The sequence below is a fragment of the Lederbergia sp. NSJ-179 genome (assembly GCF_022867885.1).
Lineage (GTDB): Bacteria > Bacillota > Bacilli > Bacillales > Bacillaceae_C > Lederbergia.
The window spans coordinates 115,343-173,013 of record NZ_JALIFP010000007.1; the positions used below are offsets into that span (position 1 = coordinate 115,343).

A 57,671-nucleotide genomic window follows, 5' to 3' on the forward strand; every position below is an offset into this window, starting at 1 on the left:
GAACCGGGAAGAATTTGTTCCACGCCAGGGAACAGAGGAAGTCAAGCAATTAATTGATAGCACGAATAGTCTGTTAATCGAATTTAGTAATATTGAAAATTGGCGAAAACAAATGATGGAGGATTTAACTCATGAGTTGCGGACACCGCTTACTTCTGTTTTAACTCGTCTAGAAGCGATTGTGGATGGGGTTTACCCAAAAACCGATAAAAATTTGCAAGATATTTATGAAGAAGTCGAAAGATTTTCAAGATTGATCCATAATGTCCAACAATTATCGGAAGCAGAGGGAGCAAGGTTTAAGTTAAATATTAAGAAAGTGAACTTGGTACATTTAGTGAAAGGCGTATACGATGGCTTTTTATTCATTGCCAAACAAAGGGAAATCCGTATGCATTTCGTGAACCCGAATACTCCTTGTACGGTTTATATTGATCCGGATCGAATGATTCAAGTGATCACAAATATTATTTCGAACGCTCTTAAATATACACCACCTGGTGGAGACGTTTGGTTGGAATTTGAAATTGGTGAAGATGATTTTACTTTTTATTGTCAAGATAATGGGATCGGTATTTCGGAGGATGAATTACCTTTTGTATTTAACCGCTTTTACCGAATTGATAAATCGAGGTCACGTGATTATGGTGGTTCAGGGATTGGGTTAAGTATATCTAAGGCTCTTGTCCACGCCCATGGAGGAGAAATTGGCGTAGAAAGTAAACTTGAAAAGGGTTCTAAATTTTGGGTCAAAATTCCGATTGATAATCATCTTGTTTCAGTAAAAGAGCAACACGACAAAACGGAGGCATTACATGGAGCTATTTAATGGAATTCGTGCAGTTCATCGACATTGGACTATATTTATCTATCCCATCCTATTTGATTTGATCGGATTGGCCTTAGGGCTTTATTTCATCGGTTTTTATGGAAAGGCAATAACTTCTGTTAAACTTGTTTTAGAGATGGGGTTGCCTTCAATTAGTCATATTTCAAATATCCCTTTATTTGTAAATAATTTCTTTTTTTTAACGAATCCCGCTGAAAAAACGGCCTTTCTAGCCATTACTTTGGTCATCATGCTTTTAGTCGGGGCTTTTCTCCAAGGGGGATATATTCGTTTCTTATATATGATTGTAAAAAAGGAAGAGTATTCATTTTTTCAATTTATAAAAGACGGCAAAAAGTATTGGTTGCAATTTATCTTGCTTGAGGTCATTGTTCAATTATTAAGAATTGGTTTAACCGCCTTCCTGATTATATTTTTTCCCTATATCGGTAGTTTTATCTCGCTTATGACGTTTATCATATTGCGGATTTTGTTTATTTATTTGGAATTTACCATTGTGATCGATCATGTGAGTATACCGGATGCGCTCAAACTAAGTCGTAGGTATTTACGTAAATCCTTTCTCCCCTCTCTTACCGTGGTTATGATTATGTATCTCGTAACTTCTAGTTTAAGTCTTGTTTTACATGTAAGATGGACTTTCTCAATGGTGATTTGTGTCTTGCTCTTATATGCCTATTTGATGACACTGATTCAATCTGTGCTGATGAGTATTTTCTGTCAAGTTCGAGCGAAGAATAGCAGGTGAAGATATCATACTTCAATGTCTATGAATCACAGATCTATTTTCAAATCTAGTAGCAAGATGTGAAAATAGATCCGTGATTTCTATTTTTTTATGGAAGCGCTTGACTATCTTCTATAAAGCACCTATATTATAAATATATCCAGTATTTCTAGATATAACCTGATATACTAGGATGTGGAAAAGGGGGGATTGTGAATTAGCAATAAAACACCTTTGTATGTCCAGATTCACCAATTTTTAGAGAAAAAGATGGAAGAGGGTGTATACAAAACGCATGCTCGGCTGCCTTCAGAGGCAGAGTTAGCCAAACAGTTCAATGTAAGCCGCATTACGTCCAAAAATGCTCTTATCAAACTGGTAGGAGATGGAAAAGCCTATAGAATTCCTGGAAAAGGAACATTTGTCGCTGAACCGCCTAGAAACGAAAGGGTTAGAAAAGAAAAAAGCGGTGAACCTGAAAGTGATATCCCGCTTATTGGTTTGATTATGCCTGAGGTTGTTGAACGGCATTCCGCCCAAATTTTAGCAAGTGTTGAAACCGCTGCCAGTTCGATGGATTATGGGTTAATACTGAAACAATCACATCATGATAGTGAAGCTGAAAAAAATGCGATCAAGTTTTTGTTAAAAATGGGGGTAAAAGGATTAATTATTTTTCCTGTGGATGATCAGGTTTATAACGAAGAGATTCTCCGTCTTACATTGAATGATTTTCCATTGGTTTTATTAGATCGTTATCTCAAAGGAATTGAAACATCCGCTGTCTATTCTGACAATGTCACAGGTGCTTACCATTTGACGAAAAGACTTTGCCAACATCATCAAAAGATTAGTTTGTTTACTGCACCTAACTTTGCAACGATTACCGTTGAAGACAGAATTAAAGGATTTGAGCAGGCCTTGGAAGAAGCGAAAATTCCAATTGATCGTTCAGCTTGGTTTACGGGTATTCTTGAAGAGAACCCAGTAGAAAATGCCATCGCATTTTTACAAGCAAATCCAGATATATCAGGTATATTCGCTATGAATGCTTATGCTGGAAAAATAGCTTATCAAGCAGCCAAAAGGCTCCAAAAGCGAATTCCAGAAGAGTTTTCCATCGCTTCCTTTGATCAGGAACGCGAATTAGATGTATATCCCATTTGTACAGCGAAACAAGATTCAATGAAAATGGGGAAACTTGCTGTAGAAATTTTACAAGCACAGATAAAAAATGAAAAAGAAGCCCAACAAATAATTGTGCCTGTAGATATTTATGACCAAGCAAATAACCCATTTGAAGAAGAAAGGGAAACCTTCGCTTAAAAAGTTCGCTGTATTAGGTGGAATGACACCTTAATGGTTCGGTGCCGTTTGCCCATCTACTAAGTCATCTTTAACCATGATTACCTGCTAGTCTATTAAAAATAAGGGGGTTTTTATTTTGACAAAGAAAAGTTCAAACAATTGGATACTTAATCTATTCATCATCTTTACTGCTTTTCTGTTAGTAGCTTGTAATACGAGTAAAGGGAGCACAGAAGATACAGCAAGATCAGCAGAGAAAGAAGGAAAAGAAACAACTGAAACGGAAGACAATTCAGAAGCTGAACCCGTGACATTAACATTTAATTATGGATGGGAAGAGGAATTTATTGAAGATATTAAAGGACCTGTAGAAGAAAAATTCCCTAATATTACGTTGGAATTTGCGGAATTTGATTATGATAAAGCTGAAGAAGAGATTTCCAAAGGCAATATACCTGATATTTTTTACTTATCCGGAGGAGATAAAGTTGATGTTTTAAAAGAATACGAGCTCGCTTATAATCTTGATGAGTTAATTGAAAGAAATAATTTTGATTTAGAGTCTATTTCAAAAGAACAGATTGATAGAGTTCGAACATGGGGGGATGGAGATCTTTATTACTTCCCTTATGTGAAAAGATGGGATGTTCTTTATTATAATAAGGGAATTTTTGATTTGTTTGGGGTCAACTACCCTAAAGACGGTATGACGTGGGATGAAATAACGGATTTAGCTCGAGAGGTTACGGGAGAAAAAAATGGCACAGAATATCGTGGGATTGATATTTCTGCGAGTGGCCCAATGCTGAAACAACTCGGAGTCAACCATATAGATCCTGAAACAAACGAGCCTATGTATTTAAAAGATGGGAATTTTGCAAAATATTTAAACCAAATTGAAAAAATAGCCTCTATCCAAGGTGTCATTCCGGACAATGACGAAGATGACTGGGGTGCCTTTATTAATAAGCAAAATGTAGCGATGGTGCCATTGTTTGACATCCATATTTGGTTAAATGGTGTGGAAGCTGAAACCGGATTAGCATGGGATATGGTTTCCTATCCAGAATGGGAGGATCATCCGAATACCGGACCGAACGCAAACGCTGGCGGTTTATCCATTTCAAATACAAGTGAACATAAAGAGGCCGCATTCCAAGTTTTGGAATATCTTATGTCAGAAGAATGGCAAATGATGCGTTCTAAAAAAGGCTTTGCCACTGTACTAGATAATAAGGAAATACAGGAAGCCTTCTGTTCGGAAGTCGAGGGGCTAGAAGAAAAAAATATGCAAGCTGTATTTAAGTTAAAAGCAGTTGACAAACCAGTAAAAGTATCTCCCTATGAAGAAAAAGGGGAAGAAGTATTCGATGCAATGAAATTTATTAAAGAGGGGAAAGATGTCAACACTTACCTACGCGAAACCTATGATGAAGTAAATGCCCTCGTAAAAGAAGCAGCTGGAAGTAAGTAAAATAAAAGGTGCTTGGGCATCACCCGAATTTGTATTGATCTTCGTCGCATCTCTATTTCAAAGAATTAAATTGATGGAGAATTGAAGGAACATTTTGAAACATTGGATCAAGTAACAAGCTTTTTAGAAAAATAGCAAATAGCGATCAAAGACATCTTCTCCGTTTTTGCCAGGGGAAGATGTCTTTGTTTTTCTGTTTACTCATTGACGTTACTTTTGCTAGTATGGTACAGTATAAGAAACAAAAAATGCTTTAGTTCGATAGAGTGATAATGAATTAAAGGAACGGGAAGTGAGCTTATGTTTTTGCCTGCCGGAAGCAGAGATGAAATGGGGATCTCGATTGATCATCGCTTCCATGTCATGGAGGTATTTAGAAAAGTAATTACACGGAGAGGCTATACCCTTATTTCAACCCCAGTTGTTGAGTATGCTTCTACTTTTACAAATGAGTATGTGGATATGAAATTGCAAGATATGATGAAATGGTTTAATCGAGAAGGCGAAATTGAAGTATTGCGTCCTGATTGGACAACGTCAATTGCCCGTGCTTTATCTTCTCAAACAAAAACACCTCAAAAATGGGCGTATATCGGTTCCATTTTTAAACAATCGATTCCGGGAATAGAGTCCCATCAAATTGGTGTGGAAATCCTTCATTTACCTCCATTAATGGGGGAAGGTGAAAGCTTATTAATGGCTAGTTCTTTATTGAAAGAATTAAAGATGGGGGATTACCTGATTGAATTAGGTCATACCGAAATTTTTGAAAGTTTAGTAAGACCTTTAACCCTGTCGCAAGTTGATGAGCAACGGTTAAGACAGGCCATGCATGATAAGAAAAAGGATGAGGTCTATCAAATTGCCCTTCATGGAGGAAATGAAAAAAGTGCAATTGAATTAGCGTCTCTTGTAGATGCTTTCGGTTCTTTAGAGATTTTATCGGAATATGAAGCGCGATGGGAAGATCAACCTGATTTGCTGGATATAGTAGCTCACTTGAAAAAATTAGCGCAGCTTATCGAACAATCGGGGCAACAAGAGATTTTAATTGATTTAGGCCGGGTCAAAAATCTCCCTTATTATTCAGGAACCATGTTTAGGGGCTTTTTGAAAGAAACGGGGGCTGATTGTTTCTCGGGGGGAAGATATGATCGACTTTATGAGCAATTTGGTGAACGCATTTCAGCTGTAGGATTAGCCTTTGATGTGGATGTATTAGCAGAACATATCCAGGAAATGAAAGACTTTACACGTATTTGTGTGCTGACCACTGAAGAAACTTTCGCTTATGCGGAGGAATTAAGAACCAAGTACAAAGATGCGATTGTTGACATCCTAACACAACCAGTGGCACAAGTTCAATACGATAAGATTTTAGAGATCATTCAAAAAGACGGCGAAATCGAGGTGATAGAAAGATGAAACCTGTTCTGGCTTTAACAAAGGGGAGAGTAGAAAAGCAATTTATCCAATTCCTTCAAGAACGAGATTTTGATGTGGCCCCTCTGCTTGATAAAGGAAGAAAACTACAAGTGGAAACCGACCAATTCTTCGCCTTTTTCGCAAAGGGAATCGATGTAGCGACTTATGTGGAGCACGGAATTGCGGATCTAGGCATAGTTGGGGAGGATATTTTAATGGAGATCCAGCCAGATGTTTTCGATTTGCTCCCACTACCTTTCGGGAAATGCCGCTTTGCCGTTGCGGGAGAACCTCACTCGAACAAAGCATTTGGCAAGCAAAAAATTGCAACAAAATATCCAAACATCACAACAAATTACTTTCGCAAACAAGGTAAATCCGTCGATATCGTGAAATTGGAAGGTTCCGTTGAATTAGCCCCCCTTTTAGGTCTTGCCGATGATATTGTTGATCTTGTCGAAACAGGCAATACCTTAAAGGAAAACGGTTTGGTTGTAAAGGAAGAGATGTTTTCCATTACGGCACGTTGTATTGCCAACCGCAATTCATTGAAATTAAAAAAAGCGATGCTTTATCCGCTCATTGATTCTTTCAAGATTGAGGAGGTTGTCCGATGATTTCGATTTATTCACCCAAAGAATTTACAGAGCGATTTATTTCAAAAAAAACAAAAAAACAGCCTTTTACAGACTCCACTTTAAAAACGGTTCAAGCTGTCATTGAGAATGTCAAGCTTATTGGAGATGCAGCTTTAAAAGAATATATGGAGAAATTTGATGGAGGCGTTCCAAAACAACTTGAAGTGACAAAGGAAGAGCGAGAAGCCGCATGGGAAGAAGTATCTGAAGATGTTGTGGAGGCTTTACAAAAAGCTGCGGATAATATTCGTTCATTCCATTCCAAACAATTGCAACAATCGCGAATGATGCAGGTTTCCGATAAGATTATGTCTGGGCAGTTATTTCGTCCGATTGAGCGAGTGGGCATTTACGTTCCAGGGGGAAAGGCATGCTATCCTTCAAGTGTTTTAATGAATGCGATCCCTGCTGTTTTGGCTGGTGTTGAACATCTAACAATGGTCACACCTGCAAGGGGAGGAGGAAGAATTGCTCCGATTTTATCGGTTGCAGCTGATATTGCCGGTGTTGAAACGATTTATAAAGTAGGAGGAGCACAGGCGATAGCAGCACTAGCTTATGGGACAGAAAGTATTGAAGCGGTCGATAAAATTGTTGGACCGGGAAATGAGTATGTAGCAGCGGCAAAGTCACTTGTTTTTGGCGATGTAGGGATTGACATGATCGCGGGTCCATCTGAGGTCGCGATTATTGCCGATGAAACCTCCCGGCCAGATTTTGTTGCCGCCGATTTAATTGCACAAGCAGAGCATGATGAAAAAGCACGTGCTTTTTTATTGACGACATCGGAGCAGCTTTTAACTGAGACGATCAAAGAAGTGGAAAAACAATGCGCCAGTTTGCCAAGGCGAGAAATTGCGGAAACCTCGTTGCGCAATGAAGGGGGAGTGGTCCTTGTTCGATCGGTTGAGGAGGCTTTCGACCTTGTGAATCAATTGGCACCAGAGCATTTAGAAATCCAGCTAAATCATGCCTTATCCTATTTAGGGAAGGTGAAAAATGCGGGCTCTGTATTTATTGGACATCATACACCAGAGTCAGTAGGGGATTATTTTGCTGGCCCCAATCATGTTTTGCCAACTTCAGGGACGGCTAGATTCTCGTCCGGTTTATCGGTCGATGATTTTATCAAGAAAACAACCTATGTGTATTATTCGGAACAAGCTTTACAAAATGCAGCACCTTATATAGAAAGAATCGCCGAAAAAGAAGAGTTAGATGGACATGCGCGAGCGGTCACAATCAGAATGAATCAATCGGAGGGGTGAAAGAGATGAGATCAGCTTCTAATCAAAGAGAAACGAAAGAAACGAAAATCGCTCTGGAATGTCGTTTAGATGATCCTGCTACAATTGAAATTGAAACAGGTGTAGGCTTCTTCGATCATATGCTGGAGGCATTTGCCCGCCATGGCCGGATCGGCTTAACCGTAAAGGTAGAAGGAGATTTACATATTGATAGTCACCATACGGTGGAGGATACAGGAATTGTATTAGGGAAAGCCGTACGAGAAGCATTAGGGGACAAGGAAGGCATTGTTCGCTATGGGACCTCTTATGTGCCAATGGATGAATCATTAGGCTTTGTTTCTTTGGATATTAGCGGAAGACCCTATCTTCATTTTGAAGGAGATTTTGCTACTCAAGCTTTAGGGAATTTTGATACGGAATTGGTGAAGGAGTTCTTCCGCGCCTTTGCCTTCCATTCCGGAATTAGCCTGCATGCGCGCATCTTGTATGGAGAAAATACCCATCATAAAATTGAAGCCCTTTTTAAAGCATTAGGTCGCGCTTTGGCCGAAGCAATCCGCATTGATCCGAATATAAAAGGGGTTATTTCGACAAAAGGATTGATCGAGTAATTAGGCGTAGTGAAAAGTAATTTTTCAATCGTGAAATTGCGCTAGGGATAAAAAACGAGCTATCCGATAGTAAATATACACACTATCCGATAGTACAATAGTAAATCAGGACCATCCGAGCGTCAACGGTACAATTTTATAAACTGTTACAAGGGGGAAGAACATGCTCATTTTACCAGCAATGGATTTAATCAACGGACAATGTGTCCGGCTTTATCAGGGGGATTTTAAGCAAACGACTCAAGTGGGCAGCGCCCCAGAATCGCAATTGAATACTTTCATAGAAGATGGTGCAAAGATCATCCATATTGTCGATTTGGATGGAGCTCGATCTGGAAAACCAGAGCAGCTTGAATTGATTTCGAAGCTAGCTAAATCCTCCTCTGTCCCCGTTCAAGTAGGGGGAGGCATTCGAACACTGGAAACAGTAAAGGCCTATATCGAGGCGGGAGTATCAAGAATTGTGGTCGGGACGGCTGCGCTTGAGGACGAAACCTTTTTGGAAGCGGCATTAGAAAATTATCAAGATAATATTGTGATCGGGATTGATGCCCGTGATGAAAAAGTTGCGACAAGAGGTTGGGAAACCGAAACAGAAGTGGATTATATCGAGTTTGCCAAAAAAATGGAACAACTCGGTGTCAAAAGAATTGTGTTTACAGATATCTCGAAGGATGGGACGATGCAAGGACCCAATTTAGAACAATTGAAGAAAATCCATGAAGCCGTTAGCTGTGAGATTGTGGCATCAGGTGGGATTCGCGATCAAGCGGACCTAGAAGCGATTGCTGCAATTGGCATTCAAGAAGCAATCGTAGGAAAAGCGATGTATGAAGGCACAATCAAGCTAAGGAGATGAATGATATGACAGAAAAGAAAATCATACCTTGTCTAGATTTTAAGAATGGTAAAGTCGTGAAAGGCGTTCATTTTGAAGGTCTCCGAGAAATGGGGGACCCTGTCGAAATGGCCTCAACCTACTGTCAGGATGGCGCAGATGAACTCGTTTTTTTGGATATTTCCGCCACAACAGAAGAACGTGAGACTCTTGTGAATATGGTCAAAAAAGTGGCTGAAAAAGTGACGGTTCCTTTTACGGTTGGAGGAGGTATCCGATCAATCGAAGATATTGAAAGAATTCTGAACGCAGGTGCGAACAAGGTAGGAATTAATTCCGCTGCTGTACAAAATCCAGATTTGATTGCAGAGGCTGCCAATAAATTTGGTTCTGAACGAATTGTGGCTGCGGTGGATGCCAAGATTGCTACAGATGGAACATGGCATGTGATGACACATGGTGGGTTAAAGGATACCGGTTTACATGCGATTGAATGGTCTCAAAGATTAGAAAAGCTTGGGGCAGGGTCCATTTTATTAACAAGTGTCGATCGCGATGGAGTCAAGGATGGATATGATTTGGAATTGACAAAGGCTGTAGTCGATGCGGTGGCCATCCCTGTCATTGCTTCAGGAGGTTGTGGGAACGCCAATCATATTGTCGAGGTATTCCAAAAAACGAATGTAGCTGCTGCTTTAGCGGCGTCTATTTTTCATGAAGGTACAACAAGTATCCAAGCGGTAAAACAGCTTTGTCGGGACCAGGGAGTGACGATAAATGAAACCTGATTTTTCGAAAGGCCTTATTCCGGCTATCATTGTTGACGATCAAACGGATGAGGTACTCATGCTTGCTTATATGGATGAAACGGCCTATGAACGTACAAGAGAAACGAAGGAAACATGGTTTTATTCGCGATCACGAAAAGAGTATTGGCATAAAGGGGAGACATCTGGGAACAAACAATTGGTCAAATCGATTCAACTGGACTGTGATCAAGATACCCTCTTAATTAGGGTCAAGCCTTTAGGTCCTGCTTGTCATACCGGTGAAAAATCTTGCTTTTTTCATCAGGTGGAAGGGGAAGTTACGAAAGATCAAAATCAGGTTCCTTCTACTATTTACACTAGCTTGATGGAAGAAATTCAGGAGCGGAAATCGGAGCCTGTTGCTGGTTCCTATACAACATATTTATTTGAAAAAGGAACCGATAAAATCGCCAAAAAATTGATTGAAGAAGCCGGGGAAGTCGTGATTGCGGCAAAAAATCGTGATAAAAACGAAATCGTCAATGAGTGCAGCGATCTCCTCTATCATTGTCTTGTCATGTTAGCTGATCAAGGTGTTGCACTTGAGGATGTAGAGGCAGAACTAGAAAATAGATCTCATAAAAAAGGAAACGCGAAGGAAGAACGAAAAGAAATAAAAAATTGGTAGAAAATCAAGCCTCTATTATTTAAAAGGTAAGAAAGAAATTGGCTAATGTTTGGATCTAGCTCCAGCGCCTAGCCCCGAGAGGCTCGCAGGATGCGAGTCCATCGGCGTTGCCACAGGACGTGGCGACCTTAGCCGATGTTCCACTAAATAACCTGAGACAATAAAAGTCAAAACCGGACTTTTCTTGTCTCAGAACATTTGCTTGTCGGGGCTGAACAAGGCGCTTGCGCTTTTCTTATTGGAGGCTTGATTTTTATTTGATTCTAAAAGAAGTCATCCACGATCAGAATCAAGATGATGGCTCAAAGTAGGTTTTCAACGACTCAAACCCTGTGTTTCCGGTTAGGATGGTTTTAAAACAACCTTGATACAATTATCTTCATGTTCATGAAAGATATGATAAGCATGAGCAGCTTCTTCGAGTGGAAGCCTATGTGAAATAATTTCCCGCGGATCAAATTCATGTTTCGTTATTTTATCATAAAGCATCGGCATATAATGAATCACTGGGGCTTGCCCCATTTTCAATGTAATATTTCGATTGAAAAATTCCCCCAAAGGAAATAAATTATAATTCGATCCATAAACCCCAGTAAAATGGATCGTGCCGAATTTTCGCACAGCTTTAGAAGCCATATTGATGGTACTCATCGTTCCACCTTGGAGCTTTAATTTTTGTCCAACTGTTTCATTGGGAGATTTCTTACCGTCCATTCCCACACAATCAATGAACACATCCGCTCCACCTTTTGTGATTTCATGTAAATAGGCACCAGTGTCATCATATTGAATAAATCATATGTCTCCACCTCGTTTGTAGCTTTTACTTCTATATAGCATATCGATATAAGCGCTTAGAAAAAGAAAAAACAAATTCAACTGCTTTTTTCTTCAGAAAATGAAATAAAGGTGTTTCCCCATTTGGACAAGATTATAGTATGATAAACTTCATGGCCATGTTAATGAAATGAAGGAGATCATGATCACGATGAAAAATACGTTTTTATCGAATTTAAATGCCAATACTAAAAAGATATGGAAACAATCGGATTTTAACGAACCAACTCTGATACAACAATCCGTGTTTTCTCCCATTATGGGTGGAAAAGATATTATCGCAGAATCTCCAACAGGAACTGGAAAAACAGTCGCCTATCTTTTACCGATTATAGAGAAGATTGAAGAGGAAAATTCTTCCATCCAAACCGTTATTTTAGCTCCATCCCGAGAATTAGTCATGCAAATTTATCAAGAAGTACAGAAATGGACGAAAGGAACAAATATTAGGAGTGCTTCTTTTGTTGGGGGAGCGAATATAAAACGACAAATGGAGAAATTAAAAACACGTCCGCAAATGGTCGTTGGTTCACCGGGACGAATTTTAGAACTAATCAAATTAAAAAAGTTGAAAATGCATGAAGTCCAAACCATTGTCCTTGATGAAGGGGATCAGCTTCTGATTGAGGAACATTTGGATACAGTTCGAACGATTGTCAAATCTGCAATGAATGATCGCCAATTATTATTGTTCTCGGCCACCGCCATTAAAGAACCCGATCAGATGAAAGCGATGATTGGACGGGATCCTGAATTCATGAAAGTTGATCGGCAGCAGTCTCAAACAGCAGGTCCTGTCGACCATCTTTATTTATTATGTGAACCCCGAGATCGGGCTAAATTATTACAAAAAATAGCGGCTATGAACGCTGTCAAAGCGCTTGTCTTTGTCCGTGACCGCGGCAATATGAATGTTCTCTATGAAAAACTAAAATATGAAAAAGTTCCCGTAAGTCTTCTCCATAGTGAATTGAATAAAAGCGAACGAGAAAAAGCTTTAACGGCTTTACGTAAAGGAAAGGTGACCTTACTACTCGCGACCGATATTGCGGCAAGAGGCTTGGACATAGAAGGACTTACACATGTGATTCATTATGATTTTCCGATTGATTTGGAACAATACATTCACCGCTCAGGGAGAACGGGAAGAATGGGGAAGAGCGGAACCGTCGTTTCTTTTGTTACACCGCGGGAAGAGCGGGAACTTAAAAAGTTTGCTAAAAAGCTACATCTAACAGTGAAATTAAGTCGAATATATAAAGGGAATTTTGTCGAAAGTAAAGAAAGGAAATAGATCATGATAAAAGCCGTTGTCTTTGATTTTGATGGATTGATATTAGATACGGAATCCGTATGGTATGAATGTTATAAAGAGGTGCTGGAGCGCTTCAATGTTGAGCTTCCATTAGAAGTATTTGCCCAAATTATTGGCACACATGATGAGGCATTTCATCAATATATGGTGGAGCAATTAAAGGGAAGTGAGCATATCGAAGCGATCAAGACAGCCGCCTCAACGCTGCATCGCGAAAAGATGACCGACTTGGTTCTTCGTGAAGGAGTTAAAGATTTTCTCGAAGAAGCAAAGGAGCTAAACTTACGCATAGGGTTGGCCACAAGCTCACACAAAGGCTGGGTAATGCCTTTTCTCGAAAAGTATGGTGTAATCGATTATTTTGACACGATTCAAACAAGTGATAATGTCACAAACATCAAGCCAGATCCAGAACTCTATTTGAAGGCAATCGAAGCCTTAGATGTGCAACCAACAGAGGCGATTGCTTTTGAAGACTCGATTAATGGTTCGATGGCCGCGAAAAAAGCAGGAATGACCTGTGTGATCGTTCCCAATCCGGTCACAAAAGATCTCAATTTTCAAGACTTTGACATGCGAATTGAGACAATGGGTGGGCAGTCCCTGAAGAAAATCATTGAAGACTTAGCAACAACCAATGACAACTAGTTTTACTGTGCATGGAATTATCGTCCATTGTTCATTTAATATGTTCACACAACAAGTAATATTCAGCTAACAATGAGGGGGCTGTGGATGCCCCTTGAAATTTCATTAAAAAAACCAAACAACGAAGTGGTTTGGTCTACTAAAGAACATGCTATTGTGTTGTCTTTAAAGAAGGCTTTGGCTGTCGGATTATTGATCGTCCTTTGGAGGAGGATCAATCTTATGAGCATCTTCCGAGTTAAGTGGGACACGTAAGAAATAGACGAGAAAAAGGGCAACTAATAAAATAACCATAATTATCCCGATTGCAATACCAATACGCATCTTTATTCCTCCTCATATTTCTGATCATACTTATTAGTATGATATTACCACTAGAAAATATTCTAAAACTCTATATAAAAGAACAAAAAGCGCAAGCGCCTGTTCAATGACGTACAACTTATTAGGGTACTGATGGGATAAAGGAAACACAGTGAGCCTGAAAGGCGAGCTGTGTTGACTTATCGTAGGAAGAATCGTAGGAAGAAACAGAAAGTTTGCTAGTCACTAGGCGCTGGACGACAATACTCCCTATTAGAACTTATCCATAAGCTAGAATTTTATAAATTCTTAAGAAATAAAAATCACCTCGGAGCTTGGAAAAAGCTTCCGAGGTGATGAGTTTTTAGTGGGACTGTGGATGTTTTTCAGGAACTTCATCAATTTTCGATGCGTCGTTAAAATTAAGAGTTTTACCGATGAAATAAGCTAAGAAGGCAGCAGTAGTACCAAGTACAAAAATGAGACCTATTAAAATTCCTAATTGCATTTGAAATCCCCCTTTTTCAAATTATAAATAGAAGACCAAGGTCGCGATTCACCTTAAATGTCTTAATTGAAATCAATGAAAGTTCTTTGATTTAAGTATATAGTATTTAGGTCTTTTATTCAAAGGAATTTTGTATTATAATAGATAAGGCGCTAAAAAATGTCGGAATTGTGGCTCCGTAGCTCAGAGGATAGAGCGTCGGTTTCCTAAACCGTGCGTCACAGGTTCGATTCCTGTCGGGGCCGTAGCAGAAAAGTAAGTGATAGCAAGGGTTGCAGCGTTTTTGTCCCTTGCTATTTTTGTTTGAGGCACAAAAGTTGTAAAGTTGTAATATATTTTTTGACGAATTTCGGTTATATGGTTGCTAACTAAGCCCCCAAATGATATAATACAATTTAATGCTTATCGAATCGACTTGAAACATATTGGATAAAATAAAGATATGGCGTTCTTACTTTATAGTTGAACTTATTCACACTGGATCGGCTTCGGAGCCGTAAGGATGTATGAGAGGTAGGGCTTACGTCGTTTAGGTTTTATGAAATAATGGGAATACAAACCGCGGCAATTTATTTTAAGGGAAAATAACAAGTTACTAAATATATTCGTCAAGTATTTTTTTCAAAAGCCATCTATAAAAGGATGGTTTTTTTGTTGTTTAGGAATGGGGATTGAAGGATGTTTATATTTGTGTATTAATCCCTAGCCTTAATTTCCCCCATTACATCATCACTCCGTTGTTCATCAAATGTAACGACTTCATCCACTTTTTGTTCAGGCTTCCCATATATTTCTTTTGCTTTATAGGAATGGATGGTTTCATAAATCGTTTGAACTTGTTTAAAAATATCTGCCTCTGTCTCGTTTTTATTCGGCGACCAATATAAAATCTCTAAAGTCAGTGGCTCATCTGTAGCAAATGAACGGGCTTTATAACCAATGGACTGAGCATGAATAAAACCTTCGCGATGATAAAAGCGTAATCTTTTTTCCGTATCGGAATCATCATAATCAATTGGTTCGACCTCTAACAAAATAGGCTTCTTTTTCTTTTTCATTTTTTCCAGTAATGTATGTCCAATTCCCTGGCCTCTTGCTTTCGACGATACCCATATATAATCAATAAAAACAAATTGATCGAACTCTGCATACATCATCACATGGTGTGGACCTTCATCCTTATGATAAATATCTCCTTTTTCGCTTAATAGTTTATCCATATGCTTTTTTGATTTCATTTCCTCAGCGGGAAAGTATTCATTTAACTTATTGTACCAACTCATTACATTACTCCTTATAATTTAATTGCCATCTTACAATCGTTGAACCTAAACCGGAACATAGCTGTTTATTTACATAATAGTATTCACAAAGAGTTCATTTTCATCCGCAAAATACACGTTCCTTTTTGGACATCCTCTATAAGGAAAATAATGCTAATGGTAATGGAGGGTTTATAGGAAAAACTAGAGCTGACACTTTTTTTAGGAGGATGACAACATGGTGAAGAGAAAAGCAGCCAGAAATGCCGCAGAAAAATACGCTAAAACACCAATAAAAAACATAGAGGAGTCGGATTATACGGCTGAATTTGCAGCCGGAGAAGACCCAATGAAGGGTGCAAACCGAAATTCCAAATATGGGAAGAAAGGTAGAGGGTGATGAGTAAAAAGGAAACTCGAAATCATAATGAAGAATATGGCATGGAATTTGGAGATATCAATGCGGTTAAATATTATGAGTTACCTGAGGAAACAAAAAAAGGAAAAAGAGGAAAAAAGGATAAAGAAAAGAATCGTAACGAATGTTCTTAAAAAGACAAGGCAAGACATCTACACTTCGTATTTGTCTTGTCCTTCTCTCTGTTATTTCGTGTTTTTGTACCCATCTACGACTAAATCTAATTTCCCGGTTTCTGGATCAATCACAAGCCCGTGAACCGGTACATCTTTTACTAAAAGGGGATGATTGCGAATCATGTTGACACTATGTGCTACACTTTCTTCCACACTGTCAAAGCCCTCAAGCCATTTGTTTAAGTCAATACCTGAATTCGTGACAATATCCAATGTTTCCTGAGGAATTCCTCGTTCTTTCATATCGCTGATCATTTGCCTAGAGTCTAGGGCGCTCATGCCACAATCATGATGACCAATGACACACACTTCATCTGCCTTTAATTCATATACAGCAATAAGAAGACTTCTCATAATACTTCCAAATGGATGGGTTAAAATGGCTCCCGCATTTTTTACCACTTTCGCATCGCCATTCTTTATGTTCATGGCTTTATGAAGCAATTCAATCAGACGTGTGTCCATACACGTAAGAATGACCATTTTTTTATCAGGAAACTTTGACGTCGAAAAGTCCTCATAAAGTTTCTCTTCTGTAAAATATTGGTTGTATTCAAGTATTTCTGATAGTAATGTCATTTTCTTCCCCCTTTCTATTATTATTTTATAGAATTTTTCTTTAAAATAAAAGCAGAAATGATTTTTGAAGTTCTTACGTAAAATCTATGGATTGACCAAAATGGTGTGTAAGCGTAAGATGGATATGGAAATTAAATAGGCCCGGTTGGGAGAGGTTCGTAGCGATTAACCCTTTATAAAAAACTATGGATGAATTCAATTCAAGCCATATCAATCGCGATATGGTTTTTTGTGGCCCCCAGGATGTGGTCAGAACGGCGTTGCGACTGTTGTCGCGCCCTTAGCCGTTCATCCATTGCGTTTTTCTTATGAACCTCCTCTTTACCAGCTCATTAAGGGGGATTTTTTTCATGGCAGGAAGAAATGAAGAAACATTAAAGGATTTATCTTTACTGGGAAATCAAAACACAAAATATTTATATAAATATTCACCAGATGTATTAGAATCGATCGATAATTTACATTCGGGGCGAGACTATTTTGTTAAATTCAATTGTCCGGAATTTACATCACTTTGCCCACAGACAGGCCAACCTGATTTTGCCACCATCTATATTAGCTATATACCGGATAAAAAAATTGTCGAAAGTAAATCACTAAAACTCTATTTATTTAGTTTTCGGAATCATGGTGATTTTCATGAAGATTGTGTCAATATCATTATGAATGATTTAATCAAACTTTTGGATCCAAGATATATTGAAGTGTGGGGGAAATTCACGCCACGAGGTGGTCTATCGATTGATCCATACTGTAACTATGGAAAAACAGGGACAAAATTTGAACAAATGGCAGAACATCGCTTGATGAATCATGATATGTATCCTGAAAAAGTGGATAACCGATAGGGGGATTATATGGAGCCTTTGTTGGCTTGTCGATATTGTCTAATATTTTGGCTGTGAAGCTTTTTAGTCTTGGCAGTTGGGCTGTCCTCCCAGCTGCCGTTGAAGAATATTTTCAGTCTAAATGGAAAAAAATGAAACCATTTCGCCTGTTCAATCGTAGAAAAAAGTACACCATAAAGAGGCGGTGATAGAAAGGTTTTTAAAACAATGTAAAGTGAGTGATGATTATGTCATTATTCGGTTATCCCATTGAAACAATTTATTTAGTTTTACTTGTCATTTCCGGTACTCTTACACTTTTATACTTATTTTTTGGGGATGTCTTAGAAGGGGCCGATGAAGTCAGTCCATTTTTAAACCCTGTCTTAATTTTAGCTTTTATTACCTTCTTTTCAGCAGGGGGCTTTATTTTAGAAAAAGTAACAGCACTGAATTCCTTTCTGATTATCATCATTGCCGCTTTTATATCTATTCTATTGGATGTACTCTTAAATGTGTTTGTGTTAATTCCATTGAAATCTGCAGAACAATCTCTAAGCTATACCGAAAAGTCACTGGAAGGGCGAGTAGGAAAGGCAATTGTTTCAATACCAACGCAAGGCTTTGGAGAAGTGGTGATTGAAAGTTATAGTGGGATGATTTCGAAGCCCGCGGCTAGTTATGAAAATACATCCATTTTAGAAGGAACTGAGGTTTTAGTGATTGAGGTAAAAGAGGGTGTATTGTATGTAGTACCTTATCAACCAAGTTTTAAATAAAAAAAGAGGAGGCCTTTTTATGCCAGCAGATATGGGGATTTGGATTGTCATTGCGATTGTTATTTTTATTCTAATCGCTTTAATTGGGGTTTTTGTTTCAAAGTATCGAACTGCAGGTCCAGATGAAGCTTTAATCGTGACTGGAAGTTATTTAGGTGGAAAAAATGTGCATACGGATGAAGCAGGAAATAAAATTAAGATTATTCGTGGCGGTGGTACGTTTGTATTGCCCGTATTTCAACAAGCGGAACCATTAAGCTTGTTATCTAGTAAACTAGAAGTGACAACACCTGAAGTTTACACAGAACAAGGTGTACCCGTTATGGCAGATGGAACAGCGATTATTAAAATCGGTGGTTCGATTGGTGAAATTGCTACTGCAGCCGAGCAATTTCTGGGAAAATCAAAAGAAGATCGTGAAAATGAAGCAAAAGAAGTGTTGGAAGGACATTTACGTTCTATCCTCGGTTCGATGACAGTGGAAGAAATTTATAAGAATCGTGACAAGTTCTCCCAAGAAGTACAACGTGTTGCTTCTCAGGATCTTGCGAAAATGGGGCTTGTGATTGTTTCCTTCACGATTAAAGAAGTTCGGGATAAAAATGGTTATCTCGACTCACTAGGGAAGCCGCGAATCGCTCAAGTCAAACGGGATGCTGATATCGCTACAGCGGAAGCAGATAAAGAAACACGTATTAAACGCGCTGAGGCGGCAAAAGATGCGAAACGTGCAGAGTTGGAGCGTGCGACTGAAATAGCCGAAGCTGAAAAAGTGAATCAGATGAAAATGGCAGAATATCGTCGTGATCAAGATAAAGCACGAGCTAATGCCGACCAAGCCTATGATCTTGAAACAGCCCGCTCCAAACAAGAAGTAACCGAGCAAGAAATGCAAATTAAAATTATTGAACGGCAAAAGCAAATTGAATTGGAAGAGAAAGAAATCTTACGTCGTGAGCGTCAATACGATTCAGAGGTTAAGAAGAAAGCAGATGCCGACCGTTATGCCGTTGAGCAGGCTGCCAACGCTGAAAAAATGAAACAAATGGCAGAAGCCGATGCGCACCAGTATCGCGTAGAAGCCACAGCCAAAGCCGATGCCGAACGCGTGCGCTTAGATGGCCAAGCGAAAGCCGATGCTCAAAGAGCACAAGGGGAATCGGAAGCAGAAGTTATTCGCCTGAAAGGGATTGCCGAAGCGGAAGCAAAACGCAAAGTGGCAGAAGCGTTCGATCAATATGGTCAGGCAGCTATACTCGATATGGTCTTGAAAATGCTTCCTGCATATGCGAAAGAAGTATCGGCCCCACTTAGTAATATTGATAAAATTACGGTGGTCGACACTGGTTCCGGCGGAGAAGGTGGCGCCAATAAAGTCACCGGCTATGCGACCAATCTGATGTCTACCATGCAGGAATCTTTAAAAGCATCGGCAGGAATTGATGTCAAGGAGCTATTAAATAATCTATCTGGTAAAAATAATATTCGTGGCAGTATCGATGAACTCACGAATGAAATGCGTGAAAATAATCAAAAAGAAACAGATCAGAAAGATCATGTGTAAAAAAATCTTGGGGGCTGCCCCCAAGATTTTTTTTGAAAGGTAAGAAAGCATAAAAATTGGCTAATGTTTGGATCTAGCTCCAGCGCCTAGCCCCTCGAGGTCAAATAACCTGAGACAATAAAAGTCAAAACCGGACTTTTCTTGTCTCAGAACATTTGCTTGTCGGGGCTGACCAAGGCGCTTGCGCTTTTCTTACGATAAGAAACGATATCATTTGGTTAACTAAGGTTTGCGCTTTTGCAAAACGAAGTGATTAGCGAGCAGGTGTTAGTTTATGAATAAATTTTAGTGCTCGTCCAGTGCCAATCGCCACTGATTCTAATGGATTAGGAGCAAGATGGACAGGTACAATGATTTCTTTTCCAAGCCATTCTTGCATTCCATTTAATAACGCCCCCCCTCCAGTGAGAATAATTCCACGCTCGACAATATCGCCACTTAATTCTGCAGGAGACTCTTCTAATGTTGCTCTGATCGCTTCTAAAATATTTAATAATGATTCTTTTAAAGCTGCTTGAATTTCATAGGAACTAAGAGATACAGTTTTTGGTAATCCTGTCACTAAATCTCTTCCACGTACATCCATTAATTTCTCTTCGTGATCAACTAAGGCATAACCGATTTCCACTTTAATCGTTTCTGCCGTGAACTCTCCAACCAATAAATTATATTTTTTCCGTATATGTTGAATAATACTCTCATCAAACAAATCTCCGCCGACTCGGATCGTATGACAGGTGACAACTCCTCCATAAGAGATGATCGCTACCTCTGTCGTTCCGCCCCCAATATCGACAATCACATTCGCAATCGGCTCTTCCACTGGAAGATCTGCCCCAATGGCCGCAGCAACGGGTTCTTCAATCAAATGAACATTTTTTGCGCCACAAGTTTTAACCGCATCATGGATGGCGCGTCTTTCAACAGATGTTGCACCAGACGGTGTGCAGACAACCACATCTGGTTTTCTTAAAGAAAAACCAAGTGATTTAGCCGCCTTTTTAATCATTGCTTTTAATAATTGACTGGTGATATCAAAATCGGCGATTACGCCATCACGCAATGGTCGGACAGCAACTATATTTCCTGGTGTCTTTCCAATCATACTTTTTGCTTCTGTTCCAACAGCCAGAACTTGCTTCGTTTGCGTATTAACAGCAACAACAGAAGGCTCATTTAAAATAATCCCTTTATCTTTTGTGTAAACGAGGATATTGGCTGTCCCAAGATCAATCCCAATTTCTGTATTTCCAAACATATTTTTCCACCCTCTAATAAATTTGCATGTAAGTCGAATATTATATTTTACATACATATAGTATAAAGAATAATAGACTAAATAACAGGTGGGAGAAATTGGTAAAAACCTTTATATTACAAACAAAGACTTTGATATTCCAAGAAATTCAAGCCCAAATGGAGGTTTTATCGTAAGTCTGTTAAGAAAACTTAAAGAGTCTGTAAAAATGTTACAAATAGAGAAAGAGAAAGCTCCGTAAGTAATTTAAGCTTCCTCTTCTTGAAAAATGAATATTTAATTAAAATGATTGGAGAAAAATTGGACTAAATCTTTACTTTCTTGTTTCCGTGATTTTCGATGGGCAGCTCTTCTTTTCGCTGTTTGATGAAGCCATTTTTCTTCCTCTGTTTCGGGATAAACTTCAGGAATAGCAGTCGGTTTTCCATCGGCCCCCAAGGAAACGAAGGTTAAAAAGGAAAGGGCAGCCACCGATTTTTCACCTGTAAGCAAGTGTTCGGCTACCACCTTGACAAAAACCTCCATTGAACTAAAACCCGTCCATGTCACAATTGCTTCCAAAGTTACGGAATCGCCAATCTTAATTGGCTTGATAAAGTCTACAGAATCTGTAGAAGCGGTAACTACAGGGTTTCTCGCTAATTTAATCGCCGCAATGGAGGCGACGTCATCAATACTGGCCATTAATTTGCCACCAAATAAAGTCCCAAGATGATTTGCATCTGGTGGGAAAACATGGCTTGTTTTAATGGTCAGTGTTTCTTTCATTGTTTTTTTCTTCGGTTGCTCCATTTTTTTACCCCCATTGTATGACATAAAAAGCGGCTCCGAAGTTGGAGCCAGTGTTCCGTTTATCTCGAAGTGATCTTTTTAAAATGCCCATTCTCCTTGGCGGAAAACAGGTTCTACTTTTCCATCTTCTGTAATACCATCAATGTCCATGTCAGCCGATCCAACCATAAAATCCACATGCGTAATACTTGAATTCAACCCATTTTCGGCTAATTCTTCTTGAGACATTTCTTTACCACCTTCAATACAAAAAGCATAAGCACTTCCGATCGCGAGGTGGTTAGAGGCATTCTCGTCAAATAAGGTGTTGTAGAATAGTATATTCGCTTGAGAAATAGGGGAACTATGTGGAACAAGTGCTACTTCACCAAGATAATGGGAGCCTTCATCTGTTTCCACTAATTGTTTTAAAATATCTGCTCCTTCTTTTGCTTTTGTATCAACAATCCGTCCTTTTTCAAAAGTAATCGTAAATTCGTCAATAATATTTCCCGCAAAGCTTAACGGTTTTGTACTGGAGATATAGCCATTAACTCCGTCTTTTTGTGGAACGGTAAATACTTCTTCCGTTGGCATGTTCGCCATGAATTCATCACCTTTTTGATTGATGCTGCCAGCTCCAGCCCAAAGATGTTTTTCTGGTAATTCAATCGTCAAGTCGGTCCCAGGAGCTTTGTAATGAAGCTTTTTATAATGTTTTTTATTTAAGTATTCTACTTTTTCATGAAGGGTTTCATCATGTTTTTTCCAAACCGCTATGGGATCATCTGTATTCACCCTTGTTGCCTTGAAAATTGCATTCCACAAAAGGGAAATTTGTTCATCTGGTGCGGCATCAGGAAATACCTTAGCAGCCCAGGCTTGAGAAGGAACAGCGATAACGGTCCAACTTACTTTGTCGGATTGAATGTATTGGCGATATTTTTCCATCGCTTTTCCCGCAACCTTTTGAAAGTTCGCAATCCGGGAAGAATCGACACCTTTTAAAAGATCTGGACTAGAAGAGACAACAGACATAAAAGCAGCACCCGCCTCAGCAAGCTCTTCCACTTCTTTTGCGCGCCACATCGGATATTCGTGAAAAGCTTCATCCGGAGCTAAATCATACTTCAGTCTAGAAACAGTATCATCATTCCAATTGACGACAACGTTTTTCGCACCAGCTTCATATGCTTTTTTGACGACGAGGCGGATGAATTCCGCCGTATCAATGGCAGCATTCACTACAAGAGTTTGCCCTCGCTGAACATTGACACCAACTTGAACGGCCAATGCTGCATATTTTTCTAGATTCTCTTGGAATTTGGACATATCTATTCTCCTTTATATAAAATATATAGCTCATTGCAATTATATTTTAGCAATGATAGAAAAGATATCCAAATAATCCAGAAAAAATCTTCTTCCAACTTAAAAGCATGGGGGTGAAACTGGATTAAACGGCGAAAAGAGTTGTCCGTGCCCGGAATCGTAGAAAAGCTACAATCGGGTCACAGCGAAGGGGGCGGCCGTGCCCAGAATTGCGAAAAAAGTACAATTGGGTCACAACGGAGGTGCTGGCCGTGCCCAGAATTGCGAAAAAAGTACAATCTGGTCACAGCGAAGGGGTTGGTCGTGCCCAGAATTGCGAAAAAAGTACAATCTGGTCACAGCGAAGGGGTTGGTCGTGCCCGGAATTGCGAAAAAAGAACAATCGGGTCACAGCGGAGGGGTTGGCCGTGCCCGGAATTGCGAAAAAAAAACAATCGGGTCACAACGGAGGTGCTGGCTGTACCCGAAATCGCGAAAAAGGTACAGTCCGGTCCCAACGAAAGGGTTAGTTGTGACCGAAATCACAATTCTGTCCCAACACCTTATCTCACGAAGGAGATTCATTCATTCCGAGTAAAGCTCGGTAGCGCTCCGGTTGTACAACAATATCTGCTAAAGTATATTCATCCAAGACTTGTAGGTAGGCGATTAAAGCTCTATTTAATGCATGTTTCAACCCGCAAATGGGGGAGATGGCACAGGAATGATTATCTTCTTCAAAACAAGGCACCAGTTTAAAATCATCCTCTGTTTTGCGGACGAGTGCCCCAATATTAATTTTTTCAGCAGGAAGGGCTAGTTTGATCCCACCTCCGCGGCCACGCAGTGTCGTGATCATTCCCAATTTCCCTAATTCATGAATGACCTTCATTAAATGGTTCTTTGATATATCATAAGTCTCCGCGATTTCGGAAATCGTGGAAAGCTGATCCTGCTCCTTAGCAGCCAAATAAATTAAAACGCGCAAAGCGTAATCTGTATAATTCGTCAGTCTCATGATCATCACCTAATTTGATTATACCGTTATTCGTCACTCGGTAAAAGAAAGTTCTAAGCAAAGGTGAGAGTGTTTTTGTTGATCATGGATCCGTACTCATTATACTTCTACCTATTTTGTTCAACGTTGAACATTTAAAGGCATTTTTGTGACAGCTTTTTTAAACATGTATTTAAAATATTGCTTTAAAATCAGGGCGGATATACATTAAAGATGTATTTAAAATACATCTTTAAAAAGGGGTTATTATAGTGACACTTTCACAAAAAACGATTGATATTGTAAAATCAACAGCTCCGATATTAGGAACCCAAGGAGTAAGCATTACATCGGTATTTTATAAAAACATGTTTACGCATCATCCAGAGCTTTTAAATATTTTTAATCATGCAAATCAATCCCAAGGTCGTCAGCAAACAGCACTTGCCAATATGGTTTATGCTGCGGCCAAAAATATTGATCAGCTTGAAACGATACTTCCTGCTGTCAAACAGGTCGCTTTTAAACATAGGGGGTTAGGGGTGAAGCCTGAACATTATCCGATTGTAGGAAAACATCTATTATTAGCGATTAAGGAAGTACTCGGTGATGCGGCAACAGATGAAGTGATCGAGGCATGGGGTGAGGCCTATGGTGTCATTGCCCAAGTTTTTATTGATATTGAAGCAGAACTATATGAAAAAGCAGAGGAACAAGCTGGTGGCTGGAAGGACTTTAAGTTTTTTAGAGTGACGAATAAAGTTCAAGAAAGTGAAGTCATTACGTCATTCTATCTCCAACCTGCTGACGGTAAGCCTGTCCCCACTTATAAACCAGGACAATATATTACGGTACGTGTACAAATTCCTGGAGAGGAATATACGCTCAATCGCCAGTATAGTCTTTCCACTGCACCTGGAAACGAATATTTCAGGATTTCGGTGAAGAAAGAAAAAGATTTTGAACCGAATGGAAAAGTATCGAATTACCTCCATGATCATGTTTCTGTTGGACATCAAATCGAGGTAAGTGCCCCAGCAGGTGACTTTCATTTAGTAGAAGAAGAGTCTCCAATCGCCCTGATTAGCGGTGGAGTTGGCCTTACACCAATGATGAGCATGCTTGACACGTTAGTGCAATCCAATACAGACCGAGAAGTGACCTTTATTCATTCCGCTAGAAATGAAGAAGTTCATGCATTCGCAAAGGATACAGCAAATCTAGTTGATCAATTGAATCATGGATCTTATTACTATGGATATGAAAAACCAGTCAATCCAAATGGGGCCCATCATTTTACCGGTTATCTTACAGAGGAATTTTTAAAAGGTAATGTAACGAAAAATACCGTTTGTTATGTTTGTGGTCCGATTCCATTTTTGAAAAATGTGGTAAACATGCTTGCGAATCTTGGTATTTCCAATGAAAATATTCGCTATGAATTCTTCGGGCCTGCTATGCAAATCACAAAAGAAAAAGCCACAGTCTAAAATGCAAAACACCTTACGACAAAGTAGGGTGTTTATTCATGGATAAAGATTGATTATAATATGGAAATCGCAAATGATCGACTTTATAAAATCGTCATAAACAAGCCACCCTTTTGAATGTTGGAATGGGTATACTAAAAGCAAAAAAACAGGAGGCGAAGAAATTGGATCGATTGGATCATTTAACAGAGGATAGAATTCGTAAAGCTTATGAAGAGGGGCAATTCGATGACTTACCAGGAGCAGGAAAACCATTGCCACCCGATTCACCCAAAGGGATTCCGGATGACCTAAAAATGGCGTATCGTGTAATGAAAAACGCTGGCCTGTCCCCTAATGAAATGGATGTGAAAAAGGAAATCATGTCGATTGAAGATTTGATTCGTCATTCTGAAGATAAGCTGGATAAAGAAGGATTAAAAAAGAGACTAAACAGTAAATTACTTGAATATAATAGCCTTTTAGCGAAAAAGGGAATAAAAACGAATTCGACTGTTTTTAGGAAATATCAAGACCAGATAGAGAAAAAGTTTTTCTAGAGTTCCGAAAGTCATTAAATGAAAAAAAGAATTCAATAATGTAGAAAGTTGTCGATATATACAATAAGACATTTTAATAGTTTAGGGTGAAATAGATGGATAAGACAACATTTTTCGGATTAATATTGGGAATTGTGGCTGTTGGTGTTGGAATGGTACTAAAGGGAGTCGGCTTCGCTGCATTATTGAATCCAGCAGCCATTCTAATCATCGTTGTTGGAACAGCGGCTAGTGTGATTATTGCTTTTCCCACTTCAGAAATTAAGCGAGTGCCGAAGTTATTTGGGATTATTTTTAAACAAAACACAACATATCAACCAAAAGAAATGATTATGAAATTTTCAGAGCTTGCGCAGTTGGCAAGAAAAGAGGGACTTTTGGCATTAGAGACAAGGATTGAAGAGATAGATGATCCATTTATGAGAAGTGGGTTGAATTTAGCTGTAGATGGTCAAAGTGCGGACTACATAAGAGATGTGTTGAATGAAGAGATTAATGCGATGGAAGAAAGACATGAAGCAGGAGCAGATATCTTTTCACAGGCTGGTACATATGCACCAACTTTAGGGGTGCTTGGTGCGGTAATTGGATTAATCGCAGCACTTGGAAATATGGATAATACGGAAGAATTAGGAAAAGCCATTTCTGCTGCGTTTATTGCGACGATGCTAGGGATTTTTACGGGATATGTGCTTTGGCATCCCTTTGCGAATAAATTAAAAAGAAAATCTCAAGAAGAAGTTCGCTTAAAGGAAATGATGGTTGAGGGCATTTTATCTATCCTTGAAGGAGAAGCCCCACGTATTATTGAACAAAAATTGTCCTCTTATCTCCCCGCTTCTGAACGGCAAGAAATATTTGAGGAAAGCGGTGAAGCCCAAAATGTCTAAACGTAGACGGAAAAAAAGAGGAGAAAAGCATGGTGTCAATGAGTCATGGCTTTTACCTTATTCCGATTTAATGACATTGCTATTGGCGCTTTTCATTGTTCTTTTTTCAACAAGCATGATGGATGCGGAGAAATTTCAACAGATGTCTCAAGTGTTTAATGGGATTTTTCTAGGGGGAACAGGGCAGATCGATTATCAAAATCCAGTCGAAAATGACGATCATAGTAAGGACAATCCGAACGCAGGAGAAACGTCAGAACAAGAGAATGAGAATCAAGAGGAAGAGCCTATTCTCGATTTAGAAGAACAAAAGGAGCTAGAAGAAATTCAAGCGAAAATTAATTCTTATATTAAAGAAAATAAGTTTAATAATAGATTTGCTACATCTTTAACGGGTGAGGGCTTATTGCTGACGATTCGGGATAATGTTCTGTTTGAATCAGGTAAGGCAGAAGTGAGGGAAGAAGATGAGATTACTGCAAGGGAATTAGCGAAATTCTTAGAGATGGACCCTCCACGTAATATCATTATTAGCGGCCATACAGATAATGTCCCAATCCAAAACGCTCATTTTTCATCCAATTGGGAGTTAAGTGTGATGCGTGCCATCAATTTTATGAAAATCCTTTTGGAAGACAAAAACTTAGATCCAAGATGGTTCAGTGCAAAGGGCTTTGGCGAATACCAACCAGTTGGGGATAATAGTACAGCTGCTGGAAGAGCACAGAATAGAAGGGTTGAAGTGTTAATTTTACCGAGAGTGAAGTCGGAAGAGAAGTGAATGTCCAAGACCTGCCTTGTAGTGTAGGCCTTGGTTCTATTTTTTTAAAAGGAATTCACTGAATTTTTTTCCATATTGTTTTGCCGCAATTAAATCGTTCTCCTCAGGATATAGGTCGACAAGAAAGTTGGGGAGAACAAGCTCCGCCCCAATTTCTGCAAGTTTTTCTGCAAAGAGTTTTAGAGCTGCTCCGAAGGTCTTTGTATAATAAGAATCCCCAGAACCAAAAACAGCCGCGATTTTACCTGTCAACTCCTCATAATCCAGCTCCTCGTAAAAATCCATAAATTCATCGGGAACGACGCCACCGTCCCATGTATAGGTACCAATCAATATGCCATCATACTCTTGTAATTCATCAGGCGTCGCAACAAAAGAGTCTTTGACTGTAACATGAACGGCGTTCTGTTCCAATTCTTCCCTAATCGTTTCTGCAATCGCTTCGGTACTGCCTGTTGAGCTTGTATAAATCAAAATCACTTTTTTCATAGGCCCACTCTTTCTAGAAGGTCTTTCATTATGTCTATTTTAGCAGATAAGGATGACGAAAATCATGACAAACAGGTGAAAATGGATAAGTTTTAATCTACTTCATTCGGGAATGATACATAGGAAGACAATCTTTCTTAAGGAGCTGTTAAAAATGGGAAAGAAAATAGTGACATTAATAGCGGATATGTTTGAGGATTCGTAGTATACAAAGCCAGCCGCTGCTTATCAAGAGGCTGGACATGAAGTGATCACGGTTGAAAGAGAAGCAGGGAAAACGGTAAAGGGTAAAAATAACGAGGCAGAGGTCAAGAGTGAAAAAGGGATCGATGAGGTGCAGCCTGAAGATTTTGGTGCTTTGTTTATTCCAGGAGGGTTTTCACCAGATCAGTTAACCGACTTACGAAACTGACAAGTCGTTCGTTTTTGGAATGCCTTAAGATTTTTTTTGGTGTTCCAAGGTGTTGAAAAACCATTCCGATATCTCCTCGTACCTTCCGAAGATGTTTTTCATTGGCGGGAACAAGCTTGCCTTTTTTTTCATGTGCCAAAGGTTTTGCCCAGCTAGAAAAATGTAAATTTATATAGAAAGGAGGAGGGCCTTCATGGTATGATGGAGAAAAAGAACGGATAATTTTATGATCGAAATAATATTTTTTTTGTTTGCATACTTCATAGGGAACTTACTAACAGGACAATTATTAGCCAAAGGATTTTACCATAAAGACCTTTATTTAGAAGGAAGTGGGAATGTAGGAGCAAGAAATGCGGGCAGGATTTTTGGGAAGACAGCCTTTTTGCTTACCTTTTTTGGGGATGCAGGTAAAGGAGCTATAGTGATGATCTGTAGTCAATATATGGGACTCCCTCCTAGCAAACAGTTGCTCGCTTTATTTTTGGCGATTCTAGGTCATATCTTTCCGGTTCTGTTTCGTTTTAAAGGTGGAAAGGGAATGGCTACCTTTATTGGGGGTGTTCTCGCTTTCCACCCACTTCTATTTGCCCTATTCGTTGGTGTATTTTTATGTTTATATGTACTAATGAGAAGCCTTACAATGGCTGGTATGATTGCGGTTGTTTCTCTTCCTATGATCATGGTATTCTATTCATATTCTACTATAGAAATTATTCTTAGCTTTTGCATTTCGGGTTTAGTCTTATTTGCCCATCGGCAAAATATGAAATTGCGTGTTCAAAAAGGAGGATAAAAAGGACCAAGAAGTTCGAGGCGGCGCAGTTTCGAGCAGCGGACTTGTACAGGATGTACTGACTTCTGCGTTGCCCACAGGACGTGGGCGGTTTTAGCAGAAGTTCCTTATCCTAATACATGAGCAGCGGAGAAACAAGCCAACGAAGAAATTCGCTTATGTCTTTTTACCGGACTTTTTGAACATCCTCTGAAAGAGAAAATTTGGGGAGAAGGGAAAAATAGCTGATGAGCTTATTATTTAAAATAGCAAGTCATCCATCGGAATTTGAGCAGATAGAAAAATTAAATTATCAAACATTTGTGGAGGAAATTCCGCAACACGGAGCCAATCCCGCCCATATGTTGCGCGATCGATTTCATGATGAAAATACATATATTATTGGTTTGAAAAAGGACCAGGTAATCGGAATGATTTGCGTTCGGAATAAACGTCCATTTTCATTAGACCAAAAAATAGGGGAAGTGGAGCAGCATCTGCCGGTTCAAGTCCAAAGTCTATGTGAAATCAGACTTCTTGCTGTCGATAAAGCCCATCGAAACGGTCGAGTGTTTGTAGGATTGGCTCAGGCGCTTATTCGTTTTTGTTTAAAAATGGGTTATGATGCGGCAATTATTTCTGGAACGACACGTCAACAAAAATTATATCAACATTTAGGGTTTCAGCCTTTTGCCTATCTTACAGGTGATGAAAAAGCTGCTTTTCAACCAATGTATTTAACGAAAGCCATTTTTGAACAATCAGCGTCAGGGAAGCTTTTGAAAGAACCGATGAACTTTATTCCTGGACCAGCCACTATTACAGATGAAGTCAGATTAGCTTTTTCAAAAAGCCCTTATTCCCATCGAGCCAAGGAGTTTGATCATCTGCTCGCGCACGTACAAAATCAACTAAAGTCTTTAACAAATGCCCATTATGTGCAAATTTTGCATGGCACAGGGACTTTAGCCAATGATGTTATCGCAGCACAACTGTCGTTACTTCCAGGAGAAGGATTAATTTTGGTGAATGGAGAATTTGGTGGAAGGCTCATCAATCATGCGAAACGGTGGGGCTTATCATTTGATCAACATGAAACGGGATGGGGAAAGCCATTTGAGTTAGAGGAAATTTCACAATTAGTACAAAAGAAAAGATATGAGTGGATGTGGGCTGTTCATTGTGAAACATCGACCGGGGTGCTTAATAATATTGATCATCTCAAAGAGATTTGTAGGATGAATGGGGTAAAGCTATGTTTAGATTGTGTTAGTTCACTAGGGGCGGTTCCGCTTGATTTGGAGGAAGTTGCCTTTGCTTCAAGTGTGAGCGGGAAAACGATAGGAAGCTACACTGGATTGTCCTTTGTGTTTCATCAGGAAAAGGTACAACCAAGTCAAAGTATCCCTCGCTATATTGATTTAGGATCCTATGTAGCTGCTAATGGTGTTCCTTATTCTCAATCTTCCAATCTTGTTGAAGCCCTCGCTCAGGCACTAAAGAAATATGAGCGGCCTGACAAAGTATACGATCAAATGAAGCAGCGATATGAGTTGATTAGGACTGGGATCGAAGTAGCGGGTGGCAGAGTATTGTCGCCATTAGAGCATTCCGCCCCACTTATTCTCACGATTGAGCTACCGGAAGGAATGAATGCGACTGCGATTGGTGATAATCTTTTCTTAAATGGCTACTTGCTTCACTATGAAAGCTCGTATTTACGAGAAAGAAATTGGTTGCAAATATCATGTATGAATGATATTGGCGAGAGAGATATACAAAATATGCTTGATGTTTTTAAAAAGTTATGTATGGAAAAAGTATCTTCCTTATAAGTGAATCCTTTTGGATTTGTGATATAGGGCAGGGAAAATGTAGCCGATTGCTGTAATCGAGGTTATCGATTCGGTCTAGAGAATAGGAAAGGGCCAGGGGTGCTAACTTCTGTCCCTTTTCAAATATTTAAACATTACTTTTTTCTTAATCTCCCTAATTCCTCAGCCAATGCTTGCATTTCACTAGGGCTAAAATGGTCTTTTCTTTGGACCATTTCGTAAATATCTTTTAGTTCTTCAAATTCTTCTGCACCCATATTTTTAAATTGTACAGCACTGGTATTGACCATTTTAATTTTTGTAACAATTTTATCGACCATATATCCAATCGTTTCTTGTGTGTTTTGGGACAGATCCACAATCTTTCATCCTTTCTTTATTTTCATATTAAATATCCTTTCATGACTTTTAAAAATTGTCAAATACCCTAAAACACAGCCAATTTGAAAAAGATATGTTTCAATTACTTTTAAAAAGGTAAAATAACAACAATGATAGGAATGGAGGGGGGAAGAAATGCGTCAGAGAAAAATCAAGAGGCGAAAAAAATTTAAGCGAATGATAATGTTTGCCAAACGATTGATTACAAAAACTATGGATAATGATGTGACCGGTATGGCGGCGCAACTCGCTTATTTCTTCCTTTTATCATTATTCCCGCTGCTCATTTTTATTGCGACCCTGCTGCCATACACCCCGCTATCCCAAGATGATCTTTTTAATATGATTAAAGATTTTGCTCCTGAAGAGACGTTTAATATGATTCAGCATACATTGGATGAAATTATGGAAGGCCGAAGCGGTGGTCTCTTATCGTTTGGGATTATTGGGACGATTTGGTCCGCATCTAATGGGATGAATGGGTTAATGCGCTCTTTAAATCGCGCCTATAATGTGGAAGAAAAACGTCCTTATCTTATTGCTAGAGGGTTAGCGATCATCTTAACGATTGCGATGATATTTGTCTTTTTACTTGCTTTATTGGTCCCTGTTTTTGGGAAACAATTGGGTATGCTCGTCTTTTCTAATTTAGGGTTTTCTTCGCAATTTTTACAAATATGGGGAATCATTCGTTGGACATTAACACCGATCATTTTATTTTTTGTCTTTTTATTTATTTATTTTCTAGCACCTAGTATTAAAGTGAAATTTATCACGGCCGCTCCAGGTGCTCTTTTTGCCAGTCTCGGTTGGATTATCGTCTCCTTTGGATTCTCCTACTACGTATCCGAATTTGCTAACTACACATCGACATATGGAAGCCTTGGAGCGATTATCGTTTTAATGCTATGGTTCTACATCTCAGCCATTATCATCATGGTGGGCGGCGAACTAAACTCTCTTATAAGAGAACGTAAATGAGATTCGACAAAATTCAGGGCGTGCCAGGTACCCCAAATATGGAGCGAAAACTTGGACATAATAAGAGAGAATTCATTTTTCGAGAGGATTTGGCTATCCATGAATAAAATATTTTTTATTATGTTGATTATTGGAATTCCTTTATCTGTTTTAGGATCCATGCTTCATTTTTCGACGATTCTGATGTTTGTCATTTACTGTTTAACGATCATTGCATTAGCCAGTTTTATGGGAAGGGCGACAGAAAGCTTAACAATTGTCGTCGGGCCAAGATTGGGGGGACTTTTAAATGCAACGTTTGGGAATGCGGTTGAATTAATCATCTCCATTTTTTCTTTAAAAGCTGGTCTTATCGGGGTGGTCCTTGCTTCGTTAACTGGCTCTGTTATAGGGAATCTCTTGCTTGTTGGAGGCTTGTCCTTTTTTATTGGCGGCTTACAATTCAAAGTACAAAAATTTAATGTCTTCGATGCGAGACATAATTCCGGTTTATTAATGTTTGCTGTGATTGTAGCTTTCGTTATACCTGAAATGTTTAGCCAAAATTTGACAGAGGAAAAAACGATGGCGTTAAGCGTCGGTATTTCCATTATTTTAATTCTACTCTACATAGCAGCTTTGTTATTCAAGCTTGTCACACATCGCGGAGTCTACCAAACAAAGGAGTCTAAAGAAAACATTCATGCAGAAGAACCGGAATGGCAGAAAGGAAAAGCAATTCTTATTCTGGCTTTAGCGACATTAGCTGTCGCTTATATTTCGGAAAAACTCGTCCATACCTTTGAAACGGTGGGGGAGCAATTGGGATGGACCGAATTATTTATCGGCATTATCATTGTTGCAATTGTTGGGAATGCGGCAGAACATGCATCCGCTGTTTTAATGGCCATTAAGAATAAAATGGATGTCGCTGTGGAAATTGCGGTTGGCTCGACCTTACAAATTTCTATGTTCGTTGCCCCAATTTTGGTATTATTTTCCTTATTTTTCCCAACATCAATGCCCCTTGTTTTCACCATTCCGGAAATCGTTGCTATGGTAACGGCCGTACTCCTCAATATTGTCATCTCCAATGATGGGGAAAGCAATTGGTTTGAAGGGGCAACATTGCTTGCCGCCTATTTAATTATGGGAATTGGTTTTTATTTATTGTAATATGGATAAACCTAAGCCATTCGGAAAAACATAAAGGCAAACAACCAAACTTTTTCAAAGAATAGAAAGGGGTTTGCCTTTATGCTGAGATATTCTTTCGTTTTAGGACTGATCGTATCCTTCGTGATTACAGGTCCTTCGTTTTATACATTGGCAAAGGAACAGGCCAAAAACAAATCCATTGAACTGCCATCCTCTGTCATTAATATTGAAAACGAAAATACAAATCCGAATCAAAACGAAGATTTGCCTCATTTAAAACCAAGTGAATTTACAAAGGAATTACTAGAATCATCCGATGAACCAATTGAAAACCCGTATTTGATCAAAATACTAAATGAATCATCCATCAATAAATCCCCATTCGCCCTTGGTATGCGGGCAACCATTTTTATGGGGACATTCCCATTAAATTATAAATCCGAGGAGTCCATTCCAAATTGGCAATACCAAAAGGTTAATACGAATACGTATGATAATAGCTCAGGAACGTCGAACCAACAAATGAATTATGTTCAGCAGGTTCAAAAAAGAATCAAAGGAGGGCTGACCTCTAAACTTGAACAAGCGGAAGATGTTCAGAACATGATCTTATTAAAAGCGAGGCAAAAAACGCAGTTACCCCTTGCCCTAGAAACCATGGTGGGGGCAGGGACGAAGCATCAGCAAGTTTATAATGTCAATCCGAAAAAAGTGGGAAATCTAGATGCCTACGTCCCGGCGATTGTTGAAAAAGGCGAGGTTACCTATGGTGAAGTTTATTTAGTTATCCGGGGGATGAAGCGGGAAATTGTGGTAAAAAACGTCACCTCCCAAAAAATAGGGGCTTGGCTCCCGATTCAAGATCATCTTTATTTCACCTTTCATGCAACACCTTAACCAAATTTTTCATACATGAAAAAAGCAGGAATGAAAAAGCTAAAGGAAAAGGTGTAAAGGAGAAAAAGATGAAAAAATCAATGAGTATATGTTTTGCCTTTTTGCTATTGTTTGGTTATGTCAATTCAGCACATGCGATATCCAATCACCCCATTCACTGGGGTTTTAAAAAAGGTTCGAATGGACAGCAGGCGGATGCAGGACAGGAATATGAAACATTACTGAAAAAATATGGTGGCTTTTATAAAGGAAATGCTAAAGACAAAATACTTTATTTAACATTCGATAACGGGTATGAAAATGGCTACACCGAACGTATTCTCGATGTATTAAAGAAAGAAAAAGTCCCTGCGACCTTTTTTGTAACAGGGCATTATCTAAGAAGTGCTCCAGAAATTACAAAAAGAATGGTGAACGAAGGGCATATTGTCGGTAATCATTCATGGAGTCATCCAGATTTAACCAAAATGAGCGTACCGAAAATAAAAGATGAATTGAACAAGGTTCAAAAAGAAACCGAACGAATAACGGGACAAAAAACAATGCAATATCTTCGTCCGCCCCGAGGCATTTTAAGTGAAAGAACATTAAAGGTTGCACAAGAAGCAGGATATACCCATGTATTATGGTCGCTTGCCTATAAAGATTGGGAAGTGGATCACCAGAAAGGTTGGAAATATGCCTATGATCATATTTTAGCTCAAGTGCATCCCGGAGCCGTTTTGCTCCTTCATACGGTTTCAAAAGATAATGCAGAAGCCCTTGAAAAGGTGATCCAGGACTTAAAAAAACAAGGATACACATTCAAAAGTCTAGATGATTTTGTCATGAAAGAGCAGATTAAAAATCCAGCTCTTACGATGTAGGGGCACTTCATCACAGGGCCGTCCAATAGTCTATTTTCGGTATTTTCGGTTATTGGATGGCCATTTTTCGTTCAATGTACCCTTTTTGGACAAATTTCTTTTAATCCCGATGAAGTATAGCATAAATGCTCTTAAATGGTATACTAAAGAAAACATTCTAATTGGGGTTATATGTATGTGGAAAGAAAAAATAGAGATTGCTGGTCCTTATAATTTTGATTTAGCTCTAAGCCGATTAGCAATGGATCCGTTAAATCAATTGAACCAGAAAGAAAGATTGATTCGGGTGCCGATCTATGAAGATCAGCCCGAAGTAGCGATTGTACAAGCGATTGGAACAACAGATCAGCCCGCATTTTTAATAAGTGGTCACAAAGAAAAAACAAAAGAAAAGGTTTTAAAAAGGATTTTTTCGATATTTCAGTGGAATATTTCATTAAAAGATATACATGCCCATTTTTTAAAAACGTCTTTAAAAGATATATTTATCGTGCATCACGGAACACCGATTATATTAGATTTTACTCCTTATACAACGTTAGTTAAATCGATTATCCATCAGCAAGTACATATGAAATTTGCGATCTCGTTAACCGCAACATTTGTGCAAACATTTGGTTTTCAAGTCGATGGAGTCCCGTTTTATCCATCACCTGCTACAATTGCTGAGCTTAAACCGGAACAATTAAGGCCCTTAAAGTTCAGTCAACGGAAGGCAGAATACTTGATCGACCTAGGAAAGAGAATAGCAAGCAAGGAATTGAATTTGGATGAATTAGCTAAGTTATCGGATGAAGAGATTAAGAAAGAACTGGTCAAAATTCGTGGAGTGGGACCTTGGACAGCACAATCTTTTTTACTTTCAGGGCTCGGAAGACCGAATCTTTTTCCGATGGCGGATATTGGGATTCAAAAAGCGATTAAATCATTATTTACACTGGAACAGAAACCGACACAAACAGAAATGCTGGAGTATAGTCGAGAATGGGAACCTTATTTAAGCTATGCCACCCTTTATTTATGGAGAAGCATTGAACCATAGGCGGAGTGATTTTTAAAGGATTTGGGGAATTTTTGCTTAAATGAAGTTATATACTATTATATTACTATAATAACATTATAATAGACTATAAATATGTAATGATAAGTGGGGGTGAATAAAGTGAAGAAAATTATATTAAGTGCGGATAGTACTTGTGACTTGGATGATAGACTGAAAGAACGATATGAAGTTTATTGCCAACCTCTTCATATTAATTTAGGCGGTAAACAGTATGAAGATGGAGTCAATATTACGCCAGATGACATTTACGATACCTATCAAAAGCAACGCATTTTGCCGAAAACATCAGCTCCTAATCCTAAAGAATATATCGATTATTTTAAAAAGTGGACAGATCAGGGTTATGAGGTGATCCATATCAGTCTTGGTTCGGGCCTTTCTTCCTCGTATCAAAATGCCTGTATAGCTGCAGAAGAACTTGGAAATGTATATCCAATAGATTCAGGCAATCTTTCTACAGGAATGGGACTCCTTGTGATCGAAGCGGCTGAGCGTATTGCCAAGGGCATACCGGCCACTCAAATCTATGAAGAAGTGAATCAATTAAAATCTAAAGTTCATGCGAGTTTTGTTATCGATAATCTCACTTACCTTCATGAGGGTGGGAGATGTTCCGCCATTGCTGCACTTAGTGCAAATTTATTAAATATTAAACCTTGTATTGAGGTTGATCATACAAGTGGAAATATGAATGTAGGGAAAAAATATCGGGGTTCTTTGCCTAAGACTTTAAAACGGTACACAATGGATAAGCTAAACGAGCGATCGGATTTAAAACTTGATCGGATTTTTATCACCCACTCAGGAACAGCTCCTGAGAATATCGACATAGTTAGAAAGATCATTGAAGAGGTCGCTGATTTCAAAGAAATCTTCGTGACACGAGCCGGATGCACCATTTCATCCCATTGTGGTCCGAATACACTCGGCGTATTATTTATGACAAACTAACAAGGACAACCTATCCCCTATAAAAACACCCCTTTAGATATTCATCTCTAAAGGGGTTTACCAATATATTCAATTACGAAGGATGAACTTCCATTTTATCCTCAATCCATCTCCGCAAAATAACGGTGTCTCTCCTCGTAAAAGCCTTCTGTAAATATTTCGTAGGTGTTATAATGGCTCAAAAGAGGTGGATATCATGGTGAATGAGCTAAAGGAACGGTTAATCCAAAAGGGCGATTATCTCTTAAAAAATGAAATAGAACGTTTAGAAGAAGCCATTGATTTTGGAGAAAAAGCACATCATGGTCAAAAAAGGGCGACAGGAGAACCTTATATTACTCATCCGATCGCGGTATGTGAAATTCTTTTGGAATATAGGGCTGACATCACATCTCTTATTTCATCCTTGCTTCACGATGTCGTGGAGGATACACCTATATCTAGCGCAGAAATAAAAGAAAAATTTGGTGAACAAGTCTCAAGTATTGTAGAGGGCTTGACTAAAGTAGAAAAAGGGCAGCTTGATAAAGAAGAATATCATGCCATTAATACGGAGAAATTACTTTCCGCTTCTGTAAAAGACATTAGAGTTGCCGTTATTAAAATAGCAGACAGATTGCATAACATGAGGACACTTGCTGTTAAAAAAGTCGAAAAGAAGGTACCGTACGCGAACGAAACTTTGCTCTTTTTTTCACCCCTTGCGGAGAGATTAGGGCTATATAAAATTCAGGAAGAGTTAGAAGAAATTGGATTTGGTTATCTGAATCCTTCTAAATTTCATCGTATTGAAAAATTAATGAACAACTACTCCAATATATTTGCACACATTTTTAATCGTTGTCTTAAGGAAGTAAAGAAAGAAGGAGGGGCAGTAATCATCGATTTGGAGTGGAGTAAAGTCCCGATATACAAAGCATCCTCGCTATTACAAGAAGATCAAGACTTAATGGACTTATTTTGTATAAAGGTGATTACAAAATCTACGATAGACTGCTATACTGCATTAGGAATTATACATCGGCTGTACAATCCCATAGAACATCAATTCATTGATCATATTGCCATTGAGAAATCTCCATTTTTAAGACAGCTATACACCAAAGTACTTATTAGGAATGTGAAAGTGAATTTTACCATTCAGACTGAATGTGATAAAAAAATGAATGACAGTGGCGTATTCGGGTTATTAAAAAAAGATCTATCAGGTCAAGATTTAGTAACTTTAGGTAGAATGTTATTGGGAGATTCCATATGTACCGTTCAAACCATTGCTAAGACTCCGATTGAATTTCAAGATATTATTTCGTTTGACCTACTTCAAAGAGAAATAACAGCATGTACTCCTAAAATGGATGTAGTGTTATTGCCAGAAGGCTCTACGATTATTGATTTTGCCTTCTCTTTAGATCCACATTTGGCCAAAAGGATGTTTTCCGCAAAGATTAATGGTGAATTAAAACTTATTCATACGATTATTCATGACATGGATATTGTAGAAATACAAACGACTAATAAAGAAACAGTCCATCCTCATTGGCTTAATTTTGCTCAGACTTCTAAAGCGCAAAAGGAAATTAGTGAATGGTTAAATATCTGAACAAAAATTGGCTCATTATTTTAAGACACTGTCCCTACTAAAATTTCTTTACCGTTTGTAAAAGATTTTCATTAAATAGGAGGGAGCTGATATTATTTGAAAGGTTGTTAAAACAAAAGCTTTCAATTGCTTATCAAAATCATAGAATAGTAGCTATTTTCATTTATAAATAATATTGATATACTATAATTAGACTATCATTGATACAGAAAAGGGGTATTCCTGTCGCGTCTTGCATTGTTATGACGCTTAAGCAAGAATGCCTGCATCCTTTCTGCAAATCTTAAGGTATAAGGATATGGTAAAAAATGAGTAACAGACAGACAAATACAGACGTGATTTTAATTGGTGCTGGGATCATGAGTGCCACTTTGGGAACACTATTGAAAGAATTGGCACCGGACTGGAAAATTAAAGTGTTTGAAAAACTCGCAGACGCAGGTGAGGAAAGCTCGAACGAATGGAATAATGCAGGAACGGGGCATTCTGCACTATGCGAGCTAAACTATACTGTCGAAAAACCAGATGGATCCATGGATATCAGTAAAGCGATAAAAATAAATGAACAGTTTCAGCTTTCAAGACAGTTCTGGTCTTATCTTGTAAATAGCAATCTGATCCGTAATCCGCAGGACTTTATCATGCCTTTACCTCACATGAGTTACGTACAGGGAGAAGAAAATGTAAAGTTTTTGAAAAAACGTTTCGAAGCCCTTTCTAACAACCCTCTGTTCCAAGGGATGGAATTTTCCGATGACCCAGAAGAACTGGCGGAATGGGTTCCGCTTATGTTTAAGGAACGAACTTTCAACGAACCTATTGCGACAACAAAAATCGATTCTGGAACGGATGTCAATTTTGGTGCTTTAACGCATATGTTGTTCGACCACTTAAAAAGCCATCATGTCGAGATCAACTACAAACATGGTGTGAAAAGTTTGAAACGCACTAGTGACGGATTGTGGGAGTTGAAAGTGAAAAATCTGGATAGTGGCACTATTGAACGCCATACAGCAAAATTCGTTTTTATCGGCGCTGGAGGAGGAAGCTTGCATTTACTGCAAAAATCCGGTATTCCTGAGGGAAAACATATTGGGGGATTTCCAGTAAGTGGACTATTTATGGTGTGTAACAATCCGGATGTTGTCGAGCAGCATCAGGCAAAAGTATATGGCAAGGCTTCGGTTGGCGCCCCTCCAATGTCTGTTCCCCATCTTGACACAAGATATATCGACAATAAAAAATCGTTGCTATTTGGACCATTTGCTGGTTTTTCACCGAAATTTTTAAAAACAGGTTCAATGTTTGACTTGATCACTTCCGTAAAACCGCATAATGTCTTGACGATGTTGGCGGCAGGCGTAAAAGAGTTATCATTGACAAAATACTTGATCCAGCAACTGATGTTATCGAAAGAACAACGTATGGAAGAATTACGTAAGTTTGTTCCGAATGCGAAAGCGGAAGATTGGGATTTAGTGGTAGCGGGTCAACGGGTGCAAGTGATCAAAGACACTGCTAGCGGTGGCAAAGGAACGCTTCAATTTGGTACAGAAGTTGTAAGTGCAGCCGATGGCTCGATCGCTGCCTTGCTCGGTGCTTCCCCGGGAGCTTCTACTGCTGTTCACGTCATGCTTGATGTTATCAAAAGATGCTTCCCGCAACATCTAAAAGAGTGGGAACCAAAAATAAAAGAAATGATTCCTTCTTATGGTGTGTCACTCGCGGAAAATCCAGAGCTTTTCCACGAAATTCATACTTCAACTGCACAGGTGCTTGGTCTAAACAAAAACTTACCGAACCACGTTCATTCTTCGGAGGGGAAAACAAAGGTACTAGAACAAGCTTAGGTCATATTAATGGACGATTTTTCCCTGATAAATCACTGAAAAGCACTGAGTGAGAAATAAAATAATAAAATGATTAAAATGAAGATATAGAACCTTTGATCTATTTTTGGATTGGAGGTTCTTTTCATGATATGGATATTGCAGAAATACCAAACGACGAATAATGGTCAATCCCAATTGACTTATTATACTTAGACGTCTGAAGCTAGAGAAAATTTGTGAATGATTAAATATTTAAATATAAATAAATCTAACTGATGGAGGGAGTATGGAGAAAAAATGAATCTGTAAATTTGACAGGCAGGCTCCATGTATGAAAAGCAAAGAAAAATGAATAGTCTTGGAGACCAGAGGAGACAGATAGTCCGTAAAGAGACATTTGCTATACCGGTGTTTTCCCTCTAAAATGTATTTGGAGAAATTAATTTTTATTAGGGAGTTTTTCAATTATAATTCAGAAAACGAGGTGATCTTTATCAGTATTCCAGAAAGTAAAAAATATACTTATGCAGATTACATGAATTGGGATGAAGATGTTTATATTGAGGTGATTGAAGGTGAAATGATAAGTATGTCTCCTTCGCCAACACCGAGACATCAAGATGTGGTAGGTGAACTGACGGCTGAATTTAAAATGTTCTTGCGCGGAAAAGACTGTATGGCTTTTTCGACGCCTATGGACGTTTGTTTATTTGCTGATAACGAAGCGAAATATGAGGATATTCAAGATTGGGTACAACCTGATTTAATCGTGGTTTGTGATAAGAAAAAGATCAGAGAGACAAACATTACGGGAGCGCCAGATTTAGTAGTAGAAGTTCTCTCACCATCCACAGCTAGAAATGATCGGTGGGTTAAGTTCAACAGTTATGAAAAAGCCGGTGTGCGAGAGTACTGGATTGTTGACCCCTATAATATGTCTATTGAAGTATATGAACTCAATGGAAATTCTTTCAAACAAACAGGTGTTTATGGAAAAGATGGGCTGCTTCCCGTTGGTATTTTTCCTGAATTTAAAATTGATTTGAAAAATATCTTTAAAGAATTAGGGCTTTAGGGTGGTAGCAGACACTACCCGAGGTATAAAACGGGTGGTAGCGAAACCTCGTCCCACCCGACTATTTTTTGATCCACACTTATAGTATCTTCTCAAAAGCGATTCTTTTACTCCCGTCTTCTAAATAAATGATCCCGCAATATTTAAAATCATTTTTTTGGAGAAGTTTCTGCATAGATAGATTTTGTTCATGTGTATCGATTTTGATACTATTGACACCTTTATTTAAACACATTTTTTCCACATTTCTTATAACTTCAGTTGATATTCCTAACCCTTTGTGGAGATGATCCACTGCGAGTCTATGAATAACGGCGTAGTCTCCATTGCTAAGCCACTTACCACTATAAATATGTTTATAGGTTTTTTCGCCGTCGAAAGAAATGGCTGTAGTGGCCACAATGTTCTCATCTTTTAATAATACATAGCTATATCCCTTTAGAATATCATCCATAATGGTATGGATATTAGGATAGTTATGCTGCCATTGATCAATATGATTTTTTTTGAAATATGCTTGAGCCTGCCCAATAATTTCCATGATAGGATGTATATCTTGTTCTGTTGCTTTTCTAAACTCCATATTATTCTCCATATTAATAATTATTATCTCTGTATGCATGAATCTCTCATGGCCATTTGCTTTCAAAAAGGGGAACTTCTAAATAGCCCAGTCCCCATTTCGAAAAACTGGAACAATCGTCCCATCTTGTTTGATACCATCGATATCCATTTTGTCTGAACCGATCATGAAGTCAACGTGAACAATGGATGTATTTATGCCATGTTCTAATAATTCTTCCTGACTCATTTTCGTCCCACCTTGAATGTTTGTAGGATAGGCTGAACCAATCGCTAGGTGATTGGATGCATTTTCATCAAATAATGTGTTAAAAAAAATAATGTTAGACTGAGAGATAGGCGATGGATCTGGTACCAAAGCAACTTCACCCAATCCTGTTGCACCTTCATTATCATGAACCAACTTCTTAATAGCTTCATCACCTTTTTCAGCAGAAATATCCACGATTTTTCCATCTTTAAAATGAACTTCAATGCCTTCAATGAGCGTTCCTGCATAACTTAAAGGTTTTGTACTGCGGACCACACCCTCCATACGATGTGTATCAGGGGCAGTGAACACTTCTTCTGTAGGCATGTTGGCGATAAAATCTTCTCCTTCAGGATTATAGCTTTCAGCACTTGCCCAAATATGGTTTTTAGGCAAGCCTAAAGTTAAATCTGTACCAGGTGCTGTATAGTGCAAAGCATCAAATTGAATGTCATTTAATATAGCAGCCTTTTCATTTAATGTCTTTTTATGCTCATCCCAGGCAGCAACAGGGTCATCTTCATAGACACGGCAAGTTTTGAAGATTTGATCCCATAAGGCATCTACTTGTTCTTCAGAAGTGGAGAGATCAGGGAAAACATGTGCAGCCCAGCCTGCACCGGCTGCTGCGGCGACTGTCCATTTCAAATCATCATTTTGGGTGGCAATGCGCTGAGCGTGGAACGCTTTACCAGCCACATTTTGATAAGCAGCGACTTTGGTGGGATCCACTTCATTTAGCAATCCCGGATCACTAGATACAATGGATAGACGACTAACACGGTGATTTAAAACATGATCTTCGGACTCCTGAATCTCGTAATCGGGAATGTCGGTAAGTACTTCTACGGGTTGATGTAAGTAATGCAATTGACTTATTTCATCATCAGACCACTTAACAATCACCTTTTCAGCACCTAATTGATAAGCTTCCTTTGTGATCAAACGGGCTAAAGGAGCCTGATCAACTGTAATGGTCATTTTCACCCAATCTCCGGGTTGAACATTGATTCCTTTTGCCACTAAAAGCCGTGCATATTTTTGCAAGTTTTCCTCGAAATTCGGTAAAGCCATTTTTTTAACCTCCAATATCTAGTATGAGTGTGAGATCATTTCTCTGTCTGCTTTAAGCTGACTAGTTGACTTTTATATACTACTGAAGCTTTGATAACTATTCGATATTATACTCTACTTTTTTCCTTAGTTATACTCCCTTGCCTGAAAATACTCTAAAAGGAATAAATAGAACAAGCAAAGCCTAGAAAATATTTAGCCTGCACTTTGCCAACGAAATTTGGAAAAGAAATGAGGATGGGACAAAAGTGTTTCTATCAAAATTCGAACTAACTAGAAACTATGGGGGTGCCTATCATCCGCTCTTCCACATAAATGGCTGATTGGTTAAGGAATGACGAGGAGGCTGACATGGACGAAACTAACAAAAGAAATGTTCATTCGGTATAAGAAACTGGACAGTATATTCAGATGGGGAATTTGCAATTTTCTTTTCCAATGGAGATATGTTTTGGGGGTCTTTATAGTAAGTGGAAATATCGATGGAGAGCTCACTTCAGCTGAAATTGCTGAATAAATGATGAATGGCTCCAAGGCCAGTCGAATTTTTACAGGACTTTGTATAAGACTGACCAATGGATCCATCCACTACTTACTGTATCCTTCTATTAGCAAGATAGGATTATAAAGATTAACGAAGGCTTAAAAGTTTCTGCGAGTTTTTAATATAGGCCATTAGCGTGAAGTATAACCCGCATCAGCATGAATGGTTGTTCCTGTGACATATGAAGATGCGTCAGAAGCTAACCACAGACTAGCTTGTGCGATTTCTTTTGGCTGGCCAAAACGGTTCAATAGGCTTAATTGTGGAGCATACTCTTCTTCTGTGAAACCAAATTGCTCTAATGCCCCACGAAGCATAGGGGTATCAATTGCACCCGGAGCTACTGAATTGACCCGAATGTTTTGTGGGCCATTTTCCATTGCTGCTACTTTCGTCATTCCAACTACACCATGTTTTGCCGCAACATATGCAATATTATTCGGCTGTGGACGGAACCCACTTACAGAGGAAATATTAATAATCGAACCGCCATTTCCTTGTTTCTGTAGTTGCTGTAATTCATATTTTAAGCAAAGTGCCGTACCGGTTAGGTCCACCGAGATTAAACGATTCCAGTATTCTTCATCAAATTCTGCTGCTGGTTTGTCATCCGGAGTTAGAGCAGCGTTATTTACCGCAACATCTAACTTGCCAAATGTGTCTACGGCAAATTTAACCATAGCTTGTACTTCTTCAGACTTTGATATATCTGTTTGGATGAAAGCTGCCTGACCTCCATTTGCTTTTATTGCTTCTGTTACTTCATTTCCTTTTTCGGCGTTAAAATCTGCAATAACTACCTGTGCTTTTGCCTCTGCAAAAAGTTTAGCGGTAGCTTCACCCATCCCCATTGCACCGCCTGTGACAATAGCAACTTTACCTTCTAATAATGGAAATGTCATCTTTTATCCTCCTTTAACCAAAGTTACATTCTATAGTTTAACTATATAATGAATCATTATCCCTATTCAGTCATCAATAAGTCAAGCGGGAGCTGATGAGAGACTCAAGACTATTTACTTCAAAATTTCACACATGAATCAACCAGACTCCGAATAGCAATAAAGAAAAGGACAAGGATCATAATGACAAGCGATGTTGTCATTGTTCAAGCTTGTTCCAAATTGTTGTGAAAGGGAGTGGAGGATGAATGATTCAAGCCATTTTAGAATTGTTTACAACAGAACAAAAAGCTGAGGCGATGTTAGCAAATCCAATCATAGAACTAATTTTCCTAGCCTTGTTTTTTATTTTTGTTGTCACATTATTGGTTCATTTGTCGTTGTTCATGAAGCTCAGAAAGCTGCGTAGCCATCTAAAAGAAACGAATAATATGAAGATAGAGCCGCTGCGTTCTTTTAAGGAACAGTTTGATAAAAGGCAAGAAACGGAATCCATTAAAGCGGAAACCTTTGTCCAAGAACGTTTTTCAAGTTGGCGTGTGTGGAATATGCCCGTTGTCAGTCTGATTAAGCTGGTCCAAATGACAGTATCGGTATTTATATTGCTCGGTGTGTTAGGGACATTTATTGGATTAACGATTTCTTTGGGGAGTATTCAAACCGCAGAAGATCAACTCGTTGAAAATGTAACAGGTGTTTTATCAGGGATCGATGTAGCTTTTTACACAAGTATTGTCGGGATGAGTTTTTCGTTGTTGATGACGATATTGGTCAAGGCACTTAATACGGAATATATGTTAACCGATATCATGCTAATGGTTGAAACCCAATTAGAGGGGCATGAACAAAATGGACTGAGTCGACTGATTGGCGTTTCGGAAACGATCAATCAATCGATTTTGAGACTTCAAGAAACGAATCAACAGTCCTTACAAAGTATTGAAAAAGCTTTTACAGGTTTCCAGGAATATACAACCGGGCTACAACAATCAGCTCGGGATTTAGCTGCTTTCAATGAAGGACTCTCCAGGAATGTAGAGGATTTTCAAGAATTATTCCAGCAGATGAAAATGGTGACCGATGGGTTTAGCGAGGGGACAACACAGTTAAATAAAAACTTTGCTGCTTTATTTGCCTATTTCAAAAAAGCGGATCGAAGAAATGAACGAATGGCGACCGCATTTGAGCAAACGTATGAAAGAATGCAAGAAGTATTCAAAACGCAAAGGCATACCTTCTCTCAATTTGAAGAATCAGTCCATGATATAAAAAGTTTTACCTCCTCCCTTCTAGAAGAACAAGGGATGATCCAAGCAACATTCGAAAGGATCACGCAAAAAAATGATGAGCTCGTGAAAAAAATGGGGGCGCATAATCAGGAATTCAAAAAAGTATTTGGATCGGATTTGAGTGGAAGAATTTCGGGCATTACGACTCAATTGAGTAAACTCTCAACCGGTTTTGACCAACTGGGGGATTCGATTACTCCATTACCCCATGCATTAGAAGTCATCAATCAAACACAAAACGAATACAAACATTTGTTATTGGACCGTTTTCGTGAGCTGGAGGAATTTAATCAAACATTTAGTCAGCATTTAAAAGATCATTCCACACAATCAGCAACATTTGAGAAGAATATGCTTGAAACATCCCGGACGTATGAACAAATGGGAGCAAAAAATAACCAAGTCATCACAGAAATGAATACTATCCTGTCCCACATGAATCAAACCTTTCATCAGCGTGATCAGCAATTAGAAACAAATGTTGGCCTTTTAAAAGAGACCCTTTCTAACTATGTGTCCAGTTTAGAAGGGACGCTCGGAGACAAGCTAGATAAGGTTGCTCGAAATATCAGTGAATCGATTGATCTTACCACAAATGGGATGAAAAGGGAGTTTACAGAAATACGTCGCGGTTCAGAAGAAATTCAACAAAATAGCTTCCGTTCGATTCAACAATTATTACAGGAACTAGGCCAAGAATTTCAAACTTTAAATCGAGGGTTGAGCTCATTAAATCGTTTCGGCCGACAAACCGTTCCTGCAAATAGTGCGATAGGGTCGGGGTTGAACCATAATGACTACTAAATATCTGCGCCTCTTTAAAAATGAACAAGAAGACTCTCATTTTTGGCCCTCTTTTACTGATTTATTAACAACGATTTTACTCTGTTTTATGTTAATTTTTATCATTATGATGGTGATCAAATCATTGCAAATCAAAGAAATGAAACAGACCATTGATCAAATTATGGGTGTTCGTTCCGAACTCGTCCATGATCTAAAAGAGGAATTTCAAGATTCCACAGCAGGTATTGAGGTAGATGAAAAAACGGGGGCGATGATTTTTAATACGGAGATTCTATTTGCCTATGACAAGTCGGAATTAAAGCCGGCCTCCCTAGAATTTTTAGATGAGTTTGTTCCAAAATACCTAGACGTTTTGCTGAAAAGTGGTTATGAAGATTATATCGCCGAAATCATTATCGAAGGTCATACAGATCGGGATGGGAGTTATTTATATAATTTGCGGCTTGCGCAGGATCGAGCTTATAGTGTGGCAGATTATATTTTAAGTGATCGCTTTCCGTATAAGGAAATTCAACCACATTTGGAGGATAAATTAACAGTCAACAGTAAGTCATTTACTGATTATCGCACAGATAAAGATGGGGAATATAGTGCAGATGAATCACGAAGGGTAGAATTTAAGTTTCGTTTAAAAGATGAAGAAATTTTGAAGAAAACGAGGGACCTTTTAGGAAAATAACGATTAGCTTTAGTCAACGCTTGGAAAATATTTCATTTTCAAGCGTTTTTTGTTGTAAGTGTTTCCCTCTTTTCTATTATTATACTCTTATTCGACAAATATGTAATGAATTTGAAATGAAATTGTAATATGAAAAAGGGCCTATTTGTCGAACGATGATGTTATAATAAAGCTGATTAAAAAAGAAAATATACGATTACATAATTTCGTAAATAAGGAACGTCCTTTCATTCTTTGAATGTATGGTTTAAGAGATTACAAATATTAGGAATTCAGGGGGAAAAAATGAAGAAGAAATTACTGGCCGTAAGTTTAACGTCAATCATTGGAGCGAGTACATTATTTTCTGCGTTTTCTAGTTCAGTTGTGTTTGCAAATGAAAATTTAGATCAACAGATCGAGATGAAAAAGAAAGAAATATCCACTCTACAACAGCGTGAACAAGAGATGAAAGCACTCGTTGAAAAGTTGGATGCCAAGGTTAATGAAACAAATGCAAAAATAGCGGCAACGGAGAAAGAAGTTGCCAAGACAAAAGCAGAAGCAGAAGCGTTAAAAGTAAAAATTGCGGACGTGAAGGAGAAAATTGAAACACGGTATAAACTGTTGGAAAAAAGAGCACGCTCTATTCAGCAAAACGGCAATGGTGTCACTACTTATCTAGATGTTTTATTAAATGCTGAGGATTTTGGTGATCTTGTTGATCGTACATTCACTTTGGGAAAGATCGTTGATGCCGATAATAGTATCTTGAAAGAGCAAAAAAAAGATAAAGAGACATTAGAAAATTCGGAAGCAGAACTAAAGAATAAACTGGAAAAAGTAAAAACAGAGCTTAAAGAAATTGAGAAGTTGAAGGAACAACTTACATATCAAATCAATGATAAAAATAGCATGCTGGCTGCAACGAAGGAACAACGAAACAATGCAAATGGAGAGCTAGTAGATTTGGAAAATCAAAAGGCTATTTTTATAGAAAAGGAAAAAGAGAAAGAAAGACAAAGACTAAGAGAAGCGGAAGCGAAAAAACAGTTGGAGAACGATGCTATTGCTAATGATGCTTCTGCCAACGATGCTGTTGAAAAGACAGAGAAAACAGTGTCCAACAATAGCAAAGAGACAAAAACAGCAACAGCGGCGGCAACGACAACAAAAACAACAGCGGTAAAAGAAGAGAAAGCTGATACGACTGCTCCATCTAATCCTGTCGTTCATCAAGGATCAGGGGCAATTGAAGCCGCCATTAGTACAGGTTCATCCATTGTGGGTCGTTCACCATATAAATGGGGAGGAGGCCGTACGAGCGCTGATATCCAAAATAGATTATTTGATTGTTCTGCGTTTGTGCATTGGGCGTATGCCTCAGCAGGAGTGAATCTTGGCTGGTCAACCAGTGAACTTGTGAATCAGGGAAGAGCCGTAAGTGCCTCAGAAATGAAGAGAGGCGACCTCGTCTTCTTTGATACGTACAAAACAAATGGACATGTTGGTATTTACTTAGGGAATGGAACATTTTTAAACGATAATTCTTCCCATGGAGTATCAATCGATTCAATGAGTAATTCTTATTGGAAGAGCCATTTCAGTGGCGTTGTGAGACGTGTAGTTGAATAATAGTATTTTATATACAGGATCTACTAGAGTACGCTCAGGAACAATGTTCAGTCATTGCCCTGAGCGTATTTTGATTTACATTAGCTTTGGGGAACTCACGTTATAAAAGAGAAGAATAAGGGGAGAGAATGCCCGAGTGGGGATATTCATTTTTTATTTTGTTTAGTATCCAATCAAGTTCTGTATCATGCCTACCCGTTTTTGGTTTAAAACATCCTTCTGTTCGTTGGAAACAACATCAAATACGCTTCAATGCTCTTCTAATGGATCATGTGTATATTTAAAATTGCTGCGTAACTCAGAGGTTAGGCTCTCTTATTTTCGTAATAAACAAGTTTACTATCGTTTATTTCTTAGGAAAGAGCGTTTGCAAAAAAGTATTATTTGCAAAAAAAGTCTTAAATTTAAGTGGATAAAACCTATCGTGACAATGTTTTCAGTGTTATGGCAAAAAGGTACAAAAAATGAATATTGCAGGAAAAATGTAAACGTTTTAAATTTTATGTAGGCAAAATACATCCTGTCGAATTTGCAAAAAGAATAATGAGAAAGGGAGGAATGTCCAAAAATGTTGGAGATTTGCACGATGTTTAGTTACCACTTTGGAAGTTAAAAACTACCATAAATACTAAATGAATGGCTAAGAAGTTTTCTTTATAATTTCCAAAAGCCTACTAAAAAAATATGGAGGGGTCTTTATTGAGAAAAATGTCAAAAACTGTAAAGAGTAGTTTCATTGCCGGGCTTATTTTTACATTACTCTTCGTTGCAGGGTGTAGTGGAGGCAAGGAAACGAGTCAATCTGGAAAGCAAGGGGATAATAAAGGAACTTCCGATTCAGAAAGAATGGAATTAGAAGTGTTTGTACCTACTTTTACAACAGAACCACCTAAAGATAGCAGTCCGGTGCTAAAAGCGCTGGAAGATTATACAGATACAGATATTAAAATGATCTGGGTTCCCAACAGTAATTTAGATGATAAATTTAATATCACATTGTCTTCAGGAGATTTACCACATGTTATGTATGTACCGAGTAAATCACCGAGCTTTGTCAGTGCCGTGAGAGATGGAGCATTTTGGGAGCTAGGTCCTTATTTAAAGGATTATCCTAATTTAAGTCAAGCAAACGAAATTATCTTAAATAATAGTTCGGTCAATGGCGATATTTACGGCATTTACCGGAGTCGCGATCTTGGTCGTAACGGGGTGATTATTCGTAAAGATTGGTTAGAAAAATTGGATTTAGAGGTGCCGAAAACCGTTGAAGATTTTTACAATATGTTGAAAGCCTTTAAAGAAAAGGATCCAGATGGCAATGGAAAAGATGATACGTACGGCATGGTCGTGTCTAAATATGAAGGACCATGGGAAGTGATGCAAACATGGTTTGGTGTTCCGAATAAATGGGGCGAAAATGATAAAGGGGAACTGGAGCCTTCCTTTTTACATAAAAATTATTTGGAAGCTCTTAACTTCTTCAAAAAATTGTATGATGAAGGCCTTGTCAATGAAGACTTTGCGGTAATGGATCCTGCACAATGGTCTGACCCGGTTGTCTCTGGAAAAGCTGGTGTGCAAGTCAATGTGGTGGATGAAGGGCATCGGATTCAGGAAAAAATTATCGATGCGGAACCAGATAATGCGGATCCCATTACAGTCATTGGAGCTGTGGAAGGCCCTACAGGATTACACAATTTACCAACATCTGGATATTCGGGAATGCTAGCCGTCTCAAAAACCAAAGTGAAGACAGAAGATGAACTGAAAAAGGTGTTAAATTTTCTTGATAAGTTGAACGATGAAGAAGCCCAAATCCTTGCTGAAAACGGGATTGAAGGAAAGCATTATGAGATTGTCGATGGGGAATTGGAGAATCTTACAAAGGATGATCCGGCATTACTTTCAGAATTGGATGGACTCAATCAAATGTTAATGTACATTCCTGAGGCTAAAAGTCTAACACCTAAGACAACACCGCTTCGAGAATTGGAGGAAGAGGTAAAGTTGGCCAATGAGGACATTGTTGTCGCTAATCCAGCAGAAGCCTTTATCTCAGAAGTGTATTCTAAAAAAGGAGCTCAATTAGATAATATCATTAACGATGCTCGGATTAAGTATATTGTTGGGCAAATTGATGAATCGGGACTTGATGAAGCTGTTGAATTATGGAAAAAGTCCGGTGGAAATGATTATATAGAGGAAATTAACAAGTTATATAAAGGATCTAAAAATTAGATAAATGAAAAAAGGCAGGTGGTGTGATCACCTCCTGTCCTTTACAAATTAATACGATCATAGTCTGAGGGGGGATTAAATGCAAACTGTAAATCTCGAACAAAGTACTGGAATCGATCCACTTATAACTCCTAAGAAAAAGAATACATGGGCCAAACTAAAAAAGTTTAAATGGTTATATATTATGTTGTTGCCAGGTATCGTTTATTTTGTTGTCTTCAAGTACTTTCCAATGTGGGGTGTTTTAATTGCCTTCCAGGACTATTCCCCTTTTCTAGGGTTTACAGGAAGTACATGGGTAGGATTTGAACATTTTAAAGATTTTTTTATGAATCCTGATTTCACACGTTTATTACGAAATACTTTTATACTGGCTCTATATGACTTAGTATTTTACTTTCCGGCACCGATCATTTTATCCCTTTTATTAAATGAAATAAGGATTAATTTTTACAAGCGGTTTGTACAAACATTGGTTTATGTTCCGCATTTCATGTCATGGGTGATTATCGCAAGTATTAGTTATGTGTTTTTAACAACAAGTGGTGGTGTCGTAAATTCCATTCTAGAGAATGTTTTAGGACATAAAATCGATTTCCTTTCGAGTCCAAGTTGGTTTCGTCCTATGATTATGACGCAAATTATTTGGAAAGAAGTAGGTTGGGGGACGGTTATCTTTTTAGCAGCGCTTGCGAGTGTAGACCAAGAGCAATATGAGGCAGCCATTGTGGATGGTGCTGGTCGATTCCGTCGATTATGGCATGTCACCTTGCCGGCATTAAGAAGTACGATTGTTATTCTGCTTATCTTAAGATTAGGAAATTTCCTTGATACAGGATTTCAACAAATCTACCTAATGTCTAACTCATTAAACCGCGGTGTTGCAGATGTTTTTGATACATATGTCTACTTTGTTGGGATAACAGAAGGGGCTTTTAGTTATAGTACAGCAGTAGGACTCTTTAAATCTGTTGTTGGGATCGTTCTGATTGTTGGAGCGGACCGTCTCGCCAAAAAACTTGGACAAGGTGGTTTATTTTAAAAGAAAAGGAGGTTGATTCGATTGCATAAGATGCATAACACAACGGCTGGAAGGATTTTTGATGTTTTTAACCTTATTCTTCTCGGGATACTGGGACTCGCAACCGTTGTCCCTTTCCTATATATTATCGGTGGGTCCTTTGCGACAGAATCCGAATTAGCCACAAGACCTTTCTTCATCATACCGGAGAACTTTACAACTGCAGCCTATCAATATATTTTCTCAACCGATTCGGTTATTAGAAGTCTAGGCGTTTCTGTATTTGTCACTGTGGTTGGCACACTGATTAGCTTGATTTTAACCTTGACGTTTGCCTATCCGTTATCCAGAAAAGAGATGATGGGAAGAAATGTTATTTTAAACTTAATTTTATTTTCGATGTTATTTAGTGGAGGCATGATTCCGACCTATTTGCTTGTAAAGGGATTAGGATTGCTAGATTCGCTTTGGGCATTAATTCTTCCACTCGCGATTAATCCATTTTATGTCATTATTGTAAAAACATTCTTTCAAGAACTTCCGAAAGAATTAGAGGATGCTTCCAAAATGGATGGTTGTTCTGAAATACAGACATTCTGGCGGGTGATGTTACCATTATCCAAACCGGTGATCGCCACATTTACTTTGTTTTATGCTGTCTTTTATTGGAATGACTTTTTCCAGGCACTCTTATATCTTACAGATACGACAAAATGGCCGATTCAGCTATTGTTACAACAATTGGTGATGGTAGCGAATGTCGGGCTTGGCGATTTAAATGAAGCGACATTATATGAACCACCGGAGGAATCGGTTAAATTAGCTGTTATCGTAATTGCGACTATTCCGATTCTATTATTCTATCCATTCCTCCAAAAACACTTTGCCAAAGGTGTTATGCTTGGCTCAGTGAAAGGTTAAATACAGGGTCGGTAAAATAGTGAGTGGTAAAAATTTTAGTGAATTTGGCTATATCTTGTTTTACAATAGAGATTGAAGAACGCTTCACATTTTGTAAACAAGGTTGGTGAAATTTTGCTTAGAAGAATAAAACGGTTGAGAGATAAAAGAGACATTAGTTGGCGAAGTCGGTATTTCCGCAAAAACTTTATTTTGATTTTATTGATTGCCTCGATACCGGGAATCTTTTCTGGGTTTTGCTTATATTGGTTTGGGGTTGGTCAAGTGGAAAAAGAACTAACAGAAGCTCATGAGGCTCAGATAATCGATCGAGCAAAAAATATAGATGATCAGTTAGAATACCTTGAAGTACTGATCTCTCATTGGGCGTTTGACCCCCGTTATGATCATTCCCTAGCGGATATCGACTTTGTCAAGGAGTTTCTTGAAACAAGAGATATTAGTAAGCAGTTATTGGTTTTGCAAGGAAGCAATCCATTGATAGAAAAGGTGAAACTTTATTTAGATTTGGATCAACCCATAGTATTTAACCCGAATTATAATGTCATTCAAGACGAGCAGGAAAAAGAGTTCTATCAAGCGATGCTAATGAATAAACCATCGATCCAATGGAATCGATTTAAAAATCCTGATAATGAAAATAAGGGACAACAATTAACCCTATCCCATCATGTACCTGGGATTAGTCGACTAGCATTTGGAGCAATTATTTTAACGATTGATCAGGATAAATTGATTCAATTATTGGAAACTTTAACCCCTTATAATGAAGGCGTTACCACTATTTTGGATGATCATCATGATGTATTGGTTTCTTCTCATCCGGGTGAATCTCCTGATTTGATTGCTAAAATCCGGGATCTTGCTTTACAGCAAGGGACAAAAAAAGGCTCTTTTTCGTTTGATTGGGAAAAGGAAACATTTTCAGTTTCATTCGGTACGATGAAAAGGCTCAATGAAGATTGGATGTATATTTCGGCTGCCCCCATTTCATCGATTACATCTCCTATTGTTTTTATTTCTGAGCTCATTTTAGTGATTAGTTTTTCAGGACTTATTCTAGCGGTGATCATGACATGGGTTGCTTCCGTTCGAATTTATAATCCACTGAAAAATCTTATGACTGTGTTAGTAGAGGATGAACAGGCAGCTAGTTTAGCAAAAAATCAAGATGAATTTGAAATCATCAAGGAAAACTGGATAAAGGTCACAAGCGAAAGTGAAAAATTGCAGCAGCGACTTTCGGCTCATATCCCTCAATTAAAACAAAGCTTTCTATTACAACTTAGAAATGGTTATTTATACGATTATTCTGAACAAGAATTGCGAACCCGGATGGAAAACTATGGGTGGCGGCTTCATAATCAACAATATCTATTACTTGATATCCAATTAACAGGCATCTATCAGTTTGAAAAGGATCGTATCGAGAATGACGCTAGTTTAATCACATTTACCATTGTCAATATCATTGAGGAATATGGAAAAGACTATTTTGACCAATTTACGGTGATCAATTACCATAATTTATCTGCCGGTGTTTTCATTATTGCTCCGCTGCATACACCATTACATAAGCAAATAATGGACTTTTCAGAGGGTGTTACCTCTATTATGAATGACATACTAAAATTAAAAGTTACCATTACGATTAGTGAAACAGTAAATGAAGTGAAAAAAATTCCCTATTTATTTGAAAATATGACGATAGGTAGGCAGTATCGAAGCTTTGAAAATATGAATCAAATTATAAATTTGCAAGAATGGAATAAACAAGGAAATCGGTTTAAAGTATTTTATCCTTTTGAAACAGAAAGAGAAGTGATTCAAGCCGTAAGAAGAGGCCAAGTGAAAGAGACAGAACAATTAATTCGAAAATTTATGAATGAACTAAAGGAAAAAGGAATCCATGAAATTAACATTCAACCAGGAATCATACAATTATTTAGTACGATTCAACATGAAATTCTTCATTCTAGTATCCACCCAAATGAATTATTTGGAGGAAGAAATATGTTTGAGGAGCTCTCAGACATTAGAGAGCCAGAGTGGATGATTAAATGGATTATTGACAAGGTCATTTCCCCATATGTTCAATTATTAGAAGGGCAAATCGACATTGAAATGAAGCGCCATATTGAAAAAATTGTCGAGTTTATAAATAACCATTATATGGAAGATATTTCATTAGAAAGTTGTGCTGATGTTGTGGGGACTACCCCATATACTTTAAGCAAAGCTTTTAAAAAGATATTAAATATTAATTTTATTGATTACGTAACAGATATCCGAATCAATCACGCAAAAGAATTATTGTTAAATACGAACATGAAAATTCAGGACATATCCGAAAGCGTTGGATATAGACATAGTTATTTTAATCGTATTTTTAAAAAGCAAGTAGGGGTTACGCCAAGTCAGTTTCGAAAAATGAATTCATCCGGTTAAAATTGAAATAATGGAGGAGTGTTGAAAAGTGAACAGTTCCATTCAAGAACAGTTTCTTCATCCCGCAGAGGAATTTACACCGGTTCCTTTCTGGTTCTGGAACGATCGACTCTCAAAAGAAGATATCTGTAGGCAAATTCATGATTTTCACGAAAAAGGGGTGACGGGTTTTGTTTTACATCCTAGAATAGGGATACCAAGAGAGATAGAGTATTTATCTGATGAATTTATGGAATTTGTAGAAATAGCCGTTCAAGAAGCTGATCAATTGGGAATGTCCGTTATTTTGTATGATGAGGCCATGTACCCTTCAGGATCCGCAAATGGGAAAGTTGTAAAAGAAAACCCCGATTATGCAAGCCGTGGTTTAAAAATGGTCGAGTACCCTTGTAAAGGAGGGACAAATGAATTTGTTCTACATGTAGAAAAGGGTGAAACCGTTGTTTCTGTCCAGGCGGTTAAAAAGCTATCTGAATCATCCATTTCGTATCACTGTACCCAATTGTTGGAAGTGAAAAATAACAAGGTTCAATTTACAACACCAGATCATGGTGAATGGTCTGTTCTATTGTTTGTTGAAACCTTTTCCCAAGGAACGATCCGGGGAATTCACTTCGGGGAGGATGATGGGGAACCCCATGCGCCGCCATCCACTGATTTGTTAAACCGTGAAGCGGTGAACAAATTTATTCAGCTTACACATGATACCTATTTTGCAAAATTAAAGCGGTATTTCGGGAATACGATTATCGCCATGTTTACAGATGAGCCGGATATATTAGGCAGAGGATCATTAGGGGGATTAAAGCCATGGACGAATCAGTTTCTAGATTTTTACAAGAGGAATGGGAATGAAGAAACTGACTTGCCTGTATTATGGTTGGATGCCGGAGAAAAAACAGCTCTCATAAGAAAAAAATATCGGAAAACCGTCCATTTGAAAATGACAGAATCCTACTATCAACCAATTAGTAAATGGTGTGCGGACCATCAAATCGCCTTAACAGGGCATCCAGCCGCCAGTGATGATATCGGGTTATTGGATCATTTTCAGATTCCTGGTCAGGATGTTGTGTGGAGATGGGTAGGTCCTGAGGGTGGTAAAGCAATCGAAGGACACCATTCTACTGCTGGAAAATGTTCTGCAGATGCGGCTAGACATCGTGGGAGGCGCAGGAATTTAAATGAATTTTTAGG

At 38.4% G+C, this 57,671-nt stretch carries 54 protein-coding genes, 1 tRNA gene and 3 pseudogenes (2 of these 58 running past the window's edge); 43 read left to right on the plus strand and 15 right to left on the minus strand.

What is annotated here, in order from left to right:
* The 11 genes from MUB24_RS07725 to hisIE all read left to right on the plus strand — a co-directional run.
* Window positions 1-829, plus strand: partial view of a sensor histidine kinase gene (locus MUB24_RS07725; RefSeq protein ID WP_244702831.1) — the 3' portion only. 575 nt of this gene lie to the left of the window's left edge; only the last 829 of its 1,404 coding nucleotides appear in the window; its start codon lies off the left edge, out of view; it ends in the stop codon at window positions 827-829.
* Window positions 816-1,598, plus strand: coding sequence for a hypothetical protein (locus MUB24_RS07730; protein WP_244702832.1), 783 nt, complete (start codon window positions 816-818; stop codon window positions 1,596-1,598). The genes MUB24_RS07725 and MUB24_RS07730 overlap by 14 nt, the downstream gene beginning before the upstream one ends.
* 213 nt (window positions 1,599-1,811) lie before the next feature.
* On the plus strand, window positions 1,812-2,903 hold the full coding sequence (locus MUB24_RS07735; protein WP_280516914.1) for a GntR family transcriptional regulator: 1,092 nt from the start codon (window positions 1,812-1,814) through the stop codon (window positions 2,901-2,903).
* A 118-nt stretch (window positions 2,904-3,021) separates the two neighbouring features.
* Window positions 3,022-4,359: an ABC transporter substrate-binding protein gene (locus tag MUB24_RS07740; RefSeq protein WP_244702834.1), complete on the plus strand. Its 1,338-nt coding sequence runs from the start codon at window positions 3,022-3,024 to the stop codon at window positions 4,357-4,359.
* 300 nt (window positions 4,360-4,659) lie between these two features.
* Window positions 4,660-5,784, plus strand: coding sequence for an ATP phosphoribosyltransferase regulatory subunit (locus MUB24_RS07745; protein WP_244702836.1), 1,125 nt, complete (start codon window positions 4,660-4,662; stop codon window positions 5,782-5,784).
* Window positions 5,781-6,401, plus strand: coding sequence for an ATP phosphoribosyltransferase (hisG, locus tag MUB24_RS07750; RefSeq protein ID WP_244702838.1), 621 nt, complete (start codon window positions 5,781-5,783; stop codon window positions 6,399-6,401). The genes MUB24_RS07745 and hisG overlap by 4 nt, the downstream gene beginning before the upstream one ends.
* On the plus strand, window positions 6,398-7,690 hold the full coding sequence (hisD, locus tag MUB24_RS07755; RefSeq protein WP_244702840.1) for a histidinol dehydrogenase: 1,293 nt from the start codon (window positions 6,398-6,400) through the stop codon (window positions 7,688-7,690). The genes hisG and hisD overlap by 4 nt, the downstream gene beginning before the upstream one ends.
* A gap of 5 nt (window positions 7,691-7,695) precedes the next feature.
* On the plus strand, window positions 7,696-8,283 hold the full coding sequence (hisB, locus tag MUB24_RS07760) for an imidazoleglycerol-phosphate dehydratase HisB (RefSeq protein WP_244702843.1): 588 nt from the start codon (window positions 7,696-7,698) through the stop codon (window positions 8,281-8,283).
* 163 nt (window positions 8,284-8,446) lie between these two features.
* Window positions 8,447-9,142: a 1-(5-phosphoribosyl)-5-[(5-phosphoribosylamino)methylideneamino]imidazole-4-carboxamide isomerase gene (gene hisA, locus MUB24_RS07765; RefSeq protein WP_244702846.1), complete on the plus strand. Its 696-nt coding sequence runs from the start codon at window positions 8,447-8,449 to the stop codon at window positions 9,140-9,142.
* A 5-nt stretch (window positions 9,143-9,147) separates the two neighbouring features.
* Window positions 9,148-9,909, plus strand: a complete 762-nt coding sequence (gene hisF, locus MUB24_RS07770) for an imidazole glycerol phosphate synthase subunit HisF (protein WP_244702848.1) — start codon at window positions 9,148-9,150, stop codon at window positions 9,907-9,909.
* On the plus strand, window positions 9,899-10,558 hold the full coding sequence (gene hisIE, locus MUB24_RS07775) for a bifunctional phosphoribosyl-AMP cyclohydrolase/phosphoribosyl-ATP diphosphatase HisIE (protein WP_244702851.1): 660 nt from the start codon (window positions 9,899-9,901) through the stop codon (window positions 10,556-10,558). The genes hisF and hisIE overlap by 11 nt, the downstream gene beginning before the upstream one ends.
* A gap of 342 nt (window positions 10,559-10,900) precedes the next feature.
* On the opposite strand, the pseudogene MUB24_RS07780 reads toward hisIE, so the two are convergent.
* Window positions 10,901-11,382: pseudogene (locus MUB24_RS07780) on the minus strand (MDR/zinc-dependent alcohol dehydrogenase-like family protein); the annotation flags it as partial.
* Window positions 11,383-11,546: 164 nt separating this feature from the next.
* Between MUB24_RS07780 and MUB24_RS07785 the strand changes: the two are divergent.
* Both MUB24_RS07785 and MUB24_RS07790 read left to right on the plus strand, forming a co-directional pair.
* Window positions 11,547-12,689: a DEAD/DEAH box helicase gene (locus tag MUB24_RS07785; protein WP_244702854.1), complete on the plus strand. Its 1,143-nt coding sequence runs from the start codon at window positions 11,547-11,549 to the stop codon at window positions 12,687-12,689.
* Between the two features lie 3 nt (window positions 12,690-12,692).
* Window positions 12,693-13,358 (plus strand): HAD family hydrolase, encoded by a 666-nt coding sequence (locus MUB24_RS07790; protein ID WP_244702857.1) that lies wholly within the window; start codon window positions 12,693-12,695, stop codon window positions 13,356-13,358.
* Between the two features lie 189 nt (window positions 13,359-13,547).
* On the opposite strand, the gene MUB24_RS23225 is transcribed toward MUB24_RS07790, so the two are convergent.
* Window positions 13,548-13,682, minus strand: a complete 135-nt coding sequence (locus MUB24_RS23225) for a hypothetical protein (RefSeq protein ID WP_280516915.1) — start codon at window positions 13,680-13,682, stop codon at window positions 13,548-13,550.
* A gap of 343 nt (window positions 13,683-14,025) precedes the next feature.
* Window positions 14,026-14,169: a hypothetical protein gene (locus MUB24_RS07795; RefSeq protein WP_244702859.1), complete on the minus strand. Its 144-nt coding sequence runs from the start codon at window positions 14,167-14,169 to the stop codon at window positions 14,026-14,028.
* 172 nt (window positions 14,170-14,341) lie between these two features.
* On the opposite strand from MUB24_RS07795, the gene MUB24_RS07800 reads away from it, so the two are divergent.
* Window positions 14,342-14,414, plus strand: a tRNA-Arg gene (locus tag MUB24_RS07800).
* A gap of 450 nt (window positions 14,415-14,864) precedes the next feature.
* On the opposite strand, the gene MUB24_RS07805 is transcribed toward MUB24_RS07800, so the two are convergent.
* Window positions 14,865-15,452 (minus strand): GNAT family N-acetyltransferase, encoded by a 588-nt coding sequence (locus MUB24_RS07805; RefSeq protein ID WP_244702862.1) that lies wholly within the window; start codon window positions 15,450-15,452, stop codon window positions 14,865-14,867.
* 217 nt (window positions 15,453-15,669) lie between these two features.
* Here MUB24_RS07805 and MUB24_RS07810 point away from each other — a divergent pair, with 217 nt between their 5' ends.
* Window positions 15,670-15,831 (plus strand): hypothetical protein, encoded by a 162-nt coding sequence (locus MUB24_RS07810; RefSeq protein ID WP_244702865.1) that lies wholly within the window; start codon window positions 15,670-15,672, stop codon window positions 15,829-15,831.
* Complete coding sequence (locus MUB24_RS07815) at window positions 15,831-15,983, plus strand: hypothetical protein (protein ID WP_244702868.1); 153 nt, start codon at window positions 15,831-15,833, stop codon at window positions 15,981-15,983. The genes MUB24_RS07810 and MUB24_RS07815 overlap by 1 nt, the downstream gene beginning before the upstream one ends.
* 51 nt (window positions 15,984-16,034) lie before the next feature.
* On the opposite strand, the gene MUB24_RS07820 is transcribed toward MUB24_RS07815, so the two are convergent.
* A complete protein-coding gene (locus MUB24_RS07820) occupies window positions 16,035-16,604 on the minus strand; it encodes a beta-class carbonic anhydrase (RefSeq protein WP_244702869.1) in 570 nt (189 codons plus the stop codon).
* Between the two features lie 350 nt (window positions 16,605-16,954).
* Here MUB24_RS07820 and queF point away from each other — a divergent pair, with 350 nt between their 5' ends.
* From queF to MUB24_RS07840, 3 genes are all read left to right on the plus strand, one after another.
* Complete coding sequence (gene queF, locus MUB24_RS07825) at window positions 16,955-17,452, plus strand: preQ(1) synthase (protein WP_244702870.1); 498 nt, start codon at window positions 16,955-16,957, stop codon at window positions 17,450-17,452.
* Window positions 17,453-17,679: 227 nt separating this feature from the next.
* Window positions 17,680-18,210, plus strand: a complete 531-nt coding sequence (locus MUB24_RS07835) for an NfeD family membrane protein (protein ID WP_244702872.1) — start codon at window positions 17,680-17,682, stop codon at window positions 18,208-18,210.
* A gap of 19 nt (window positions 18,211-18,229) precedes the next feature.
* Window positions 18,230-19,774 carry a flotillin lipid rafts scaffold protein FloT gene (locus MUB24_RS07840; RefSeq protein WP_280516916.1) on the plus strand — a complete coding sequence of 515 codons (1,545 nt, stop codon included), beginning with the start codon at window positions 18,230-18,232 and terminating at the stop codon, window positions 19,772-19,774.
* A 253-nt stretch (window positions 19,775-20,027) separates the two neighbouring features.
* Here the strand turns inward: MUB24_RS07840 and mreBH are convergent, their stop codons facing one another.
* The 4 genes from mreBH to MUB24_RS07860 all read right to left on the minus strand — a co-directional run bounded on the left by mreBH (window position 20,028) and on the right by MUB24_RS07860 (window position 24,132).
* Window positions 20,028-21,032: a rod-share determining protein MreBH gene (mreBH, locus tag MUB24_RS07845; RefSeq protein ID WP_244702873.1), complete on the minus strand. Its 1,005-nt coding sequence runs from the start codon at window positions 21,030-21,032 to the stop codon at window positions 20,028-20,030.
* A gap of 276 nt (window positions 21,033-21,308) precedes the next feature.
* Window positions 21,309-21,824 carry an acyl-CoA thioesterase gene (locus tag MUB24_RS07850; protein WP_244702875.1) on the minus strand — a complete coding sequence of 172 codons (516 nt, stop codon included), beginning with the start codon at window positions 21,822-21,824 and terminating at the stop codon, window positions 21,309-21,311.
* Between the two features lie 78 nt (window positions 21,825-21,902).
* Entirely contained in the window at window positions 21,903-23,135 is a 1,233-nt protein-coding gene (locus tag MUB24_RS07855; RefSeq protein ID WP_244702876.1) for an aminopeptidase, read from the minus strand.
* A 547-nt stretch (window positions 23,136-23,682) separates the two neighbouring features.
* Entirely contained in the window at window positions 23,683-24,132 is a 450-nt protein-coding gene (locus MUB24_RS07860; protein WP_244702878.1) for an Rrf2 family transcriptional regulator, read from the minus strand.
* Window positions 24,133-24,383: 251 nt separating this feature from the next.
* Here MUB24_RS07860 and hmpA point away from each other — a divergent pair, with 251 nt between their 5' ends.
* The 4 genes from hmpA (at window position 24,384) to motB (ending at window position 27,811) form a co-directional block, all read left to right on the plus strand.
* On the plus strand, window positions 24,384-25,601 hold the full coding sequence (gene hmpA, locus MUB24_RS07865; RefSeq protein WP_244702881.1) for an NO-inducible flavohemoprotein: 1,218 nt from the start codon (window positions 24,384-24,386) through the stop codon (window positions 25,599-25,601).
* 125 nt (window positions 25,602-25,726) lie between these two features.
* Window positions 25,727-26,140, plus strand: coding sequence for a DnaJ family domain-containing protein (locus MUB24_RS07870; RefSeq protein WP_396426709.1), 414 nt, complete (start codon window positions 25,727-25,729; stop codon window positions 26,138-26,140).
* Window positions 26,141-26,235: 95 nt separating this feature from the next.
* Complete coding sequence (gene motA / locus MUB24_RS07875; protein ID WP_244702886.1) at window positions 26,236-27,030, plus strand: flagellar motor stator protein MotA; 795 nt, start codon at window positions 26,236-26,238, stop codon at window positions 27,028-27,030.
* On the plus strand, window positions 27,023-27,811 hold the full coding sequence (gene motB / locus MUB24_RS07880) for a flagellar motor protein MotB (protein WP_244702889.1): 789 nt from the start codon (window positions 27,023-27,025) through the stop codon (window positions 27,809-27,811). The genes motA and motB overlap by 8 nt, the downstream gene beginning before the upstream one ends.
* Window positions 27,812-27,847: 36 nt before the next feature.
* Here the strand turns inward: motB and MUB24_RS07885 are convergent, their stop codons facing one another.
* Window positions 27,848-28,300, minus strand: coding sequence for a flavodoxin domain-containing protein (locus tag MUB24_RS07885; RefSeq protein WP_244702892.1), 453 nt, complete (start codon window positions 28,298-28,300; stop codon window positions 27,848-27,850).
* Window positions 28,301-28,454: 154 nt separating this feature from the next.
* On the opposite strand from MUB24_RS07885, the pseudogene MUB24_RS07890 reads away from it, so the two are divergent.
* Window positions 28,455-28,694: pseudogene (locus tag MUB24_RS07890) on the plus strand (DJ-1/PfpI family protein); the annotation flags it as partial.
* 67 nt (window positions 28,695-28,761) lie between these two features.
* Here MUB24_RS07890 and MUB24_RS07895 read toward each other — a convergent pair.
* Window positions 28,762-28,874: pseudogene (locus MUB24_RS07895) on the minus strand (ectoine/hydroxyectoine ABC transporter ATP-binding protein EhuA); the annotation flags it as partial.
* A 64-nt stretch (window positions 28,875-28,938) separates the two neighbouring features.
* Between MUB24_RS07895 and MUB24_RS07900 the strand changes: the two are divergent.
* Together MUB24_RS07900 and MUB24_RS07905 are read left to right on the plus strand one after the other, a co-directional pair.
* Window positions 28,939-29,508, plus strand: coding sequence for a glycerol-3-phosphate acyltransferase (locus tag MUB24_RS07900; RefSeq protein ID WP_244702895.1), 570 nt, complete (start codon window positions 28,939-28,941; stop codon window positions 29,506-29,508).
* Between the two features lie 227 nt (window positions 29,509-29,735).
* A complete protein-coding gene (locus tag MUB24_RS07905) occupies window positions 29,736-31,322 on the plus strand; it encodes an aminotransferase class V-fold PLP-dependent enzyme (RefSeq protein WP_244702897.1) in 1,587 nt (528 codons plus the stop codon).
* 134 nt (window positions 31,323-31,456) lie between these two features.
* On the opposite strand, the gene MUB24_RS07910 is transcribed toward MUB24_RS07905, so the two are convergent.
* Window positions 31,457-31,681: a DUF1128 domain-containing protein gene (locus tag MUB24_RS07910; RefSeq protein WP_244702901.1), complete on the minus strand. Its 225-nt coding sequence runs from the start codon at window positions 31,679-31,681 to the stop codon at window positions 31,457-31,459.
* A 157-nt stretch (window positions 31,682-31,838) separates the two neighbouring features.
* Here MUB24_RS07910 and MUB24_RS07915 point away from each other — a divergent pair, with 157 nt between their 5' ends.
* From MUB24_RS07915 to MUB24_RS07955, 9 genes are all read left to right on the plus strand, one after another.
* Window positions 31,839-32,684, plus strand: coding sequence for a YihY/virulence factor BrkB family protein (locus MUB24_RS07915; protein ID WP_244702903.1), 846 nt, complete (start codon window positions 31,839-31,841; stop codon window positions 32,682-32,684).
* A 99-nt stretch (window positions 32,685-32,783) separates the two neighbouring features.
* Window positions 32,784-33,839, plus strand: coding sequence for a calcium/proton exchanger (gene cax, locus MUB24_RS07920; RefSeq protein WP_244702906.1), 1,056 nt, complete (start codon window positions 32,784-32,786; stop codon window positions 33,837-33,839).
* Between the two features lie 81 nt (window positions 33,840-33,920).
* Window positions 33,921-34,718 (plus strand): YfkD family protein, encoded by a 798-nt coding sequence (locus MUB24_RS07925; RefSeq protein WP_244702909.1) that lies wholly within the window; start codon window positions 33,921-33,923, stop codon window positions 34,716-34,718.
* Window positions 34,719-34,786: 68 nt separating this feature from the next.
* Window positions 34,787-35,584 (plus strand): delta-lactam-biosynthetic de-N-acetylase, encoded by a 798-nt coding sequence (gene pdaA / locus MUB24_RS07930; protein WP_244702911.1) that lies wholly within the window; start codon window positions 34,787-34,789, stop codon window positions 35,582-35,584.
* Between the two features lie 175 nt (window positions 35,585-35,759).
* Window positions 35,760-36,626, plus strand: coding sequence for a DNA-3-methyladenine glycosylase family protein (locus MUB24_RS07935; protein ID WP_244702912.1), 867 nt, complete (start codon window positions 35,760-35,762; stop codon window positions 36,624-36,626).
* Window positions 36,627-36,746: 120 nt separating this feature from the next.
* The gene (locus MUB24_RS07940; protein WP_244702913.1) at window positions 36,747-37,598 is read left to right on the plus strand and encodes a DegV family protein; all 852 of its coding nucleotides are present in this window, start codon (window positions 36,747-36,749) and stop codon (window positions 37,596-37,598) included.
* 196 nt (window positions 37,599-37,794) lie between these two features.
* Window positions 37,795-39,198 (plus strand): HD domain-containing protein, encoded by a 1,404-nt coding sequence (locus MUB24_RS07945; protein WP_244702915.1) that lies wholly within the window; start codon window positions 37,795-37,797, stop codon window positions 39,196-39,198.
* 308 nt (window positions 39,199-39,506) lie between these two features.
* On the plus strand, window positions 39,507-41,048 hold the full coding sequence (locus MUB24_RS07950) for a malate:quinone oxidoreductase (RefSeq protein WP_244702916.1): 1,542 nt from the start codon (window positions 39,507-39,509) through the stop codon (window positions 41,046-41,048).
* Window positions 41,049-41,454: 406 nt separating this feature from the next.
* Window positions 41,455-42,105 carry a Uma2 family endonuclease gene (locus MUB24_RS07955; protein WP_313898431.1) on the plus strand — a complete coding sequence of 217 codons (651 nt, stop codon included), beginning with the start codon at window positions 41,455-41,457 and terminating at the stop codon, window positions 42,103-42,105.
* A gap of 79 nt (window positions 42,106-42,184) precedes the next feature.
* Here the strand turns inward: MUB24_RS07955 and MUB24_RS07960 are convergent, their stop codons facing one another.
* From MUB24_RS07960 to MUB24_RS07970, 3 genes are all read right to left on the minus strand, one after another.
* Window positions 42,185-42,754, minus strand: a complete 570-nt coding sequence (locus MUB24_RS07960; protein WP_244702917.1) for a GNAT family N-acetyltransferase — start codon at window positions 42,752-42,754, stop codon at window positions 42,185-42,187.
* A 12-nt stretch (window positions 42,755-42,766) separates the two neighbouring features.
* Window positions 42,767-44,011: an aminopeptidase gene (locus MUB24_RS07965; protein ID WP_244702920.1), complete on the minus strand. Its 1,245-nt coding sequence runs from the start codon at window positions 44,009-44,011 to the stop codon at window positions 42,767-42,769.
* A gap of 675 nt (window positions 44,012-44,686) precedes the next feature.
* Window positions 44,687-45,457, minus strand: coding sequence for an SDR family NAD(P)-dependent oxidoreductase (locus tag MUB24_RS07970; protein ID WP_244702922.1), 771 nt, complete (start codon window positions 45,455-45,457; stop codon window positions 44,687-44,689).
* 248 nt (window positions 45,458-45,705) lie between these two features.
* Here MUB24_RS07970 and MUB24_RS07975 point away from each other — a divergent pair, with 248 nt between their 5' ends.
* The 8 genes from MUB24_RS07975 to MUB24_RS08010 form a co-directional block, all read left to right on the plus strand.
* Complete coding sequence (locus MUB24_RS07975) at window positions 45,706-47,550, plus strand: MotA/TolQ/ExbB proton channel family protein (protein WP_244702925.1); 1,845 nt, start codon at window positions 45,706-45,708, stop codon at window positions 47,548-47,550.
* Complete coding sequence (locus MUB24_RS07980; RefSeq protein ID WP_244702928.1) at window positions 47,540-48,232, plus strand: OmpA family protein; 693 nt, start codon at window positions 47,540-47,542, stop codon at window positions 48,230-48,232. The genes MUB24_RS07975 and MUB24_RS07980 overlap by 11 nt, the downstream gene beginning before the upstream one ends.
* Before the next feature lie 285 nt (window positions 48,233-48,517).
* Window positions 48,518-49,846, plus strand: coding sequence for a C40 family peptidase (locus MUB24_RS07985; RefSeq protein WP_244702931.1), 1,329 nt, complete (start codon window positions 48,518-48,520; stop codon window positions 49,844-49,846).
* A gap of 708 nt (window positions 49,847-50,554) precedes the next feature.
* The gene (locus tag MUB24_RS07990) at window positions 50,555-52,084 is read left to right on the plus strand and encodes an extracellular solute-binding protein (protein ID WP_244702986.1); all 1,530 of its coding nucleotides are present in this window, start codon (window positions 50,555-50,557) and stop codon (window positions 52,082-52,084) included.
* 79 nt (window positions 52,085-52,163) lie between these two features.
* On the plus strand, window positions 52,164-53,126 hold the full coding sequence (locus MUB24_RS07995) for an ABC transporter permease (RefSeq protein ID WP_244702934.1): 963 nt from the start codon (window positions 52,164-52,166) through the stop codon (window positions 53,124-53,126).
* A gap of 12 nt (window positions 53,127-53,138) precedes the next feature.
* Window positions 53,139-54,026 (plus strand): carbohydrate ABC transporter permease, encoded by an 888-nt coding sequence (locus tag MUB24_RS08000; RefSeq protein WP_244702937.1) that lies wholly within the window; start codon window positions 53,139-53,141, stop codon window positions 54,024-54,026.
* A 135-nt stretch (window positions 54,027-54,161) separates the two neighbouring features.
* Window positions 54,162-56,474, plus strand: coding sequence for an AraC family transcriptional regulator (locus tag MUB24_RS08005; protein WP_244702939.1), 2,313 nt, complete (start codon window positions 54,162-54,164; stop codon window positions 56,472-56,474).
* Window positions 56,475-56,502: 28 nt separating this feature from the next.
* A protein-coding gene (locus MUB24_RS08010; RefSeq protein ID WP_244702941.1) for a glycosylhydrolase-like jelly roll fold domain-containing protein crosses the window boundary here: on the plus strand, window positions 56,503-57,671 show its 5' end (the start). Its footprint extends 1,336 nt past the window's final position; the window shows 1,169 of its 2,505 coding nt (coding positions 1-1,169); its start codon is at window positions 56,503-56,505; its stop codon lies off the right edge, out of view.

Excerpts from the sequence above, each read along its gene's own strand:
- cax (WP_244702906.1), top strand. The coding sequence starts at position 32,784 with ATGAATAAAATATTTTTTATTATGTTGATTATTGGAATTCCTTTATCT.
- pdaA (WP_244702911.1), top strand. The coding sequence starts at position 34,787 with ATGAAAAAATCAATGAGTATATGTTTTGCCTTTTTGCTATTGTTTGGT.
- MUB24_RS07900 (WP_244702895.1), top strand. The coding sequence starts at position 28,939 with ATGATCGAAATAATATTTTTTTTGTTTGCATACTTCATAGGGAACTTA.
- MUB24_RS07995 (WP_244702934.1), top strand. The coding sequence starts at position 52,164 with ATGCAAACTGTAAATCTCGAACAAAGTACTGGAATCGATCCACTTATA.
- MUB24_RS07935 (WP_244702912.1), top strand. The coding sequence starts at position 35,760 with ATGTGGAAAGAAAAAATAGAGATTGCTGGTCCTTATAATTTTGATTTA.
- motA (WP_244702886.1), top strand. The coding sequence starts at position 26,236 with ATGGATAAGACAACATTTTTCGGATTAATATTGGGAATTGTGGCTGTT.
- MUB24_RS07805 (WP_244702862.1), bottom strand. The coding sequence starts at position 15,452 with ATGAGTTGGTACAATAAGTTAAATGAATACTTTCCCGCTGAGGAAATG.
- hisIE (WP_244702851.1), top strand. The coding sequence starts at position 9,899 with ATGAAACCTGATTTTTCGAAAGGCCTTATTCCGGCTATCATTGTTGAC.
- MUB24_RS07810 (WP_244702865.1), top strand. The coding sequence starts at position 15,670 with ATGGTGAAGAGAAAAGCAGCCAGAAATGCCGCAGAAAAATACGCTAAA.
- hisA (WP_244702846.1), top strand. The coding sequence starts at position 8,447 with ATGCTCATTTTACCAGCAATGGATTTAATCAACGGACAATGTGTCCGG.
- hisG (WP_244702838.1), top strand. The coding sequence starts at position 5,781 with ATGAAACCTGTTCTGGCTTTAACAAAGGGGAGAGTAGAAAAGCAATTT.
- MUB24_RS07790 (WP_244702857.1), top strand. The coding sequence starts at position 12,693 with ATGATAAAAGCCGTTGTCTTTGATTTTGATGGATTGATATTAGATACG.
- MUB24_RS07980 (WP_244702928.1), top strand. The coding sequence starts at position 47,540 with ATGACTACTAAATATCTGCGCCTCTTTAAAAATGAACAAGAAGACTCT.
- MUB24_RS07730 (WP_244702832.1), top strand. The coding sequence starts at position 816 with ATGGAGCTATTTAATGGAATTCGTGCAGTTCATCGACATTGGACTATA.
- MUB24_RS07990 (WP_244702986.1), top strand. The coding sequence starts at position 50,555 with ATGTCAAAAACTGTAAAGAGTAGTTTCATTGCCGGGCTTATTTTTACA.
- hisB (WP_244702843.1), top strand. The coding sequence starts at position 7,696 with ATGAGATCAGCTTCTAATCAAAGAGAAACGAAAGAAACGAAAATCGCT.
- MUB24_RS07985 (WP_244702931.1), top strand. The coding sequence starts at position 48,518 with ATGAAGAAGAAATTACTGGCCGTAAGTTTAACGTCAATCATTGGAGCG.
- MUB24_RS07925 (WP_244702909.1), top strand. The coding sequence starts at position 33,921 with ATGCTGAGATATTCTTTCGTTTTAGGACTGATCGTATCCTTCGTGATT.
- MUB24_RS07745 (WP_244702836.1), top strand. The coding sequence starts at position 4,660 with ATGTTTTTGCCTGCCGGAAGCAGAGATGAAATGGGGATCTCGATTGAT.
- MUB24_RS07840 (WP_280516916.1), top strand. The coding sequence starts at position 18,230 with ATGCCAGCAGATATGGGGATTTGGATTGTCATTGCGATTGTTATTTTT.
- MUB24_RS07885 (WP_244702892.1), bottom strand. The coding sequence starts at position 28,300 with ATGAAAAAAGTGATTTTGATTTATACAAGCTCAACAGGCAGTACCGAA.
- hisD (WP_244702840.1), top strand. The coding sequence starts at position 6,398 with ATGATTTCGATTTATTCACCCAAAGAATTTACAGAGCGATTTATTTCA.
- MUB24_RS07850 (WP_244702875.1), bottom strand. The coding sequence starts at position 21,824 with ATGGAGCAACCGAAGAAAAAAACAATGAAAGAAACACTGACCATTAAA.
- queF (WP_244702870.1), top strand. The coding sequence starts at position 16,955 with ATGGCAGGAAGAAATGAAGAAACATTAAAGGATTTATCTTTACTGGGA.
- MUB24_RS07970 (WP_244702922.1), bottom strand. The coding sequence starts at position 45,457 with ATGACATTTCCATTATTAGAAGGTAAAGTTGCTATTGTCACAGGCGGT.
- MUB24_RS07855 (WP_244702876.1), bottom strand. The coding sequence starts at position 23,135 with ATGTCCAAATTCCAAGAGAATCTAGAAAAATATGCAGCATTGGCCGTT.
- MUB24_RS07975 (WP_244702925.1), top strand. The coding sequence starts at position 45,706 with ATGATTCAAGCCATTTTAGAATTGTTTACAACAGAACAAAAAGCTGAG.
- MUB24_RS07955 (WP_313898431.1), top strand. The coding sequence starts at position 41,455 with ATGTATTTGGAGAAATTAATTTTTATTAGGGAGTTTTTCAATTATAAT.
- MUB24_RS07785 (WP_244702854.1), top strand. The coding sequence starts at position 11,547 with ATGAAAAATACGTTTTTATCGAATTTAAATGCCAATACTAAAAAGATA.
- MUB24_RS07945 (WP_244702915.1), top strand. The coding sequence starts at position 37,795 with ATGGTGAATGAGCTAAAGGAACGGTTAATCCAAAAGGGCGATTATCTC.
- MUB24_RS07860 (WP_244702878.1), bottom strand. The coding sequence starts at position 24,132 with ATGAGACTGACGAATTATACAGATTACGCTTTGCGCGTTTTAATTTAT.
- MUB24_RS07870 (WP_396426709.1), top strand. The coding sequence starts at position 25,727 with ATGGGTATACTAAAAGCAAAAAAACAGGAGGCGAAGAAATTGGATCGA.
- mreBH (WP_244702873.1), bottom strand. The coding sequence starts at position 21,032 with ATGTTTGGAAATACAGAAATTGGGATTGATCTTGGGACAGCCAATATC.
- MUB24_RS07815 (WP_244702868.1), top strand. The coding sequence starts at position 15,831 with ATGAGTAAAAAGGAAACTCGAAATCATAATGAAGAATATGGCATGGAA.
- MUB24_RS07905 (WP_244702897.1), top strand. The coding sequence starts at position 29,736 with ATGAGCTTATTATTTAAAATAGCAAGTCATCCATCGGAATTTGAGCAG.
- MUB24_RS07965 (WP_244702920.1), bottom strand. The coding sequence starts at position 44,011 with ATGGCTTTACCGAATTTCGAGGAAAACTTGCAAAAATATGCACGGCTT.
- MUB24_RS07795 (WP_244702859.1), bottom strand. The coding sequence starts at position 14,169 with ATGCAATTAGGAATTTTAATAGGTCTCATTTTTGTACTTGGTACTACT.
- hisF (WP_244702848.1), top strand. The coding sequence starts at position 9,148 with ATGACAGAAAAGAAAATCATACCTTGTCTAGATTTTAAGAATGGTAAA.
- MUB24_RS07915 (WP_244702903.1), top strand. The coding sequence starts at position 31,839 with ATGCGTCAGAGAAAAATCAAGAGGCGAAAAAAATTTAAGCGAATGATA.
- MUB24_RS07835 (WP_244702872.1), top strand. The coding sequence starts at position 17,680 with ATGTCATTATTCGGTTATCCCATTGAAACAATTTATTTAGTTTTACTT.
- motB (WP_244702889.1), top strand. The coding sequence starts at position 27,023 with ATGTCTAAACGTAGACGGAAAAAAAGAGGAGAAAAGCATGGTGTCAAT.
- MUB24_RS07820 (WP_244702869.1), bottom strand. The coding sequence starts at position 16,604 with ATGACATTACTATCAGAAATACTTGAATACAACCAATATTTTACAGAA.
- MUB24_RS07950 (WP_244702916.1), top strand. The coding sequence starts at position 39,507 with ATGAGTAACAGACAGACAAATACAGACGTGATTTTAATTGGTGCTGGG.
- MUB24_RS23225 (WP_280516915.1), bottom strand. The coding sequence starts at position 13,682 with ATGCGTATTGGTATTGCAATCGGGATAATTATGGTTATTTTATTAGTT.